The 57,671-nt window shown below is 60.8% G+C and carries 43 protein-coding genes (1 of these 43 running past the window's edge); 22 read left to right on the top strand and 21 right to left on the bottom strand.

Annotation, left to right across the window (positions count from 1 at the left end):
* Positions 1–459 precede the first annotated feature (459 nt).
* The 12 genes from tagQ to tagH form a co-directional block, all read right to left on the bottom strand.
* Positions 460–1,404, bottom strand: coding sequence for a type VI secretion system-associated lipoprotein TagQ (gene tagQ, locus J3361_RS20940; protein WP_207966129.1), 945 nt, complete (start codon positions 1,402–1,404; stop codon positions 460–462).
* Positions 1,405–1,489: 85 nt separating this feature from the next.
* A complete protein-coding gene (locus tag J3361_RS20945; protein WP_207966130.1) occupies positions 1,490–3,232 on the bottom strand; it encodes an SUMF1/EgtB/PvdO family nonheme iron enzyme in 1,743 nt (580 codons plus the stop codon).
* Complete coding sequence (locus tag J3361_RS20950) at positions 3,210–4,406, bottom strand: ABC transporter permease (protein ID WP_207966131.1); 1,197 nt, start codon at positions 4,404–4,406, stop codon at positions 3,210–3,212. The genes J3361_RS20945 and J3361_RS20950 overlap by 23 nt, the downstream gene beginning before the upstream one ends.
* Positions 4,406–5,122: an ABC transporter ATP-binding protein gene (locus tag J3361_RS20955; protein ID WP_207966168.1), complete on the bottom strand. Its 717-nt coding sequence runs from the start codon at positions 5,120–5,122 to the stop codon at positions 4,406–4,408. Before J3361_RS20955 ends, J3361_RS20950 begins: the two co-directional genes overlap by 1 nt.
* On the bottom strand, positions 5,122–8,223 hold the full coding sequence (locus J3361_RS20960; protein WP_279382088.1) for a serine/threonine-protein kinase: 3,102 nt from the start codon (positions 8,221–8,223) through the stop codon (positions 5,122–5,124). The genes J3361_RS20955 and J3361_RS20960 overlap by 1 nt, the downstream gene beginning before the upstream one ends.
* On the bottom strand, positions 8,220–8,951 hold the full coding sequence (locus J3361_RS20965; RefSeq protein WP_207966132.1) for a protein phosphatase 2C domain-containing protein: 732 nt from the start codon (positions 8,949–8,951) through the stop codon (positions 8,220–8,222). Before J3361_RS20965 ends, J3361_RS20960 begins: the two co-directional genes overlap by 4 nt.
* Positions 8,952–9,605, bottom strand: coding sequence for a type VI secretion system-associated protein TagF (gene tagF, locus J3361_RS20970; RefSeq protein ID WP_207966133.1), 654 nt, complete (start codon positions 9,603–9,605; stop codon positions 8,952–8,954).
* Positions 9,602–13,102: a type VI secretion system membrane subunit TssM gene (gene tssM / locus J3361_RS20975; protein ID WP_207966134.1), complete on the bottom strand. Its 3,501-nt coding sequence runs from the start codon at positions 13,100–13,102 to the stop codon at positions 9,602–9,604. Before tssM ends, tagF begins: the two co-directional genes overlap by 4 nt.
* Entirely contained in the window at positions 13,099–14,412 is a 1,314-nt protein-coding gene (locus J3361_RS20980; RefSeq protein ID WP_207966135.1) for a DotU family type VI secretion system protein, read from the bottom strand. Before J3361_RS20980 ends, tssM begins: the two co-directional genes overlap by 4 nt.
* A 6-nt stretch (positions 14,413–14,418) precedes the next feature.
* Entirely contained in the window at positions 14,419–15,753 is a 1,335-nt protein-coding gene (gene tssK / locus J3361_RS20985) for a type VI secretion system baseplate subunit TssK (RefSeq protein ID WP_207966136.1), read from the bottom strand.
* A gap of 15 nt (positions 15,754–15,768) precedes the next feature.
* The gene (tssJ, locus tag J3361_RS20990) at positions 15,769–16,275 is read right to left on the bottom strand and encodes a type VI secretion system lipoprotein TssJ (protein ID WP_060740022.1); all 507 of its coding nucleotides are present in this window, start codon (positions 16,273–16,275) and stop codon (positions 15,769–15,771) included.
* Between the two features lie 68 nt (positions 16,276–16,343).
* Positions 16,344–17,861 carry a type VI secretion system-associated FHA domain protein TagH gene (gene tagH, locus J3361_RS20995; RefSeq protein WP_207966137.1) on the bottom strand — a complete coding sequence of 506 codons (1,518 nt, stop codon included), beginning with the start codon at positions 17,859–17,861 and terminating at the stop codon, positions 16,344–16,346.
* A gap of 417 nt (positions 17,862–18,278) precedes the next feature.
* Between tagH and tssA the strand changes: the two genes are divergently transcribed.
* From tssA to J3361_RS21050, 11 genes are all read left to right on the top strand, one after another.
* Complete coding sequence (gene tssA, locus J3361_RS21000; protein ID WP_207966138.1) at positions 18,279–19,316, top strand: type VI secretion system protein TssA; 1,038 nt, start codon at positions 18,279–18,281, stop codon at positions 19,314–19,316.
* 81 nt (positions 19,317–19,397) lie between these two features.
* Positions 19,398–19,904: a type VI secretion system contractile sheath small subunit gene (gene tssB, locus J3361_RS21005; RefSeq protein ID WP_003177230.1), complete on the top strand. Its 507-nt coding sequence runs from the start codon at positions 19,398–19,400 to the stop codon at positions 19,902–19,904.
* A gap of 2 nt (positions 19,905–19,906) precedes the next feature.
* Positions 19,907–21,403, top strand: a complete 1,497-nt coding sequence (gene tssC, locus J3361_RS21010; RefSeq protein ID WP_186710263.1) for a type VI secretion system contractile sheath large subunit — start codon at positions 19,907–19,909, stop codon at positions 21,401–21,403.
* A gap of 220 nt (positions 21,404–21,623) precedes the next feature.
* Entirely contained in the window at positions 21,624–22,112 is a 489-nt protein-coding gene (locus J3361_RS21015; protein WP_003177228.1) for a type VI secretion system tube protein Hcp, read from the top strand.
* A gap of 81 nt (positions 22,113–22,193) precedes the next feature.
* The gene (locus tag J3361_RS21020) at positions 22,194–22,643 is read left to right on the top strand and encodes a type VI secretion system amidase effector protein Tae4 (RefSeq protein WP_207966139.1); all 450 of its coding nucleotides are present in this window, start codon (positions 22,194–22,196) and stop codon (positions 22,641–22,643) included.
* Positions 22,643–23,080, top strand: a complete 438-nt coding sequence (locus J3361_RS21025; RefSeq protein WP_207966140.1) for a hypothetical protein — start codon at positions 22,643–22,645, stop codon at positions 23,078–23,080. Before J3361_RS21020 ends, J3361_RS21025 begins: the two co-directional genes overlap by 1 nt.
* Positions 23,074–23,586 carry a type VI secretion system baseplate subunit TssE gene (gene tssE, locus J3361_RS21030; RefSeq protein WP_039593609.1) on the top strand — a complete coding sequence of 171 codons (513 nt, stop codon included), beginning with the start codon at positions 23,074–23,076 and terminating at the stop codon, positions 23,584–23,586. Before J3361_RS21025 ends, tssE begins: the two co-directional genes overlap by 7 nt.
* Positions 23,583–25,442 (top strand): type VI secretion system baseplate subunit TssF, encoded by a 1,860-nt coding sequence (tssF, locus tag J3361_RS21035; protein ID WP_207966141.1) that lies wholly within the window; start codon positions 23,583–23,585, stop codon positions 25,440–25,442. The genes tssE and tssF overlap by 4 nt, the downstream gene beginning before the upstream one ends.
* A complete protein-coding gene (gene tssG, locus J3361_RS21040; protein WP_207966142.1) occupies positions 25,406–26,455 on the top strand; it encodes a type VI secretion system baseplate subunit TssG in 1,050 nt (349 codons plus the stop codon). Before tssF ends, tssG begins: the two co-directional genes overlap by 37 nt.
* A complete protein-coding gene (tssH, locus tag J3361_RS21045; protein WP_207966143.1) occupies positions 26,448–29,126 on the top strand; it encodes a type VI secretion system ATPase TssH in 2,679 nt (892 codons plus the stop codon). Before tssG ends, tssH begins: the two co-directional genes overlap by 8 nt.
* Before the next feature lie 159 nt (positions 29,127–29,285).
* Positions 29,286–31,226 (top strand): type VI secretion system tip protein VgrG, encoded by a 1,941-nt coding sequence (locus J3361_RS21050; RefSeq protein WP_207966144.1) that lies wholly within the window; start codon positions 29,286–29,288, stop codon positions 31,224–31,226.
* 166 nt (positions 31,227–31,392) lie between these two features.
* Here the strand turns inward: J3361_RS21050 and J3361_RS21055 are convergent, their stop codons facing one another.
* From J3361_RS21055 to J3361_RS21080, 6 genes are all read right to left on the bottom strand, one after another.
* Positions 31,393–31,659, bottom strand: coding sequence for a hypothetical protein (locus J3361_RS21055; RefSeq protein ID WP_243458960.1), 267 nt, complete (start codon positions 31,657–31,659; stop codon positions 31,393–31,395).
* Between the two features lie 66 nt (positions 31,660–31,725).
* Positions 31,726–32,259 carry a hypothetical protein gene (locus tag J3361_RS21060; protein ID WP_207966146.1) on the bottom strand — a complete coding sequence of 178 codons (534 nt, stop codon included), beginning with the start codon at positions 32,257–32,259 and terminating at the stop codon, positions 31,726–31,728.
* A 68-nt stretch (positions 32,260–32,327) separates the two neighbouring features.
* A complete protein-coding gene (locus J3361_RS21065) occupies positions 32,328–32,750 on the bottom strand; it encodes a GTP pyrophosphokinase (RefSeq protein ID WP_207966147.1) in 423 nt (140 codons plus the stop codon).
* 6 nt (positions 32,751–32,756) lie between these two features.
* A complete protein-coding gene (locus tag J3361_RS21070; RefSeq protein ID WP_207966148.1) occupies positions 32,757–33,020 on the bottom strand; it encodes a hypothetical protein in 264 nt (87 codons plus the stop codon).
* Positions 33,021–33,039: 19 nt separating this feature from the next.
* Positions 33,040–34,305 carry a PAAR domain-containing protein gene (locus J3361_RS21075; RefSeq protein WP_207966149.1) on the bottom strand — a complete coding sequence of 422 codons (1,266 nt, stop codon included), beginning with the start codon at positions 34,303–34,305 and terminating at the stop codon, positions 33,040–33,042.
* Between the two features lie 35 nt (positions 34,306–34,340).
* Positions 34,341–34,775, bottom strand: coding sequence for a DcrB-related protein (locus J3361_RS21080; protein WP_207966150.1), 435 nt, complete (start codon positions 34,773–34,775; stop codon positions 34,341–34,343).
* A 275-nt stretch (positions 34,776–35,050) separates the two neighbouring features.
* On the opposite strand from J3361_RS21080, the gene J3361_RS21085 reads away from it, so the two are divergent.
* The 5 genes from J3361_RS21085 to J3361_RS21105 all read left to right on the top strand — a co-directional run bounded on the left by J3361_RS21085 (position 35,051) and on the right by J3361_RS21105 (position 44,768).
* Entirely contained in the window at positions 35,051–36,982 is a 1,932-nt protein-coding gene (locus tag J3361_RS21085; protein WP_207966151.1) for a type VI secretion system Vgr family protein, read from the top strand.
* A gap of 18 nt (positions 36,983–37,000) precedes the next feature.
* Positions 37,001–37,435 (top strand): DcrB-related protein, encoded by a 435-nt coding sequence (locus J3361_RS21090; protein WP_207966152.1) that lies wholly within the window; start codon positions 37,001–37,003, stop codon positions 37,433–37,435.
* Between the two features lie 431 nt (positions 37,436–37,866).
* Positions 37,867–42,270, top strand: coding sequence for an RHS repeat-associated core domain-containing protein (locus J3361_RS21095; RefSeq protein ID WP_243458961.1), 4,404 nt, complete (start codon positions 37,867–37,869; stop codon positions 42,268–42,270).
* A 6-nt stretch (positions 42,271–42,276) separates the two neighbouring features.
* Positions 42,277–43,287: a hypothetical protein gene (locus J3361_RS21100; protein ID WP_207966153.1), complete on the top strand. Its 1,011-nt coding sequence runs from the start codon at positions 42,277–42,279 to the stop codon at positions 43,285–43,287.
* A 275-nt stretch (positions 43,288–43,562) separates the two neighbouring features.
* Complete coding sequence (locus tag J3361_RS21105; RefSeq protein WP_207966154.1) at positions 43,563–44,768, top strand: hypothetical protein; 1,206 nt, start codon at positions 43,563–43,565, stop codon at positions 44,766–44,768.
* Between the two features lie 2,301 nt (positions 44,769–47,069).
* Here the strand turns inward: J3361_RS21105 and J3361_RS21110 are convergent.
* Positions 47,070–47,372, bottom strand: coding sequence for a DUF2845 domain-containing protein (locus J3361_RS21110; RefSeq protein WP_207966155.1), 303 nt, complete (start codon positions 47,370–47,372; stop codon positions 47,070–47,072).
* Positions 47,373–47,406: 34 nt separating this feature from the next.
* Positions 47,407–48,543, bottom strand: a complete 1,137-nt coding sequence (locus tag J3361_RS21115; protein ID WP_207966156.1) for a hypothetical protein — start codon at positions 48,541–48,543, stop codon at positions 47,407–47,409.
* Between the two features lie 555 nt (positions 48,544–49,098).
* Here J3361_RS21115 and J3361_RS21120 point away from each other — a divergent pair.
* The 6 genes from J3361_RS21120 (at position 49,099) to J3361_RS21145 (ending at position 57,545) form a co-directional block, all read left to right on the top strand.
* The gene (locus J3361_RS21120) at positions 49,099–49,455 is read left to right on the top strand and encodes a DUF6124 family protein (protein WP_207966157.1); all 357 of its coding nucleotides are present in this window, start codon (positions 49,099–49,101) and stop codon (positions 49,453–49,455) included.
* Between the two features lie 353 nt (positions 49,456–49,808).
* On the top strand, positions 49,809–50,159 hold the full coding sequence (locus tag J3361_RS21125; protein WP_243458962.1) for a hypothetical protein: 351 nt from the start codon (positions 49,809–49,811) through the stop codon (positions 50,157–50,159).
* Between the two features lie 7 nt (positions 50,160–50,166).
* Positions 50,167–50,379, top strand: coding sequence for a hypothetical protein (locus J3361_RS21130; protein ID WP_074849522.1), 213 nt, complete (start codon positions 50,167–50,169; stop codon positions 50,377–50,379).
* A 309-nt stretch (positions 50,380–50,688) separates the two neighbouring features.
* Positions 50,689–51,720, top strand: a complete 1,032-nt coding sequence (locus tag J3361_RS21135) for a histone deacetylase family protein (protein WP_207966158.1) — start codon at positions 50,689–50,691, stop codon at positions 51,718–51,720.
* An 11-nt stretch (positions 51,721–51,731) separates the two neighbouring features.
* Complete coding sequence (locus J3361_RS21140; protein WP_207966159.1) at positions 51,732–52,832, top strand: polyamine ABC transporter substrate-binding protein; 1,101 nt, start codon at positions 51,732–51,734, stop codon at positions 52,830–52,832.
* Between the two features lie 117 nt (positions 52,833–52,949).
* The gene (locus J3361_RS21145) at positions 52,950–57,545 is read left to right on the top strand and encodes a DUF6543 domain-containing protein (protein WP_207966160.1); all 4,596 of its coding nucleotides are present in this window, start codon (positions 52,950–52,952) and stop codon (positions 57,543–57,545) included.
* 33 nt (positions 57,546–57,578) lie between these two features.
* Here the strand turns inward: J3361_RS21145 and J3361_RS21150 are convergent, their stop codons facing one another.
* Positions 57,579–57,671, bottom strand: the 3' end of a protein-coding gene (locus J3361_RS21150) for a PLP-dependent aminotransferase family protein (RefSeq protein ID WP_207966161.1). The gene runs 1,461 nt beyond the window's last position; the window shows 93 of its 1,554 coding nt (coding positions 1,462–1,554); its start codon lies off the right edge, out of view — the gene reads right to left on this strand; it ends in the stop codon at positions 57,579–57,581.

The raw sequence follows: 57,671 nt of genomic DNA on the forward strand, positions 1-57,671 counted from the left end.
GTGGGCATCCCGGCATGGATGCCGGGATAGCCGCGCTGGGCCATGGATGGCCCTTCGCGGCGGGCCCACGGAGCAATGCCGGAGTGAGGGCATGCCGAGCCTAGGCGAGGCACCGAGTGGTGGGGCAAGCCTTTTTTGCTTACTTTTTTTGGCGTTTGAAAAAAAGTGAGCCGCCGTAAGGGCGGAACCCTAAGTAGCCGTTACCGCAGCAATGGATATGTACCCGGTCAACAAAATCCATGTCGACTGACACCCCGCCATCGCGAGCAAGCTTTGCTCCCACAGGGGATTGGGGCTCGGCACAGATATTTCAGCCAGCGCCAAACAACTGTGGGAGCGAGCCCGCTCGCGATGGCGGTGAGTCAGTCGACATTAATGCCAACTGAACCAGCGCTATCGCGAGCAGGCTCGCTCCCACAGGTTTTAGCTGCTGATCAACGAGCAGCAGCCCTCACTCAATCAAACATTCGGGCAAGGAACCGGTGCCCAATCGCCCAGGTCCGGGTTTTTGCACATGCTGTTGACCTGAGTGGTGCCAGCGCTGGCGACCTGCTTGCTTTGATCCTGCTTGGCCTTGGCGTCCTGCAAGGTTTTCTCAGTGGCGACCGCTTCTTTCGGCACGGTTGGCAGTTCTTTCTTTTTCGCCGGCGTCACTTTCTTCTTGGTCTTGCTCTTGGTGCTGGTCTGCGCCACAACCTGCGTGGTGTCGGCAGTGGCCACGGTCACCACGTCAGTACGCTGCACACCCACCTGCTGCAGGTCTTTCTCATAAGCCTGGGTGTAGTTGTTCAGGTCTTCGGACGCTTTGCCGTTGACCGCGACGATCAGGTCGTTGGACTCTTTCAGGCCAGCGACGATTTCTGCCAGGCGCTTGCGGCCTTCGGTGTCATTGACGGTCTTGGCCTTGCGGTCGGCAACCAGTTTGCTGAACGCGTTCTGGTAGCACTGCTGCGAGGTCTTGGCGTAGGCGGTGCTGCGGTCGATGTCCGAAGCGCTTTTGCTGACGTCGGCCGCGTAGGAGGCGATGCGCATGTTGTCATCGGCGATCTGCTTCTGGCGCTCGGTGTAGTAACCGGCGGCACCACCGGCCAGGGCGCCGCCCGCGGCACCGATGGCGGCGTTGCGACCACGATCTTCCTTGTCAGCGGTCAGGGCGCCCAGCAGCGCACCGCCGACTGCGCCAACGGCCGCGCCGGTGATGACCGACTTGGTCATGTTGCCTTCGGTGGCGCGCAAGTGCTGCACCGGCTCGTAGCAGTTCGGGTAGTACTCGACCTTGGTGCTCGACGCGACCTTGGACGTCGGCGACGTGGCGCAGCCGGTCAGTACGGTGCTGAAGCCGACAGCGACCATCAGCAAGTGACGCTTGGAAACCGAAGCCAAAGGTTTACGGGAGAAAAGCATAGTTGTGTTCTCTTTTAAGTGTTGACCAGCTCAGCGCGGCGCTATCGCCGCCTGAGTCCCTTCCAAGCTCGCTGACAACGAACACTCAAGACCGCTGAGCGTTCGATGCGAGCAATTCCTTCAATATCGCCGCCGGGTCGGCTCGTTTTTGCTGACGATAATCCCCGACATGACGAACGAATAACGTTGCACGCGCCACCAGGCTCTTGCCCAGTACCGGTTTGCGCTCCAATTCTTCCTTGATGCGCTGGAACTGCGCCTGGATCACGGCATCGGTGTAGCGCGTGCCGGTGGCCAGGTTGTCGATGTAGATCGCCACCGCGCCATCCAGCGCGCTGCGACCGTTGTCGATGGCCGTGGCGAACAGCGTGGCGCTGGCCTCGTCCTTGGCGTCCAGGGCGGCTTGCCGACTGTTCTGCAGATTGGTCAGGCGAATGTTGTAGTTATTGACGGTCTCGGCCACCAGGGCCGAGGACTGGATCAGGTTGCCCGCCGCCTCCTCGCGCTGCTGGGCGATGAGCGAGACGTTGCGTTTGAGCTCTTCGTTGACCAGGCCCAGTTCCGCTTGCAGGCGCGGATCGACGCTCGCGGCGATGATGCTGTCCAGGCGTTTGGTCGGGTCGTCGGCGTCGTCGATGGCATCGGTCAGCGACGCGAGTCGCCCTTCTTTCTGCCATTGGGCGAACAATTCCTTGTAGCGCGAACGCGGCGCCGACAACGCCCCGACGGCCACGCGGAAACCGGTGGTTTCGTTGCTTTGCTCGGTGCCATCGACGGCGAACAACGGGTACTCGCGACGCATGCCGGTGAACAGCGTGCCCTCGCCTTCCAGGTAGTTGCCGCCCTTGACCACGAAGCCGCCATAGGCGCCCTGGCGCCGACCGGCGTGCACCAATTGGAAGGATTCCTGGACCATCTCAGCGGCGTTACCCACCACATCGAACAGACCGATGGGGTTCGGCAGCTTGGTGCCAATGGGCATCAGCCGCGCCGCCTGGCCAGTGCCACCGGCGACCTGGTTGAAGACCGCCCAATCGGCCAGGGGCCCGTCGCTTTCACTGCCTTCCAGGCGCCGGGGAAACAGTCGCCCTTCCAGGTCCTGGCGACTCACGGCTTGCCCGCCACGGGCGGCGAATTCCCACTCGACTTCCGTCGGCAAGCGTACGAAACCCAGTCCGCCATCTTCGGCAGAGGTGCCGCGACCACTCACCGGCAGCAGGTCCTTGTGGTATTTCATCAACCAGGCGCTGTACACCGCCGAGAAGCGCTCCGCCTCGAACTTCGACAGTTTCACCTTGGGCAAACGCCCTGCCACGCCTTGGGGCAACTCGGCCTGCAAGGCTTCGCAGGCCGGCGCCGGCTCCCCGCTGGCAAGCGATTGCGCCTGGGCCATGACCTGGGCGTATTGCCGGGCCGTGACTTCGTACTTGCCGATGAAGTAGAGCATCGGCTTGAGCGGCGTCTTGGCGTCGGTCTTGGGCATCAACGGTGTGATGGTTTTGTTCCAGTCCTTAGGGAGGTCCTTGAGGGTGAACTGGCCGTTGATGAAGTCGCGCCGGTAACCGGAAATGAACGACTGTTGATAGCCCGCCTCGCCCTCGCTGAACGGGTAACCGAGGCTGATCTCGCGGTCGTCCAGGGTGCCCTGGGCGAGGATGTAAACGTAGCGGAACACCATCTGGCCTTCGCACGGCAGCGGCAGGCTGACGTCGTCGGGCAATGGCTTGGGGTTGTCCAGCTTGTCCGTGGCTTCATCAGCCCATGTCAGGCTGGCGAGGCTCAGCGCCACGGCGGCGCCCAATAACTTATACATCGCGAATTCCTTCACACGCCTGGATGCGCGCCACCCGCCAGCCACCGCAAGCCGCCGCGACGGCGCTGACGCCGAGCACGGCCACCAGGGCCAAGGTGTAGTGACGCACCAACAGATGACTGGCGTATTCGCCGGGCATCTGTGCAAATAAATAATTCAGGCCCGACTGCGCCAGGCCATACAGGCCGGCACTCAACAGGGCCGCAAAGGTGGCGCTGTAGAGCGCCTGCAGCACCACGAACAACAACAGCGCCGCCGTGGAAACCCCCAGCAGGCGCAACACCGACAGCTCCCGGCGCTTACGCTCGACCGCCGCCAAGGCACCGGCAAAGATCGCCGCGAACGCACCAGCCAAGGCCAACCCGGCGATGATCCAGAACACGATCGACAGATTGCGGCTCAGCGATTGCACTTGTGCGATGGTCTGCGCCTGGGTCGACACCAGCAGGTTCTGCCCGGCGAAATACTGCCGCAGCGGCTCGACATCGCCGAGGCTGCGAGCATACAAACGAAACGCCGGATAGACCCGTTGCCCGGCCTCGCCCACCGTATCGCCCGGCCAGTCGAACGCAGGCACGGCACGGCCGTCGCGGTAATCCTCGGCGGCCTCCAGCAACGCCAGCGGCGCAAACAGACCGTCCCGGGCGAAGGCTTCCAATGGCAGCACATGCAGCACCTGCACACGGGTGCGCTGGGCCTCGCTGCGACCGGCCACCTGCCGCCCGAAACTGGCCTGCAACCAATCGCCAGCCTTGGCCCCGAGCTTTTCAGCGGCGGTCTGGCTGAGCACCACTTGATCCAAGCCTTGGGGCACCGGCAAGTGATCGAACAACGGATCGTTGGCGGCGGTGGGAATCATCTCGACCGTGACAGCCGACGCCTCGCTGCTCAAATCCGCCGTGGCGGAGATCTGCCGGGTGCGCGGCAAGGCAAAGGCCACATCACCGCGCTGGCTCAATTGGTCGATGAATTCGGCACTGAAACGACCGCCGCCCAAGGGGATGATTTCCCGGGTGGCCGGGTCGTTCTGCAAGCGTTCGGTGAGGCTGCTGACCAGGCCGAACTTCAGGCCGAACAACACCAGCAACGGTGCCACCACGGCCACCAAAGCCAGCACCGAGCAGGCCGACAGCCAGGCATCGTTGCGGTAATCCTGCCAGGCCAGGGAAGCCACCAGCGCGCCACGCATCAGCAAGCCTCCCCGAGGGTGGCGGTGACACCGCCGTCGGCATCACGACGGCAACTGATGCGCCGCACCTGCAAACCGCTGGCGCGGGCCAGCGCTTCGTCGTGGGTGGCAACTACGCAGCAAACGCCGTGTTCGCGGGCCTGGGCCACCAGCAACTGCATGACGCGCTCGGCGTTCAGCGGGTCGAGGGCGGCGGTCGGTTCATCGGCCAGCAGCAGGCGCGGCCCATGGGCCAACGCCCGGGCACAACTGACCCGCTGGCGCTGGCCGACGGATAGGTCCGCCGGTTTCTTGTCCAATTGATCGGCAATGTCCAACTGCCCAGCCAGGCGCGTCACGCTTGCGTCATCCTTCAAGCCCAGCAATTTGCGCGACAACGCGATGTTGCCGCGCACATCCAAAAAGCCCAGCAGGCCGCCGGTTTGCAGAACATAACCCAGGTAACGGCTGCGCAGCTCGGCCAAGGTGCCCTGTTGCGACGCACGCCACAATTTGGCGACGTCCAGCGGTGTATCGGCGGGCGTGAAGTCGAACTGCCCGGCCTGATCCGGCGCCAACACCAGCGCCAACATATCCAACAAGGTGCTCTTGCCACAGCCGCTGGGGCCGACCACCGCCAGTTGTTCACCGCCGCGCAAATGCAGCCGTGGAATCACCAGGCTGTAGCGTTGGCTGCCGGCGCCCCGGCTTTTGTGCACGGCGTTCAGGGTCAGCATCACGGCAGCGTCGACAACGGAACGCGGTACAAGGCGTCGCCCGGCTCGGCGTCGCCGAAGCGCACCCAGTTGGCGAGGTCGTTGTGGAAGGTTTCGTAGAGGCGGATTTTCGAATCCAGCTCGTCGATGAAATCTTCCTGCTCGGCCACGCTCAAGGACAGCCACAGGTCCTGGGTCATGTTCAGCGACTTGCTGCGGTACGGCAGCCCTTCCAGGTACTCGCCAAGAATCCCGCCATCGGCGAGATTGCCGCCCTTGCGCAGGGCCGACGGGTCGCGGCTCATGTAGGCACTGGCGCTGGCGATTTCCTGGAAGAAATCCTTGGGCGAGCTCTGGGTCTTGCGGGCGGCGTCGACGATCAGCTTCAGCGACTGCTGCAGGTCGTTGAGTTGCAGCTTGGTCAGCATCACGCAGACCTGGAACGCCGGCAGCGCCGGGTTGGTCAGGTCGCGGTCGGCGGTCCAGGCGCTGACCAGTTGCGGCGCCTGGCTGGCGGATTTACGCCCCAAAAAGTCCATGTGCATCGCGTAGCCGACCGCGGCCGATTTGTCGGCCAGGCTCGGCGCAGCGCTAAGCAGCGGCACACTTTGCGGCTTGTTGCTGCGCACTTGGTGCACCAGATCGGCGAACACCGAGCCGATCTCGTCGACCCGCTCGCCGAATTTGCGCACATCCGCACCGGGCACCGGAATGTACAGGTCGCCGATCTGCGGGTTGGCGTCGGCGGTCAGGGTCCGGTATTGGCTCTGGGCGCCGGCATGGGTTTTCTTGCCGGCGTCGCTGAGCAGGTGCAGGGCGTAGATCTTGATCTGCTTGCCCAGCGCCGCCTGGCGCACTTCGGCCTCGTTCATTTGCGTGGCGGCAAACGGATCGTTCTTGCGCAGGGCGCCGGCGTCGGTGACCAACAGGATCAAGCGCCCGCCGTAACCGGACCAGTCCATGCCTTCGACGGCTTCCATGACCCCGGCGAATGCATCTTCGTTGAACGCATGGCTCGACACCGTAGACGCCTTGACCTGCCGCGCCAGTTCCATGAAGCGTTGCGGGTCGCGGCCCTGTTCGAGGGTGATCAAGGTCTTGGCGACGTATTCCAGGCCCGGGGTTTTCTGGATGCTGCTGCGAAAACCCACCATGCCGAAGCTGACACTGTCCAACTCGCCGCGCTCGGCGATGCGGGTTTGCAGTTGATGGACCACATCGCGCACTTGGTCGATGTAGGGCTGCATCGACACGGTGGTGTCCACCACCAGCACTACGGCGGTGCGGAATGCATCGGCGTTGGCAGTGGTGATCGGCGTGTTGTTGTTCGAAGCCCTGGGCGTGTTGCCCGGATCGATGGACGCCACATTCAGCAACTGCACCGGCTGGCCGTTCTCATCGAGGCTCTCGCGGGAATCGAAGATCGGCAACAGGTAGAACTGGCTCTGCGGCACGGCGCTGGCGGCCGGTTCCAGGGCCAGCACTTGTTGATCTTCCTGGGGGCTCTGCTGGGCCTTGAGCAGCACGTTCTTGGCCGCCGAAGGGTTAGCCAGGAGCTTTTCCACCTCGCCGGGCTGACGCAGGAACATCACCGGCGCACGGCCGGAACGTTCGGTGAACTTGAGCACCAGGCTCTGCTTCCAATCGCTGACCTGGGCGGCGGGCAACCAGCCGTCGCTGCGCCCGTCAGTGGCCGCGCCGACGCGCACCCAGGCGCTGCCATCGACGTCCTTGCGCTGATACACATACAACACCGAAAACGCTGGCAGCGCCTTGCCCGGTGCGGCGCCCGGCGCCTCGGCGAGTTTCGCCCCCGGCTTGCTGAGCACGCGCTGGAACAGGGTTTTCTTGCCGGCCATCAACAGCGGACGCTGGCCGCCATCGGCCTCGGTCGCCACGGGGGGCTGAGCCGCAGGGACAACAGGCGGTTTGACCGCTGGCACTTCCGGGGCCTTCGGCGGCTTCACTTGCGGTGGCTTGACCGAGGTGTTCGTGGCCACGGGCGTCTTCACGTCCTTGCCATCGTCAGCGGCCAACCACCAATAACCCGCGCCACCCAACGCCAACGCCACGGCGACCGCGACGGCGGCCAGGGCGAACACCGGCCCCTTGCGTTGCTCCGACACCGTCGACTGAGGCGCCGGTTTTACCGGCGGCGGGACAGGCTTGGGCTGTGGTTGCGAGTGCGGTTGTGACTGCGCCGGGCCGCTGGGAATGTCGATGGACATGGGCGTCAGTCCCGCCAAGTCATCCGCCACAGGCGGCGCGACTGGCAGTTCAAACGACAACGGCCGGATCAGCGTCGCTTCCGACGATTCCTCAGGCAGGTTATCCAACGCCCGCAGCAGCGCCGCCGCATCCGGGAAACGCTCCGCCGGATCCTTCGCCAACAACTTGCGCAACACGTCCTGGTAACGGCCGTGATGCACCGGCAATTCCGGCAAAGGTTCGGTCAGGTGCGCCAGGGCCGTGGAGAGTGCGTCGTTGCCGGTGTACGGCAGCTTGCCGACGAGGATTTCGTAGAGCACCACGCCTAGGGCATACAGGTCGGCGCGACCGTCGATGTCTTGCCCACGGGCCTGTTCCGGGCTCATGTAGCTGGGCGTACCGACGGCAAAGCCGGCCTGGGTGAACTGGGTGCGGTCATCCAGGGACTTGGCGATGCCGAAGTCCGAAAGTACCGCCGTGCCATCGGCACGGAACAGGATGTTGGCCGGCTTGACGTCACGGTGGACCAGGCCCAAGCCGTGGGCATAGCCCAGGGCCGAGGCGATCTGGCGGATGTAGGTCAGGCCCTGTTCCGGCGTCAGGCCCGCGGCGATGCGCTCCTTGAGCGTGCCGTTTGGCAGGTACTCCATCGCCATGTAGTACAGCTCACCGACGTTGCCGATGTCATGGATGGTGACGGTGTGCGGATGCGACAAGCGCGCCAGGGTCTTGCCTTCGCGCAGGAAACGCTCGCAGAAGGTCGGGTCGGCGGCCAGGGCGGCGGCCATGACTTTCAACGCCACCTTGCGCTCCAGCGAACGCTGGGTCGCCAGGTACACGCTGGCCATCGCACCTTCGCCGATCGGCCCTTCGATGTCGTAGCCGGGGATGACAATGTTCAAGGTCAAGCTCATGACGGCACCTTCACGACCACCACGGTGATGTTGTCCGGCGCGCCGCGCATCAGGCCCAGGGACACCAGGCTGCTGGCGATTTCGCCGGGCTCGTCGTGGCTCAGCACTTCGCGGATTTCATCGTCCTCGACGGTCTTGGTCAGCCCGTCGCTGCACAACAAGTAGCTGTCGCCAGGCACCAGCAGCAGTTCGGTCAGCGCCACGTTCAGTTGCGCCTCGACGCCGATGGCCCGGGTAACGATGTTGGCCCGCGGATGGACCCGCGCCTCGGCTTCGCTGAGCAGGCCGCTGTCCTGCAAGTCCTGGACGTAGCTGTGGTCCCGGGAGATGCCTTCGAGCACGCCGTCGCGCAGGCGATACAAACGACTGTCACCGGCCCACAGGCACATGCCGCGCAGGTCTCGAACGGCCAGCACCACCACGGTGCTGCCCATCATCGTCACGCCACGGTTGGCAGTTTCTTCCCGCACGGCGGCGTTGACCCGCAGCAGGTCGCTTTGCAGCGCCGCGACGTATTCGTCCAGCGAACGCCCCACGGCAATGCCGCGCAGGCTGTCGACGATCAGGCTGCTGACGTAGTCGCCCGCCGCGTGCCCGCCCATGCCGTCGGCCACGACCCAGAGGCCGCTTTCCGGCAGGTCCAGGCAGGCGTCTTCATTGACCTGGCGGACCATCCCGACATGGCTCTTGCTTGCAGACTTGATTGCTTTTCCGGCACTTGGACGCATCTACACAACACCTTCTTGGCCGAGCAAAAATTGCGCAAAATCAGCCGCCGCCGGCAATCCCTGGCAGCGCATCAAACCCGGGGCAATGCGCTCCGATCCCTGGCCCCACCACAGGCTCGCGCCTTCGCAGGCCGCCTCGGCCAGAGCGCTCATGCGCCGCTGCGGGTCGGTGGCATCAAAGCGATGCAGGCTGGCGAAACGGCTGCTCGGCGTGCGCGGCAGGTACATCGGGCTACCGAGGGTTTCCAGTTGTTCGTTGAACGTCTCGAAACTGGCCTCGACGCTCAACGTACTCAACAACAGGTTTTCGACCCGCTCGAACCACTCGTCCGCACCGCCCACCACCGAGGCAGGGTCCGCGTCGGGCTCCAGCAGCACGGCAATGGTCAGCGGGAAATAACGACCGACCCGATCGATGCTCGGCATCACCACCCCAACAGCGGCGTCCGGGCCGCACACACCCGGCGCGACCATGAAGCGCCACAGCGGACTAACCAGATAGGCGTCCAGCCAGCGCTCGCCGAGGCTGGTCTGGCTGGCGAGCAAACCCGCCGCCAGCCACGAATCCCACGGGCCGATAAAGCCCTGGGGCAAGCCACGGCTGACGAAGTCGCCGCGGCTGGCCAACTTGCCGTAGAAGCCCGGCGTACTCATAGCCGCTCCGGCAGGCTGAAGCCGCTGAGCACCCGGCTCTTGAACGGGTTGAAGGCGCTGTTGGCCCGCAGCTCATAAGAGGCGCTGGCGCCATCGACCCGCAGCCGCAGGTTGAAACGATCCGGCGAGTTGCCGGCGGTCAGGTCCGATTGCTCCAGCAGCCTGAACCAGGCCCACGGCCCATCCAGGGTGATGCCGGAGCGACCGTTGGACGACGGCGGCATGATCGAAATCCGCACCACGCCGATGCTGCCCGGGTTCGGCCACTGCATAGCGGTCGGACGGCTTGGGCCGTGGTCGTAGCTCAGTTGCTGGCCGTCGAGGTCGAGCAGGAACTGGGTGATGGTCGAGTCCATCGCCACCGGCTTGAGTTCGAAACGCACCATCGGCTGGGTGCCGCCGGAACGGAAGAACGCGTCGCGAATGGTCGCCGCGCGCTGGAAGGTCTGCAGCACGCCGGGGGCGATGCCGAGCTTCTGCGCCGCGCCTGGCTGCCAGCGCCAGGTCGGGGTCGAGGTGTCGACGTAGGGTTGCAGGTATTTGCGGAAGTAATTGTCCATCACCCCGCCGACGCCGAAGAACTGGCCGAAGTCATCCAGGGTCGCGTCCCGCGCGCTGCCTGGCGACATCGGATAGCGCCCGGCCAGGGATTGGCGATAGATGTTCACCACTTCGCTGGTCCAGGCGGCGTTCAGTTGGTTACGCACCCCGCCCATCATGCTGTTGGTGGTGGAGTTGACTACGGACTTGACCAGGCCCTGCACCAGCGGCGGCTGGCGTTCGGCGTTGAGGCTGACGCGGGTAGCGGCGGCGGCTGCCTGGTTCTTGGCTTCGCCGAGCAAGGCGTCGCCACTGGCACCGACCATGGCGCTGACCTGCACGTACAGGGCGTTCATGTCCGCCAGCAGGCCATCGATGACCGCCGGCTCGCCTTCGCTTTTGCTGACGATGCTGTTGAGCTCGGCGAAGTGCGCGGTGATCGGATCATCGCTTTGCGCCGGTGCGTTTTGCGTCGCCTGCTCCTGGCCGAGCAAGCTGCCCAGGCGTTCCTTGAGCTTGTCCACACCGCCTTCCACTGGCGCACCTTGGGCGGCCAGCAGACGTTCATCCTGTTGCAGGTCGGTTTCCTTCGCCACCGCCACCAACAGCTTTTTCAACGGCGAGGTCGGCCCGGAAATCACCCGCAGCACATCGGCGGCCTGGGCCACGCTGGTGATCGGCACAAAGTCGATGTCGGCCAGCAAGGCATCCCATTGGCGCAGGTAATCCTGGAAGTACAGGCGACGCACATCGGCGGCCAGGCTGGCGACGTTCTGCTGATCGGCCTCTTCGTGACCCAGCACCCATTGTTCTTCGGCCAGGGTGCCGGTCTGGCTCAGGCTGCTGAGCAAGAAACCCTGGCGGTAACCCTTGACGGTGAAGAACCCGCTCAACGGTTCGCCCAACGGCTTGCCGCTCTTGCGGCTGAACACCAGCGCGGCGTCACGCCCGGCGGCTTCGTTGATGCGGAAGTCCGGGATGCCTTCGGGCAGTTTCTGGCGTTTGATGCGGTCATAGACCCGCTGGGCCACCGGCAATTGCTGCAACTGGCGACGCAGGTCTTCGACCAGGCGTGGGTCGAGGCGCGCGAGGGGCGGACGCCGCTCGAACAGCGCCTGCAAATGCGCGGTCAGGGCTTGGCGCTGCTCGGCCGGCAAGTCCCGCGGCAGGCTGCGGTCCCAATCCAGGGCGATCCAGGCCTTGATGAAGTCGGCGTCGTAATGCTCGGTGTCGGCGAGCATCAGGTAGGCCTTCAAGCCTTCGTAGAGGAAATCCGAATTGCCGCCGCTGTGCAGTTGCTCTTCGATGCGCGTCAGCAGGCGCGGCGCGAACACGGCAATCAGCAGCTTGCGATAGACGCTGCCGGACTCGGCTTCAAGCATGTCGCCCTGGTACAGGCCCAGGCCTTCGGCCCAGCTCGGTGCGTCGTCAGCCAGGTGTTTCACGGCGTTGAGCAACGGCAACACGGCGAGGACGTCGCGTTGCGCCGGGCTGAGGTTCTGCACGGTTTGTCCCAACGGCGCGACCTTCTGGTCGACCTGGGCGATGTAGGCCTGGTTGGCCCGGTAGCTGACCCACCACAACGTGCTGACCACCAGCACCAACACCACGGTGGAGGCCAGCACGCCGCGGGCGATCCACTTGCGCCGCCGCTCGACTTTCGGATCGACGCCCACCAGCCCGCGCTCGGCAAAGGCCACGGCGGTGAAGAGTTTTTCGATGAAGTAGCTGCGCCCGGTGCCGGTCTGGCGCGCCAGGTGCTGACGGTCCAGGTTCATGCTCTGGGCCATGGAGCCGATCAGGCGATCGATCGGGCTGCCTTCCTGGGTGCCGCTGGTGAAATACACGCCGCGCAGCAACACGCGCTCTTCGAAGGCGTTGGGTTTGAACACGCCTTCGAGGAAGCTTTGCAGGCAATCTTTCAAGGCGCCGAACTGCTGCGGGAAACCGTAGATCAGATCGCGCCGCGCCGGGTCGCGCTCTTGTTGCAGGCGTTCCACCAAGCGGTCGTTGAGGCGCTGCTCAAGGCCGGTGAATTCGCTTTGCAGGTGCGCCAGCGGGCTGTCGCTGCTCTTGCCATCGTCCAGGGCAAAGGTCATGCCCCAGACCTGGGCGCGTTCTTCCTTGCTAAGGGTATCGAAATACTCCATGAACCCGGGCACGAGGTCGAGCTTGGTCAGCATCAGGTAGATCGGGAAGCGCACGCCCAGTTGGGTGTAGAGCTCCTGGATCCGCAGCCGGATTGCGGCGGCGTGGGCGGCGCGCTCGGCGTCGCTGCCCAGCAGCAGGTCGGACAGGCTGATGGCGATGAACGCCCCGTCAATCGGGCGCCGGGCCCGTTGTTTTTTCAACAGGCCCAGGAAGCCCAGCCAGGCGGCCTTGTCGATGGTCGCGTCGCTGTCCTGGGTGGTGTAGCGGCCGGCGGTGTCGAGCAGGACAGCCTGGTCGGTGAACCACCAATCGCAATTGCGTGTACCGCCGACACCGCGTACCGCACCGGCGCCCAATTGCGCGGCCAGCGGGAAATGCAGCCCGGAGTTGACCAGCGCGGTGGTCTTGCCCGAACCCGGTGGGCCGATGATCACGTACCACGGCAGCTCGTAGAGGTTGCGGCGCTCGTCACCGCCCAGCTTGGCTTTCTTGAGCAGGGCCAAGGCTTCGTCCATGCGCTGGCGCAAGGTTTCGAGCTCTTCGGCGGTGGCGATGCTGGTCGGGTCCGGTGGGGTTTGCGCGGCCAGGCTGCGCATCACTTCGGCGGCCTGACGGCGCGCCTGGATAATGCGGAAAACCCGGTAGGCGATCCATACCGCGAACACCAGGATGATCAAGGCCCAGCGGCGGCCTTCGGGCACCAGCCAATCGAGCAGCGGGCCGACGAACCAGATGATCAGGCTCAGGGCGATCAACCCCAGCAATGGGATGACCCAGCGGGTCATAAAACTGAAAAACGCCTTCACTCGACCCCCTCCGCCAATACAGTGATTTCAACCCGACGATTGCGCGCACGCCCTTCCGTGGTGGCGTTGGACGCCAACGGCTCGGTGTCGCTGCGGCCTTCGGCGCTGAAGCGCTCGGGCTGGCCGGTCTTGGCCGAAAGAATTTGCAGCACCGATTGCGCCCGCGCTTCGGACAACGCCCAGTTGGACGGGAACCGGAGCGTGGCAATCGGCCGATTGTCGCTGTGGCCGGTGACCAGGACCTGACCCTTGACCTTGCGCACCGCATCGGCGATGCGCAGCATCAACGGCTGGAAATCGTCCTTGATGCTGGCGCTGCCCGAGGCGAACAGTTCATCGCCACGGATGGTCACCACCGAGCGGTCGACGGCGTCTTCCACCGCAATGCGGTTGGCGCGGATTTCATCTGCGAGGAAGCCGGCCAGGCGTGGGCGCTCGATCACTTTCGGCTGCACCACGGGGCGGTCGATGGTCTGCACCGGGATTTCACCGAGGAAGTGGATGTTCTTGAACACCGGCTCGGCATCGGAGGCCAGTTTCATGCGCAGGCCGAACAGCAATGCCAGCAGCAGGGCCACGCCGATGGCCACGGCGATCCACGGCGGCATGAATTGCGCCAGTCGATCACGGGCCACGGTGACCCCACGCCAGTGCGGCGACAGCTCGCGCTCGTAGTCGCCACGGGCGCTGCGGATTACGGCGGCGGTGCGCTCACGCAACGCTTCCAGTTGGCTGCGACCGTCGTTCATCACCCGGTAGCGCCCTTCGAAACCCAGGCACATGCACAGGTACAAAAGCTCCAGCAGATACAGGCGCTCGCGCGGGCTTTGCAGGCAATGCTCCAGCAACTGGAACACCTTCTCGCCACCCCAGGCTTCGTTGTGCACGGTGATCAGCAGGCTTTGCTTGCCCCAATCGCTGGTGCCGCCCCATGGGGTGCTCAACACCGCTTCGTCCAGGGCGGTGCACAAGGCGTAGCGGGCCAGCAACACATCGTTGCGCACCACGCCGGCGGCCTCGGCGCGTTCTTCGAACTGGCGCAGGTAGGCCAACAGTTGCGCACGCAAACTGGCCGGCGCCGGGTGAGCGATGGTGTTGCGCAGGCGCGTCAGCAGGGCCAACAGTGGACCGGCGGCACTCTCCAGCGGGTTGAGGCCCTCGGCCTTGCCGGTCAGGACCGGCGCGGCCGGCATCGACAGCGGCGCGGGCTGTGGGCGACCCGGGTCCGGACGGCCAGGATCCGGGCGAAATGGATCGGCGCCACGGCCACCGGGCGTCGGCATGAACTGGGTACGATCGTCGTTGCTCATCGCGAATTATCCTCGGATCGCCCAGAACGCCAGGTTCAGCCCTGGGAACTGGCCGGCGATGTGGAACGCAAAGCCGCCGGAGTTGCTCAACTGCTGCCAGTGGTCGCTGCCCCGGTCGAGTTCGTAGTAGGTGGAACCGGCGTGGTACGGCAACTGCCGTGGCGCCACCGGCAATGGCAACAGGCCGATGCCCGGCAGTTGCAGGTTGACCAGGTCGCGGATGTGCTCCACCGAACCGACCTTGCTCTGCTGGCCGAAGCGGGCGCGCAGGGTCTCGGCCGGCACGTCGGCGCGCACCACCAGGATGAAACTGGCGCTGTCGAGCAGGGTCTTGTCAGCCAGCATCGCCACGTGGATGCCGTAGGCTTTCTCGACAATCGGAATCGGCGTCGCCTTGCTGTCGATCAGCATCGACAGGGCTTCGCGCAGGGCCTGCATCACCGGCGCATAGCTCAGCGCGAGGTCATCGTGTTGGTAAGGCGGGTATTGCTGCGGTCGTCGTCCGGACGCGGTGAACGTGGAAAACTCGCCGGCCAGGCTCACCAGCTCGCTGTAGAAACGCTCGGGGTGCAGCGGGCTCAACTGGCTCAGGTGCTGGATCAGCGGCTGGGCGCGGTTGACCAGTTGCAGCAACATGAAGTCGGCGATTTCCGAGGCGCCACCGGCACCGGACGCCACCACCCGCCCGGCCAAGGCTTCGCCACGCTGGTGCAGCAGGCCCAGCAGTTCGCTGCGGAACGCCGCCAGCGGTTTGGAAGCGATGACATCCAGCAGCGGCGGGATGTAATTGTCGTCGAGCACCAACGCGCGGTCGGCGCGTTTTTCCTTGATGCGCACCACGCCGATGGCGGCGTAGTCGCCGATGCCATCCTGTTCGGTCAACAACCGCAACGCCCGGGAGCCGAGGGCCACGGGTGCGCGGTTTTCGAACGGTGCGTTGTCGTCGCGCACTTCGCAGACCTGGCTCACATAACGCGCAGCGCCGAGATCTTCGCCTTCATCCACGGTGTCGCGGGCACCGGCACGCTTGAGTGGCAAGGCCAGGTACACCAGGCCGTCGCGCAGGTTGTCATCGACGTTCAGCGGGGTTGGCGCCAGGTCATCCTGGGGAATATTGAACGGCGTACCGTCCGGCAGCAGGCCCCGCGCCGAAATGATCGCCAGCTTGCCTTGGGCCAGCAGGCCCTGGTCGATCAGCAATTCGGAAAACCCCCAGGCGCCGGCCGACAACGGGCGGCTGCGTGCGTCGATGAGGTTTTCCAGGTAACGGTCATGCTGTTGGAAGTGCTGCGTTCCAATGAACATGCCTTCCGACCAGACCACGCGATTGTTCCAGGACATGGGGGCTCCGATTGCTTATTGGGCAGGGCTGGATGGGGGAACGACGACGGCGCTGCGCACGGCGCGCACATCGAGGCTGATCTGGTATTCGGTGTATTCACGCGCTGGGACATTCATCACCGTGCGCCACAGCGACTGGTCCAGCTCGCGATAGCCCACCAGTATTCCGATGTGCCGCGTGGCCGGGTCGAGGTCGCGTTGCAGGCTCAGTTGCTGGCCGGGCTGGATCAGCACCTCGTCCTGGTCGATCAGGTCGGCGCCCAGCGTGGCCTGGGCCCGTTCGGCCAAGGCGAAATAATCGGAACGGCCGAAGGTCGCGGCATTTTTCAGTTCGAAAATGCGCACCCGGACTGGGGCCGGCTGGCCGGTGGCGCCGGGGTTGAGGCCGGCAATGGCATGGAAATGCAGCTCGATGGCGGCGGTGTCGGCCTCAGCTTCTTCGGGCTGGGGGTTGGCCGCATCCTTGGCGCACGCCGTCAGCAGAAGCGCGGTGGCAACTGCGAGTAAAAACCTGGGAATCATCCTGCGTCCTCAATGACGTTTGAGCTATCCGTTGTGGGCTTATCAGTATTGTTATAAGGCGACGCCGCTCAACGGCGTCGCTGTCGCGTGCTGTGTTCTTCGTAGGCGCGACTGAACTCACGGCCAAACAGGTCCTGGAAATCCTCCTGGGCTTCCCGGGAAATGTTGCTGTAGAGCTCGGTGAATTGCTGCCAGTACTGGGCCTGTCGAGAGCCGCTGAAAATACCCGACAGTCCTCCGGGCTTGGCCATGCGCTCTTCCAGTTGCGCCGGTTCGAAGCGCCCCAGCAAATGCTTGATGGCCGCTTCCACACCGGCCATCACCGCCAGTTGGTGGGCCCGCAAGTCATCGAAACTGTCGCGCACCGCCGCGTCCGGGGCCATGAACGCCTGGTTGCCGTGGCGCAACAGCAACAACAGGGCTTCATCGACATTGGGAGCGAATTTCAGCGGGTTGTTTTCCACCGGCTGGATCATCGTCTGCTGGATGCGGAACTCACCCTTGAGGCTGCTGCGGGCGCGCAGGACATCGATCAGGCCTTCGACCATCAAGCGATAACTGCGCCCGATGTTTTCCATCTGCGCTTCGGCGTTGGCCTTGTCCAGGCGCAACTGGTCCAGCCCGGCACCGCGCAGGAAGGCTTGCAGCAAGTCGGGTTGGGCAGACTCGGCCGGAGCAGTCGGAGTTACTGGAGCAACCGGGGTAACCGGAGCAACAGGCGGTGCGACCGGGGGCTCGACACGGGTGACCGACGCTTCAGGCACAGGGGCCGGCGGCGGTGCAATGATGTCAGCAAAGATGTCGGCGAGCGGCGGCTGCGCAACAGGCGTCGCGACTGGCTCGACCACCGGCGGTAACGGCACCGGCGGCGGGGCCACGGGCAGCGGCGCAACCGCCATCGGCGCAGGCTTGTCGCTGAACGGGTCCCAGTCGTCCGGAATCACCGAGGCGGAAGGCGCTATCACCGGCTCGATCACCGGCGGCGGGCTCGGCTGGGCAATCGGCGTCGGTGGGCGGAAATTGTGTTGCTCGGCCGGGACATGGTCTGGCTGGGTGGCCGGAGGGACGCTGCTCGGGGCCAGGAAATCGAACAGGTCCGGCAGGGTGTCCATGGCCGACACACCCTGGAAATGCGCGGGCACTTGGACTGGTGACGGCGCGGAAATCGGCGACGGCGCATACACGGGGGCGCTCTGTTGCCCCATCAAGGCCTCGAAACTGCTGGGAGACTCGGCGAACGGGTTGCTATCGGTGACCGGCAGACTGAAATCCACGCGGGCTTGGATTTCATAATCACCGATGCGAATCACTTCGCCGTCTTGCAGGGGTTCGCTGTTGCCCTTGCGCAGGCGCACACCGGCCTTGACCAATTCCACACCATTAGTGCTGTTATCGGTCAAGTAATAACGCCCGTCTTTGTATTGAATCACGCAATGTTTGCCGGAAACCAAACGCTCGGGGTCCGGCAATACCCAATCATTATCGGAATTGCGGCCAATTGCCATCACCCCCTGGTCCATGGACTTTTCAGAACACTGGCCTGGGGTAATTTTGTGATAACTAGTGATAGTCAAACACAGCGGCATCTTGCCTCCTTGCTGAATACTTCGCGCGCGGGCGGGCGGTGAGGGATTCAGGCCCTGACCAACCACCGGCAACCTTGCCAGCCACCGTACAACGGCTTTTTGCCAGCATGATTGCAGATCATAACCGGCTTGCGTGACAAAAACCCCACGTCAGTCGCCGCGTCGACCGGTGGGTCGGGCAGGCTGTTAAGCGCATCACAACTGTTACATAGGGCATACACAGGCGAAATAGCTTACCTTGACAAGCGATAAGTACTACACCAAAAATGCACAACTTCTTGAATATTAATGATGGCACTTTAAGATCACCGCGAATCTAAAGGGCCACTACCGTCAAGGAACATGTGGAGTTTCATCCGAAACTTGCGTGTGAACTGCCCGACTTCTTCAAAGCGGGTGATAGGGAGATCGATCCAAGTGGATGTGCCTTTGTTGCTCGCCGCCGTATCCGCGACTTCGCCGTGCGGTGAAGACCTGGAATATGACGCGGATTTCCTGCGCCTGGAGCGCGACTCCCGGGGCCAACCCGAGCGCAGCATGGGCGATTCGATCCTGCCTGCCGAACCCCCTGAATGGCGCAGCATCCAGCAACAGAGCCTGGACTTGCTTGCGCGCAGCAAAGACCTGCGCATCACTCATTACCTGATGCAAAGCTCCCTGGCCCTCGAAGGCCTGCCGGGCATGGCCCGTGTGCTGACGCTGATCAGCGAGCTGCTCAAGCAATACTGGGCCGAGCTGCATCCGCGCCTGGACGCCGATGACGACAACGACCCCACCGTGCGCATCAATGCCCTCGCCGGCCTGACGTCCGATGTCACCATCCGCCTGCTGCGCGAGAGCATCCTGACCCGTTCGCGGACCTTCGGTGCCGTCAGCCTGCGCGCCGCCGCCAATGCCAGCGGCCTACAAAGTTTCCCGGATGAAAACCTCGGCGCCGAACAGCTCGCCGGGGCCCTGCTCGACAGCGATCCCGAGCAGTTGGAAACCACCCGCGCAGCCCTGCTCGAAGCCCGCAGCGCCGCCGAAGCCATCGAACAGCAAGTCAGCGACCAGGTCGGTTCCGCCCAAGGCGTGGACCTCGGCCCGTTGAAGCAACCGCTGAAAATGGCCCTGCAGATTCTCGGTCAGTTCGCCCCGCAGAACGGCGACAACGCCCAGGCCGAGCCCGTCAGCGACGACAGCCCAGCGCCCACCGAGCATTCAAGTGTCACAAGCGCGCCGCGTAATACCAACACCAGCACCGTCAGCGGCGACATCAACAACCGCGACGACGTGCTGCGCAGCCTGGACCGGATTCTCGCTTACTACACCCGTCATGAGCCCTCCAGCCCGCTGCCGGTGCTGTTGAACCGGGCCAAGAATCTGGTGCACGCCGACTTCGCGGCCATCGTGCGCAACCTGATTCCCGACGGCATGAGCCAATTTGAAAACCTGCGCGGCCCAGACAGCGAATAAAAAGCGAGCGGATCACGCAGTCACGTCACCGGCACCCCCGATGACGCCAACACCGTCGCTCAAGCGACCAGGAGCAGCAACGTGGCGAAGCAAAGTTCTCAGAAATTCATCGCGCGCAACCGCGCGCCTCGAGTGCAGATCGAGTACGACGTCGAGCTCTACGGCGCCGAGAAAAAGGTCCAGTTGCCCTTCGTCATGGGCGTCATGGCCGACCTCGCCGGCAAGCCCGCCGAGCCTCTGGCACCGGTGGCCGACCGCAAGTTCCTCGAGATCGACGTCGACAACTTCGACTCGCGCCTCAAGGCCATGCAGCCGCGCGTGGCGTTCCATGTGCCTAACGAACTGACCGGCGAAGGCAACCTGAGCCTGGACCTGACGTTCGAAAGCATGGACGACTTCAGCCCGGCGGCCGTCGCCCGCAAGGTCGACTCGTTGAACAAGCTGCTCGAAGCACGCACCCAGTTGGCCAACCTGCTGACCTACATGGACGGCAAGACCGGCGCCGAAGAAATCATCATGAAGGCGATCAAGGACCCAGCGCTGTTGCAGGCCCTGGCGAGCGCGCCGAAGCCAGCACAGGACCAATGATCATGACTGACAATACAGCCCGCGAAGGCGTGCAAAACCTGGGTGCGACCCAAGAAACCAGCGAGTTCGCGTCCCTGCTGCTGCAAGAATTCAAACCCAAGACCGAGCGTGCCCGCGAAGCCGTTGAAACGGCCGTGCGCACCCTGGCCGAGCAAGCCCTGGCGCAGACCGACCTGGTGTCCAACGACGCCATCAAGTCGATCGAATCGATCATCGCCGCCATCGACGCCAAGCTCACCGCCCAAGTCAACCAGGTCATCCACCACCCGGACTTCCAGCAACTGGAAAGCGCCTGGCGTGGCCTGCACTACCTGGTCAACAACACCGAGACCGATGAGCAGCTCAAGATCCGTGTGCTCAACATCTCCAAGCCTGACCTGCACAAGACCCTGAAGAAATTCAAGGGCACCGCGTGGGACCAGAGCCCGCTCTTCAAGAAGATGTACGAAGAAGAATACGGCCAGTTCGGCGGCGAGCCTTACGGCTGCCTGGTGGGCGACTACTACTTCGACCAGTCGCCACCGGACGTGGAACTGCTGGGCGAACTGTCGAAAGTCTGCGCGGCCATGCACTCGCCGTTCATCGCTGCGGCCTCGCCGACCGTGATGGGCATGGGCTCGTGGCAGGAACTGTCGAACCCGCGCGACCTGACCAAGATCTTCACCACTCCGGAATACGCCGGCTGGCGCTCGCTGCGTGAATCGGAAGATTCGCGCTACATCGGCCTGACCATGCCGCGCTTCCTGGCGCGCCTGCCGTACGGCGCCAAGACCGACCCGGTGGAAGCCTTCGCCTTCGAAGAAAACACCGACGGCGCCGACAGCTCCAAGTACACCTGGGCCAACGCCGCCTACGCGATGGCGGTGAACATCAACCGTTCGTTCAAACACTTCGGCTGGTGCTCGCGCATCCGTGGCGTGGAGTCCGGCGGTGAAGTGGAAAACCTGCCAGCCCACACCTTCCCGACCGACGACGGTGGCGTGGACATGAAGTGCCCAACCGAAATCGCCATTTCGGACCGCCGTGAAGCGGAACTGGCGAAGAACGGTTTCATGCCGCTGCTGCACAAGAAAAACACCGATTTCGCGGCCTTCATCGGCGCCCAGTCGCTGCAGAAACCGGCCGAATACGACGACCCGGACGCCACCGCCAACGCCAACCTGGCCGCGCGCCTGCCGTACCTGTTCGCCACCTGCCGTTTCGCCCATTACCTCAAGTGCATCGTGCGCGACAAGATCGGTTCCTTCAAAGAGAAGGACGAGATGCAGCGTTGGTTGCAGGACTGGATCCTCAACTACGTCGACGGTGACCCGGCGCACTCCACCGAGACCACCAAGGCCCAGCATCCATTGGCTGCCGCTGAAGTGATCGTCGAAGAAGTCGAAGGCAATCCGGGGTACTACAACTCCAAGTTCTACCTGCGCCCGCACTACCAGCTCGAAGGGCTGACCGTGTCGCTGCGCCTGGTATCGAAACTGCCGTCGGCCAAGGGCGCGTAAACAACAGTTGAAATGGGCTTTCCTGTGGAGGCCCTTTGTGGCGAGGGAGCTTGCTCCCGCTGGGTCGCGTAGCGGCCCCTTCTTGTGGGCGCTGCGCACCCAAGCGGGAGCAAGCTCCCTCGCCACAGGGTGGTCCACAGGAGATCTTCATTGAGTTCACAGATTTCGCAAGGTCAGCGTCAACCAAACAATGTGGTTAGAAACCACACAGGGAGAAAACATGGCTGTTGATATTTTCATCAAGATCGGCGACATCAAGGGCGAGTCCATGGACAAGGCCCACAAGGACGAGATCGATGTCCTGAACTGGAGCTGGGGCATGTCCCAGTCCGGCAACATGCACGTGGGCAGCGGCGGTGGTGCGGGCAAGGTCAACGTCCAGGACCTGTCCCTGACCAAGTACGTCGACAAGGCGTCGCCGAACCTGATGATGCACTGCGCCAGCGGCAAGCACATCGACAAGGTCAAGCTGACCGTGCGCAAGGCCGGCGGTGAAAGCCAGGTCGAGTACATGATCATCAACCTGGAAGAAGTGCTGGTCACTTCCCTGAGCACCGGCGGCTCGGGCAGCGATGATCGCCTGACCGAAAACGTCACCCTGAACTTCGCCAAGGTGCTGGTGGACTACCAGCCACAGAAAGCCGACGGCACCAAGGAAGGCGGTCCGGTCAAGTTCGGCTGGAACATCCGTCAGAACATCAAGGTGTAATCGAACACGCCCCCGGTGCCACGCGCCGGGGGTGTTTGGTGCTTGCTCGAATCCAACCCTTTCCCACGTGGTATCTGAGTCATGGCCAAGCCTTCGTTTGTCAATTTGTGGAACAGCTATCCGCCCTACCCGTCCGCCACTCCGGCTTGTGACGGTCCCTATATCAACCAGTGCGCTATTCGTATGAGCATCGCCTTGTGCGGGGAAAAGACCTTACCGGTCAATACTTCGACTTATACGCTGGATCCCAAATGCGCCCATGGACATGCCCGCGGCGCGGAGTCATTGGCCAACTGGCTATGGAAGAAGAACCGCCTCGGCGCGCCGAAGGTCTACACCACCAGCGTGGCAGATCGCACAACGCTGATGGGCAAGACTGGAATCATCTTCTTCAAAGACTGCTACCAACAGAACAGCGACACTGCCGGCCGACCTACGGGTGATCACATCGACCTGTGGAACCGTGGCCTGACCAAGAGCGGTGATCTGTTCTCAAGATCCAAGGCCATCTGGTTCTGGGAGCTTTCGTGATGCGCAGCCCTTTGTTTCTTGCGGCGATGGCGGCAAGCCTCGTCAGTCTAAGCGCGTGCGCCGGGCAGGAAACAGCCACTGCGCCAGCCCCAATTCAAGCGGTCTTCGTCGGGCATCCAGTGAGCCTGACTGACGTTCAAGGTCGCTGCACGCTCGTTAAACCTGACCAAAGCCACCAGACGCTCGATATGGAATGGCCTTGCCAGTTCAGCCTGGGTCCGGACAAGCAACTGCGTGTGGAGACGTTCAACCAAGTGCCGATTTTCTTGGTCGAGCGCAGCGAACACATGCCCGCTCCCAGCCGCGATTGCTTGACCAAAATTCAAGCAGTACGCCTGATCAAGGAAACACTGGAGGTCTCGGATGTGAGTCAGTTCGCCTCCTGCGGCCCTGGCCAATGGGATCAAAAAATGTATACGGCGCTCTTTCGGTGGTAACCGAAATCGCCACCCGTGATCGCCTCCAACCCTCCCTATTGGACCGGTTGACCGACGACGATCCGACCAACCCCAAGGAAAGCGCCGACAAGCGCGTGCTCTCCCTGACCCAATTGAAGGCCTCGGTGCTGCGTGACCTGGCGTGGCTGCTCAACACCACGTCCCTGCTCGACGCCGATGCCACGCTGCACACCCCGGCGGGCACGTCGGTGGTGAATTTCGGCCTGCCGGCGCTGGCCGGCAACAGCGCGTCGAACGTCGATGTCTCGGCCCTGGAAACCTTGATCCACCAGGCCATTGCCACCTTCGAACCGCGCATCCTGCGCCACACCCTGCGGGTGCGGGCCCGGGCGACGGCCGAGATGAACCATAACGCGTTGAGTTTCGAGATCGAAGGCGACCTCTGGGCCCAGCCCGTGCCGCTGCGGCTGATGCTGCAAACCGACCTGGACCTGGAAACCGGCCATGTGCGCGTGGTCAACGCCGATCAGCGGAGACGCCCATGAACCCGCGCCTGCTGGAACTGTACAACCAGGAACTGCACCATGTGCGCGAAAGCGCGGCGGAGTTCGCCAAGGAATATCCCAAGATCGCCAGTCGGCTGACGTTGGCCGGCATGGACTGCGCCGACCCCTATGTCGAGCGCCTGCTGGAAGGCTTTGCTTACCTGACGGCCCGGGTTCAGCTCAAGCTCGACGCCGAGTACCCGACCTTCACCCACAACCTGCTGGAAATCGCCTACCCGCATTACCTGGCGCCGACGCCGTCGATGACCGTGGTGCAGATGCAGGCCGACCCGGACGAAGGCTCGCTGAGCAGTGGTTTCCCGCTGCCGCGCGATACCGTCCTGCGTGCCGCCCTGGGGCGTGAAACCCAGACCTGCTGCGAGTACCGCACCGCCCACGCGGTGACGTTGTGGCCGTTGCAGGTCAGCCAGGCCGAATACTTCGGCAACCCGTCCGCCGTGCTCGGGCGCCTGGCCGCCAGCGAGCCGAAAGCCAAGGCCGGCCTGCGCCTGACCCTGCGCACTGGCGCCGAGCTGCCGTTCAACAGCCTGGCCCTGGACAACCTGCCGCTGTACCTGAACGGCGCCGACGAACAGCCCTTCCGCCTCTACGAACAACTGCTGGGCAATGCCTGCGCGGTGTTCGCCCGCAAGCCTGGCGGCGACTGGGTGGAGCGGCTGCCCCAGGATGCGTTGCGCTCGCGCGGCTTCGACGATGCCGACGCCGCGTTGCCGGTGGTGTCGCGGGCCTTCCAGGGCTATCGCCTGCTGCAGGAATACTTCGCCCTGCCCCACCGTTTCCTGTTTGTCGACTTCACCCAGTTGAGCCGCGCGGTCAAACGCTGCGACGGCCAGGAGCTGGAGCTGATCGTGTTGTTCGACCGTCACGATCCGAGCCTGGAAGGCAGCGTCGGGGCTTCGCAATTCCTGCCGTTCTGCACCCCGGCCATCAACCTGTTTCCCAAGCGCCTGGATCGCATTCACTTGTCGGAACGGGTCAACGAACACCACGTGATCGCCGACCGTACCCGGCCGATGGATTTCGAAGTGCATTCCCTGAGCGGCCTCACCGGCCACGGCACCGGGCCGGAGCAACCGTTCCTGCCGTTCTACGCCGTGCGCGATCCGTCCCGTTATGGCCGCGACCAGGCCTACTACACCGTGCGGCGCGAACCGCGCGTGCTGTCCAGCGACCAACGACGCAACGGCCCGCGCTCGACCTACATCGGCAGCGAAACCTTCGTCAGCCTGGTGGACAGCCAGCAAGCGCCCTACCGCCATGACCTGCGCCAACTTGGCGTGACCGCGCTGTGCACCAACCGCGACCTGCCGCTGTTCATGAGCGTGGGCAACGGCAAGACTGACTTCACCCTCGCCGACAGTGCCCCGGTGGGCGCCGTGCGCTGCGTGGCCGGACCCAGTCGACCACGGGCCAGCCACGCCCACGACGCCAAGGCCTGGCGGTTGATCAGCCAGTTGTCGCTGAACTACTTGTCGTTGAGCGAGCAAGGCCAAGGCGCCGCGGCCCTGCGTGAACTGCTGCGCCTGTACGGCGACAGCAACGACGCGGCCCTGCAATTGCAGATCGAAGGACTGCGGGAAGTCAGCAGCAAGGCCTGCACCCGGCGCTTGCCGATGCCCGGCCCGATCGTGTTCGGTCGTGGCCTGGAGATCACCTTGGAATTCGATGAAAACGCGTTTCGCGGCACCGGGGTGTTCCTGCTCGGTGCGGTGTTCGAGCGCTTCCTGGCACGCTACGTGTCGATCAACAGTTTTACCGAGACGGTGATCCGTACCACCGAACGCGGCGAGATCATGCGATGGAAAGCCAAGCCCGGACGTCGTCCGACCCTGTGAGTACCCTGGAGGCGATGCACCAGGAACCCTGGGAATACGATTTCTTCCAGGCGTTGCGGCGCATCGAGTGCGAATCCCCCGAGCTGCCGCGCCTGGGCCATTCCCTGCGCCTGGCCGATGACCCGTTGCGCCTCGGGCAACAGGCCGACTGCACCTTCGCCCCGGCCACCCTCGCCTCGGTGCAACCGGGCGGCGACGGTACGCCGGCGCGCCTGGAGCAATTCTTCTTCGGCCTCGGCGGCCCCAACGGCCCGATGCCGCTGCACATCACCGAATACGTGCGCGAACGCCAGCGCAACAACGCCGACAGCACCAGCAAGCGCTTTCTCGACGTGTTCCACCATCGCCTGCTCAGCCTGTTCTATCGGGCCTGGGCCGAAGCGCGGCCGACGGTCAGCCACGACCGTCCGGACGATGATTATTGGTCGGCGCGCCTGGCGGCCCTCAGCGGTCGGGGCATGCCGAGCCTGCTCAACCAAGGGCTGATCCCCGACACGGCGAAACTGCACTACAGCGGCCACCTGTCGGCGCAGACCCGCTACCCGGACGGTTTGAAAGCGATCCTCAGCGAGTACTTCGGCCTGCCGGTGGAAATCGAAGAATACGTCGGCCAATGGCTGGAACTGCCGGAACGCAGCCGCGTCGGTGTCAACGCGCAACTGGGCGTGGACTTCTGCCTGGGCCGCTTCGTGTGGGACCGCCAGCACAAATTCCGCATTCGCCTGGGGCCACTCAAGCTCGTTGACTACATGGGCATGCTGCCCGGCAGCCAACCGTTCAACGAGCTGGTGGCCTGGGTCGCCGAATACCTGGGCCACGAGTTGGATTGGGACCTGAACCTGGTCCTGGAACAGCCCGAAGTGCCCGCACTACAACTCAATGGCCGTTTCCGCCTGGGCTTCAACACCTGGCTGGGACGTCCTGAAAAAGATGCCAACGATTTAATACTGGCCCGGCATTACGCCGAACAGGCCAACACCTCACAGACCTCAAGGAGCCATGAGCATGGGTGAAATCAGTCGCGCCGCGTTGTTCGGCAAACTCAACAGCGTGGCCTACAAAGCCATCGAAGCCGCCACCGTGTTCTGCAAGTTGCGCGGTAACCCTTATGTGGAACTGGCCCACTGGTTTCACCAGTTGCTGCAACTGCAGGACTCGGACCTGCACCGCATCATCCGCCAATTCAACATCGAGCCGGCGCGCCTGGCCCGCGACCTCACCGAGGCATTGGATCGTTTGCCACGGGGTTCGACGTCGATCACCGACCTGTCGTCCCACGTGGAAGAAGCCGTGGAACGCGGCTGGGTCTATGGCAGCCTGATGTTCGGCGAAAGCCAGGTGCGCACCGGTTACCTGGTGCTGGGCATCCTCAAGACGCCAAGCCTGCGCCACGCGCTGCTGGGCCTGTCGTCGGAGTTCGACAAGGTCAAGGTCGAAGCCCTGAGCGAACGCTTTGACGAATACGTCGGCGATTCGCCGGAAAACGCCCTGACCGCCAGCGACGGTTTCAATGCCGGCGCCGTGCCGGGCGAAGCCAGCGGCGCCATGGCCCCGGCCGCCATGGGCAAGCAGGAAGCCCTCAAGCGCTTCACCGTCGACCTCACCGAGCAGGCCCGCAGCGGCAAGCTCGACCCGATCGTCGGCCGTGACGAAGAGATCCGCCAACTGGTGGACATCCTCATGCGCCGCCGGCAGAACAACCCGATCCTCACCGGCGAAGCCGGCGTGGGCAAGACCGCCGTGGTCGAAGGCTTCGCCCTGCGCATCGTCGCTGGCGACGTGCCGCCGGCCCTCAAGGACGTGGAATTGCGCAGCCTCGACGTGGGCCTGTTGCAAGCCGGCGCGAGCATGAAAGGCGAATTCGAACAACGCCTGCGCCAAGTCATCGAAGACGTCCAGGCCTCGCCGAAACCGATCATCCTGTTCATCGACGAAGCCCACACCCTGGTGGGTGCCGGTGGCGCCGCCGGCACGGGCGACGCGGCCAACCTGCTCAAACCGGCGTTGGCCCGTGGCACCTTGCGCACCGTGGCCGCCACGACCTGGGCCGAGTACAAGAAGCACATCGAAAAAGACCCGGCCCTGACCCGCCGTTTCCAAGTGGTGCAAGTGGCCGAGCCGTCGGAAGACAAGGCCCTGCTGATGATGCGCGGCGTGGCCTCGACCATGGAAAAACACCACCAGGTGCAGATCCTCGACGAAGCCCTGGAAGCCTCGGTCAAGCTGTCCCACCGCTACATTCCCGCGCGCCAGCTGCCGGACAAATCCGTGAGCCTGCTGGACACCGCCTGTGCCCGCGTCGCCATCAGCCTGCATGCCGTGCCGGCCGAAGTGGACGACAGCCGGCGGCGCATCGAAGCGCTGGAAACCGAGCTGCAAATCATCGCCCGTGAGCACGCGATTGGCGTGGTCATCGGCACCCGCCAGACCCACAGCGAAAGCCTGCTGAACGCCGAGCGCGAGCGCCTGGCCGAGCTGGAAAGCCGCTGGGCCGAAGAGAAAACCCTGGTGGACGAACTGCTGGAAACTCGCGCGACCCTGCGCGAACGCGTCGGCGTGGTGGACAGCGAGGATGGCAGCGAAACCAGTCATGAACTGCGCGAGAAACTGGTGGACCTGCAACAGCGCCTCACCGCCCTGCAAGGTGAAACCCCGCTGATCCTGCCGACCGTGGATTACCAGGCCGTGGCCTCGGTGGTCGCCGACTGGACCGGTATCCCGGTGGGCCGCATGGCCCGCAACGAACTGGAAACCGTGCTCAACCTCGACCAGCACCTGAAAAAACGCATCATCGGCCAGGACCATGCCTTGCAGATGATCGCCAAGCGCATCCAGACCTCCCGCGCCGGCCTCGACAATCCGAGCAAGCCGATTGGCGTGTTCATGCTCGCCGGCACCTCCGGCGTGGGCAAGACCGAAACCGCCCTGGCCCTGGCCGAAGCCATGTACGGCGGCGAGCAGAACGTCATCACCATCAACATGAGTGAGTTCCAGGAAGCCCACACCGTGTCCACCCTCAAGGGCGCGCCGCCGGGCTACATCGGCTACGGCGAAGGCGGTGTGCTGACCGAAGCCGTGCGGCGCAAACCGTACAGCGTGGTGCTGCTGGACGAAGTGGAAAAAGCCCACCCGGACGTGCATGAGATCTTCTTCCAGGTGTTCGACAAAGGCGTGATGGAGGACGGCGAAGGCCGGGTGATCGACTTCAAGAACACCTTGATCCTGCTGACCACCAACGCCGGCACCGAGTTGATCGCCCAGGTCTGCAAAGACCCGCAGAACGTTCCCGAGCCGGAAGAAATCGCCAAGGCGTTGCGCCAACCGCTGCTGGAAATTTTCCCGCCGGCCTTGCTTGGACGCCTGGTGACGATCCCGTACTACCCGCTCAGCGATGAGATGCTCAAGGCCATCACCCGCCTGCAACTCAACCGCATCAAGAAGCGCGTAGAGAGCACCCACAAAGTCGCCTTCGACTACGACGACGCGGTGATCAATCTGATCGTCTCCCGTTGCACCGAAACCGAAAGCGGCGGGCGCATGATCGACACCATCCTGACCAACAGCCTGCTGCCGGACATGAGCCGCGAGTTCCTGACCCGCATGCTCGAAGGCAAGGCGTTGGCCGGGGTGCGGATCAGCGCCGTGGACAACGAATTGCAGTACGATTTCAGCGACGCGGCCTGACTTCAGGTAACACCGCATGACCCTGTGGGAGCGGGCTTGCTCGCGAAGGCGATCTGTCAGTGCCATTGATGCTGACTGGCACACCGCCTTCGCGAGCAAGCCCGCTCCCACAGTGGGTATTGGGCTCCTTCAGTTACTACCATTTGCACGGAACATTCGATGTTATTCAACCAAGCCACCCGCCTGGCCAAGATCACCAGCCCCCTCGGACCCGAGGTACTGCTGCTCAAGGACATGGGCGGCGGCGAAGAACTGGGGCGGCTGTTCAACTATGAGCTGCAACTGCACTCGCTGGACAACGCCATCGACCTCAATCAGGTGCTCGGCAAACCCATGTGCGTGAGCCTGCAACTCGACGGCGGTGGCGAGCGCTACTTCCATGGCATCGTCGCCCGTTTCAGCCAGAACGTCGACCAGGGCCAGTTCGCCAGTTACCAGGCCACCCTGCGCCCGTGGCTGTGGCTGCTGACCCGCACCTCCGATTGCCGGATTTTCCAGAACCTCACCATCCCGCAGATCATCAAGCAGGTGTTCCGCGACCTGGGCTTTTCCGATTTCGAAGACGCCTTGAGCCGGCCTTATCGCGAGTGGGAATACTGCGTCCAATATCGCGAGACCAGCTTCGATTTCGTCAGCCGCTTGATGGAGCAGGAAGGGATCTACTACTTCTTCCGCCATGAGCAGGGTCGGCATGTGCTGGTGCTGGCCGACGCTTATGGAGCCCACGCCACGGCGCCCGGCTACGGCTCAGTGCCGTACTACCCCAAGAACGAGCAGCAGCGCGAGCGTGACCACATCCACGACTGGCACCTGGCCCAGGAAGTCCAGCCCGGTTCGCTTGAGCTCAACGACTACGATTTTCAGCGCCCCAGCGCACGCATCGACGTACGCTCGGCCATGCCGCGCCCGCACACTGCCGGCGACTATCCCCTGTACGACTACCCTGGCACCTACGTGCAGAGCCAGGACGGCGAACACTACGCCCGCACCCGCATCGAAGCCTTACAGACCCAGCACGAACAGGTCGAGCTGGCCGGTAACGCTCGGGGCCTGGGCTCGGGGCATCTGTTCAGCCTCACCGGCTTCACCCGCCAGGACCAGAACCGCGAATACCTGATCGTCGGCGCCCGCTACTACATTTCCCAGGAAAGCGGCGAAACCGGCGGTGGCGCGCCTTCGGCGCAGTTCGAAAGCAGCCTGACCTGTATCGACGCCCAGCGAAGCTATCGGCCACTGCCCATCACCCATCGCCCTATCGTCAAAGGCCCGCAGACTGCGTTAGTGGTGGGTCCCAAGGGCGAGGAAATCTGGACTGATCAGTTCGGCCGGGTGAAGGTGCATTTCTACTGGGACCGTCACGACCAATCCAACGAAAACAGCTCGTGCTGGATTCGTGTGTCGCAGGCTTGGGCCGGGAAAAACTGGGGCTCGATGCAGATCCCGCGAATTGGCCAGGAAGTGATCGTCAGTTTCCTCGAAGGCGACCCGGACCGGCCGATCATCACCGGTCGCGTGTACAACGCCGAACAGACCGTGCCCTATGACTTGCCCGCCAATGCCACCCAGAGCGGCATGAAAAGCCGTTCGAGCAAGGGCGGCACGCCGGCGAATTTCAACGAAATCCGCATGGAAGACAAGAAAGGCGCCGAGCAGTTGTACATCCACGCCGAGCGTAACCAGGACATCGTGGTCGAGGTGGACGAGAGCCATTCGGTGGGCCACGACCGCAATAAAAGCATCGGCCACAACGAAACCGTACGCATTGGCCAAGACCGACTGCGGGCCGTGCAGCGCAACGATGCCTTGCTCGTCGGCGGCACCAAGAGCGACAGCATCAGCACCCAATACCTCGTGGAAGCGGGCTCGCAGATTCGACTGGTGTGTGGCAAAAGCGTGCTGGAGTTCAATGCCAGTGGCGAGATCAACATCTCGGGCACCGCGTTCAATATCTACGCCAGTGGCAATGGCAACATCGACACCGGCGGCCGTTTGGACTTGAACTCCGGAGGCGCCAGCGAAGTGGATGCCAAGGGCAAGGGCATCAAGGGTGTTATCGATGCGGCAGTAAAAGCTTTGTTCCCGGCAAGGGCCAAACACTGAGGTTCACCGCCGGAGCCGCCCCTGGCTGCAACGCTGCTCACTTAAGTAAACGATGATCCCGTGGCGAGGGAGCTTGCTCCCGCTGGGCTACGAAGCAGCCCCCTTTGTGAGTGCTTCGCACTCAAGCGGGAGCAAGCTCCCTCGCCACAGAGTCCATCTTCAAATTTCACTCGTTCGTAAGCCGGTATTGACCGGGCTGCGTCCACGCGACTCGCAAGTACTTGCCGCTCAGCAGTTGCTCGTCACGAAGATATTCGAAAACTTCGGAGGGGCACCATTCCTTGCCCGCCGAAAAGGCCACGCCCAATGAACGGAGCTCATCGAATACCTTAGCCTTCTGCTTGTTATCCGCGACCTGCAAAACGTAGACATCTTTCTCTGCCGCATTCGAAAACCCGATAGCGCGCAGGGAAGAATCCAGCGCGTTATCCATGATTCGAACACCAATCGAGTCACCGTCGGCTCTTTCCACGTAGGCCTTCAGCACACCATCAATCACTCAGAAATTGACCGGCACGAAGTCAGGGCCGCCCAGCTTATCCCGGACGGCCAGGGCGGTGCGCATCAGCGGCCCCCACAGGCCGTTCTGGCTGTTCCAAGTACCGCCCGCCCACCGCGTGTCCTGGACGAGCTCAGCCTTGTTGAGCTCAAGCTGGCGCTGGAGGGCCAGCGCTACAGCCCCCATATCGATCTCGAACAGGTCGGCATAAAGCCCCTCGGGTTGTGCCTGCTTTTTGCTCAGGCAAAACCGGTAGTACCAGACCCACACCGCGGCGACATAAATCGCCCGATTACGATCAGGATAAGTCGCGAGAATCTTGAGCAAAGCCGCCACGAAGCGCCCGGGAAACTGGGGGTCGCGGGTCTGTTGCCAGTAACGCAGCACCAGCAAATCGAAAGCCGCGACGATGTTCTGCGGCTCTTCGTTATCGTTCTTGGCTTCTTGGAAGTAGAACGGCTCGCCGACGAGGAATTTATCCAGCTCATCATTGGCCAGGGCCAGCAGCAATACGTTTTCTAGGGTGGCACTCATTGGATTCTCACTACATCCGGGTTCGCGAGCAGGAAATTGATGTCGTTATTGTGTGGGATGGCCACCTTTCATTGCTCTTGCAGGTAACGCAATGCCCGATGATATTTCGCGGCGCGCTCCAGGTCCTTGTCTCGCACGACGGGCAGCCGGGTAAGGTCAAGATTGTCGTGGATGTCCGCTATTTTCACTTTGGTCGCCAGTGGATTGGGACGAATCCGGTCGATGAATTGTTCATAGGATTCGCCCGGGCGCTTGGTCAGGCAGTCGATAGCCGTCACCGCGACCTCGGGAATGCCAAGCCCGCGCAGCTCATCCAGCGTGACATCGCCGTCTTCGACCACATCATGCAACAGGCTGACCAGTTGCTCTTCAAGCCCGTCGAACTTCATCATCAGGCGCAACGGGTGGAGGATGTAGGGCTTGCCGGCCTTATCCACCTGGCCCGCGTGGACCCTTGAAGCCAGGGCGATTGCAGCGTCCAGAATGCTCATTGGCGATCAGATGGCCGTGCCGCGGTTCGTTCCCGGCTGGACAATCAATAGTTCGTCCAGCTCACGCTTCCTGCAACGCGCCACAAACGGCAGCGCGGCATCCGGGTCACGCTTGAACAGCTCGAAGGTCGCCTGATTGATTTCATAATATTCCTCGTAGTCGGCCATGCCGTTGCTGACCGGTATGGAGACATAGAATCGACCCGATTCCTGTTCGATACCCACGGAGAACATGTGCTCGCGACTGACCAGAACATCTTGGAATTTCATGATTTGCTTACCTCTACGGTCATAACGGCGTCCAACTGAAGTCTTTGGGCAAAATGTCCCCGGCATCGATGACCGCCTCGCTGGCACCCGTCGGCAGCTTGCCGCCAGGAATCCAGAACTCGTTGGCGCCGGCCTCGTTACCTGAAGGAATCCGCAGGTTCATTTCTTTAGGCGCGGGAATATCGACCCGCACAAGGGTACTACTTTCCAGGGTATTTTCTGGCAGCCCCAGCGCCTTCTCCAATGCCCTCTTATCGCCCTTGGCATTGGCAATCAGTTGATCGGCTTCAGCCTTGGGCATGAGGAATGTCGTGCCATCGCGCTGGGCGATGCCGTACTTGTCCAGGTTGGCCTTTGTGGTGAAACGTGAGGCACCGTTCTCGAACTGGGCCAAGTGTTCCTTCACATACTGGGGTGACAAATACTTGTCGGCATCGGGTCGCGAGCCTTTCGGCATGGCCAGGATATCGGCCTCGGTCACGCCAGGCTTGTACTTGGGCGGCGGCAGTTCGGCAGGCTTGGCCGCCTTCGCCATTTTCGGGCTCAGCCCCAACATCGCCATGCCGGCGACACCTTGCAGCAAGTCCCGATAGCCTGGCCCCAGACGATCACCTAAATCGCCTAGCAGCTCCATGCCCCCCAGGATCAATCCGCCCACCACCACGAACTCGACGAGCACGGCGATACCCGCCATGGCGGCCATGACCAACGCAGCACCTGCCGCCAACAACCCCAACACCTCCAAGCCGGTGTGCATCCACCCTTCAAGATCCAGAACAAACGCCACCGACACCGTCGGCCCACCGATAAAGGTATTCGGGCTGCCGGTCTTGATGTGAGCGCCACAGACCATTTTGCTGTGCAAGCGCGCCGCCGGCTTGCCGTTGATGAACACCGTGGCGCTGCCTTCGGCGATCAGCACCGGGAAGGGCCAGATCGGGTGGTTCATCGGCAACCCGGTGCAGGAAGATGACGTGTCTTCGCCCGCCCGCATGGCATTGCGGTCGTTGATGTAGACGTTGAAGCTGCCCATGATCAACGCCCCCGTGGTGGGCTCGGGCAGGTTGAAGATGGTGGAAAGGCCTTTGACGATCTGGAACATCGACAAGCCGCCGGCGGCAATCGAGCCGGCCATGATCGCCAGGGCCACGCCGCCCGTGGCCACCGTCGCGGCAACGACCGCGGCGCCAATCAAGGCGCCGGCCACGGCTCCGGCGACCATCGCGGCCAACCCGAACCCGTGGGCTATTTCATCCCCCAGACGTGCTGCAGCCTGTGCATCCATGATGTGTATGAGTACTCAGTGGGACGTGTCGATGCTCAGGCAATCGGCGGCTGTGGCTTGAACGAATGCATCGCCAGCTTCCAGGCCGGCTCGTGATAAGGGAAATCGCTCGGTGTAGTGGTCAGGGTGGTGATCAGCACCGCCGGCTTACGCTCGATGAACACCTGGCGCAGCATCAGTTCACGCCCCTCCCGTTGCCAGGTGTAATCCAGCAACGTGGTGGTGAGCCCCTGCAGCACCGTGTCCCAGCGCTGGACCAGCTTGAAGCCCGGCAGTTGCTGCTCCGCGCTTTTGAGCTGGCGGTCCACGTACTCGGCAAAGGGCGCGTCGCCCTGGGTGGCATCGCGGCTGATTACAAAACTGGCTTCTTTAGCGGGACCGACGGCCGGCAGCTTGAAAATATTGATGCTCTGGTCCTGCCAGGCATCGGGGATTTCGAGATCGGCTTCTTGAATGCGGTAAGAGGTCACAGTAATCGCTTTCCATGGACGTGAGGTGACGCGCGAAGGAGCAGATATTCAAGTAATGCCTGGGAACAATCAAGAACCGGGTTCCTCTGCCCCGCGTAACAAACTACATTATGCGATCAGCGTCACTACTCTAGCGATCAAGCGCCCCGTAGGAGCTGCCGAAGGCTGCGATCTTTTGATCTTTCGCTTTAGACTCAAGGGTCTGGGCAAAGATCGCAGCCTCGCGTTGCTCGACAGCTCCTACGAGGATGCAAGGCATCAACAAGGGATAATTGATGTTATTCAACCAAGCCACACGCCTGGCCAAGATCACCAGCCCCCTCGGACCCGAGGTTCTGCTGCTCAAGGACATGGGCGGCGGCGAAGAGCTGGGGCGGCTGTTCAACTACGAGTTGCAGTTGCACTCGCTGGACAACGCCATCGACCTCAACCAACTGCTCGGCAAGCCCATGTGCGTGAGCCTGCAGCTCGACGGTGGTGGCGAGCGCTACTTCCATGGCATCGTCGCCCGTTGCAGTCAGAACGTCGACCAGGGCCAGTTCGCCAGCTATCAGGCCACCTTGCGCCCGTGGTTGTGGCTGCTGACCCGCACCTCCGATTGCCGCATTTTTCAGAACCTGACCATCCCGCAGATCATCAAGCAGGTGTTTCGCGACCTGGGTTTTTCCGATTTCGAAGACGCCTTGAGCCACCCCTATCGGGAGTGGGAATACTGCGTCCAATATCGCGAGACCAGCTTCGATTTCGTCAGCCGCTTGATGGAACAGGAAGGGATCTACTATTTCTTCCGCCATGAGCAAGGTCGACATGTGCTGGTGCTGGCCGACGCTTACGGAGCCCACACCACGGCACCCGGCTACGGCTCGGTGCCCTACTACCCGAAGAATGAGCAACAGCGCGAGCGCGATCATATTCATGATTGGCACCTGGCCCAGGAAGTCCAGCCCGGTTCGCTTGAGCTCAACGACTACGATTTCCAGCGCCCCAGCGCACGCATCGACGTGCGCTCAGCCATGCCGCGCCCGCACACGGCTGGCGACTATCCGCTGTACGACTATCCCGGCACCTACGTGCAAAGCACCGATGGCGAACACTACGCCCGCACCCGCATCGAGGCCTTGCAGACCCTGCACGAACAGGTGGAGCTGGCGGGCAACGCCCGAGGCCTGGGCTCGGGGCATCTGTTCAGCCTCACCGGCTTCAGCCGCCAGGACCAGAACCGCGAATACCTGATCGTCGGTGCCCGCTACTACCTCTCCCAGGAAAGCGGCGAGACCGGTGGCGGCGCGCCGACCGCGCAGTTCGAAAGCAGCCTGACCTGCATCGACGCCCAGCAGAGTTATCGTCCGTTGGCGATTACTCACCGCCCCATCGTCAAAGGCCCGCAAACCGCGTTGGTGGTCGGCCCCAAGGGCGAGGAAATCTGGACCGATCAGTTTGGCCGGGTGAAGGTGCATTTCTATTGGGACCGTCACGACCAGTCCAACGAGAACAGCTCGTGCTGGATCCGGGTGTCGCAATCCTGGGCCGGAAAAAACTGGGGCTCGATGCAGATCCCACGCATCGGCCAGGAAGTCATCGTCAGCTTCCTTGAGGGCGACCCGGACCGGCCGATCATCACCGGCCGCGTCTACAACGCCGAGCAGACCGTGCCCTACGACCTGCCAGATAACGCGACCCAGAGCGGCATGAAAAGCCGTTCGAGCAAGGGCGGCACGCCGGCGAATTTCAATGAAATCCGCATGGAAGACAAGAAAGGCGCCGAGCAGTTGTACATCCATGCCGAGCGCAACCAGGACATCGTGGTCGAGGTGGACGAGAGCCATTCGGTGGGCCACGACCGCAACAAAAGCATCGGCCACAACGAAACGGTGACCATCGGCAACAACCGCCTGCGCATCGTCAAGCAGGAGGACATCCTCTCGGTGGGCCAGCGCAAGACCGACAGCATCAGCCAGAGCTACGTCATCGAGGTGGGTGAAAACCTGCGCCTGGTGTGCGGTGAAAGCATCCTGGAGCTCAACGCCAGCGGCCAGATCAACCTGACCGGCGTGCAGATCAGCTTTTACGCCAGCGGCGACGCCGAGTTCAACACTGGCGGCGTGCTGCACCTGAACAACGGCGGCGGCCCCGGTGCCACGCCTGACGGCCAAGGCGTCAAGGGCAGCATCGACGCCAACATCAGCGCCGCGTTCCCCAAGGGCTAACTTCGAGATTCAAGCGCCATGACTTACCGCCTCAATGAATTCCAGCTCCAGCTGCCGCCAAGCGAGTTGCTGGACGCTACGATCAACATCCTCAAGTTCCCGGAACTGGGCACCTCCTTGATCATCAGCCGCAGCCTGCTGGCCGAGGGCGAGACGCTGCAAAGCAACCTCGACGACCAACTCAAGCGCCTGGAAAAACAGGTCCAGCAACTGCGCTGCCAGCCGGGCGCCACCGTGCGCGTGGGCGACAACCAGGAAGTCGAAGCCATCGAATTGCGCAGCCAGTTCGACAAGGGCAATGAAAAGGTTTTCCAGTATCAGCTCGCACTGGTACTGCCCGGCACCCGCAAGATGCTGGCCCTCAGTTATGTGAAAGCCGAGAAACTCGGCGATGCCGAAGCGGCGCATTGGGCGACGATCAAAGGTTCGCTGGTGTTCGATACCCCGGCCTGACGACCATCCCTGTGGGAGCGAGCCTGCTCGCGATTGCGATGGGTCAGCTATATGGGTGCCGGATGTACCGACGCCTTCGCGAGCAAGCCCGCTCCCACAGGGGATTAGCGGCGGCCAGGGAATTCGAACTCACCCCGGATCAAATGCGGGAGCGGGCTTGCTCGCGAAAGCAGTGGGTCAGACGCTGATGAGGTTGACTGATCGGGCCCCATCGCGAGCAGGCTTGCTCCCACAGAGGATTGACGATGGTTGGGAAGTTGAAGATGGAACAAAAGGTACCCGCTCTGGAATCGCCTCAAACCAAAGCGGATCAAGCGCCAGAAATGGCATCAATGAGCATGCCGTAACCCACAAGGACATCGGCGCAATGGAAGGCATCAAATTGCTTGAACCCACGGTCATCCACCACCCTACCCGCCTGAGCAACGTGCATGTCTGACGCGCTCTGGGCCGCCCGCCTGGGCGATGCACTCAACCACACCTCGATGATGGCCGACATCCTCGGCGGCGTCCTGGAAGTGGCGGCGAACATCGCGATCACCGCCCTGGCGACAGCCGCCGTGGTCGCGGCCACGGGCATCACCGTGGTCACCGGCGGCCTGGGCTGCTTCGTCCTGGGCCTGGTGGTGGGCACCATTGTCGGCCTGGCCATGAGCAAGACCGGGGCCGACAAAGGCCTGAGCAATATATGCGAGGGCATCGGCAACGCCCTCTTTCCGCCCACGGTGCAGGCCAACATCCTCACCGGCTCCAAAGACACCTTCACCAACAACATCCCCTCGGCCCGCGCCGCCGGCGCTGTTGTTTCCCAAGTCGCACCGGCCGGCACCGAACTGGACATGCCCGAGCCGGAAGAAGAAGCCGAAGCCAGTTACCTGGACATGGCCGGGGAATTCTTTTCGCAGATGTGGCGCCCCACGGTCGCCTCGCCGGCCCCCGGTACGGAGACCCGGCCAGAAGACCTGGTGATCTGCACCAAGCACCCACCGATGCCACCGCAGTTCATGGCCGAAGGCTCGGAAAAGGTCACCATCAACGGCCAGCCCGCCGTGCGCAGTGGCGACCGCAGCACCTGCGATGCGACGGTGGTGTCGGCCGGGCTGATCTCGCCCGACGTGACCATCGGCGGCGGTTCGGTGGTGGTGCGCGAGATTCGCAGCGGCAAGACCCCGGGCGTCGGCCTGGCAGTCACGGCGTTGTTGATGCTCAAGGGCGGCAAGGGCAAGTTCTTCAGCAAACTGCCGTGCATGCTGGTGGGCGGCGCGGTGTCCATGGCCGCCAGCAGCGCGGCGAACGCAGCGGCCAATGCGGCCATGGGTTCGTCGAACCCGGTGCATGCCGCCACCGGGGCCAAAGTGCTGGGCGGCGACGAGGAGCTGGATTTCGTCTTGCCCGGCATCCTGCCCATCGACTGGCAACGCGTGTACAACAGCCGCGATGAACGCCGCGACAGCCTGTTCGGCGCTGGCTGGAGCGTGGCCTACGAAGTCCAAGTGGAGATCCTGCCCCACCCTGACGGCGGCGAAACCCTGATCTACACCGACGAACAGGGCCGGCCCATCGACATGGGTTCCATCCCCTTGGGCGGCGCGGTGTTCAGCGCCGGCGAAGGCCTGGCCGTGCGCCGCCATGTGAGCGGGCAATTGCTGGTCGAAAGCGAAGATGGCCTGTACCGTTTGTTCGAACCTTCGCCCGCCAACCCTTCGCACCTGCGCCTGAGCCAACTGGGCGACCGCAACGACAACCGCATCCACCTCGACTACGACGACGCCGGACGCCTGGTGCGCCTGCGCGACACCTTCGACCTGGTGCAAGTCGAGCTGATTCGCGCAGGCGAACGCATCACCCACATCGAGCGCCTCTACCCCGACCAAACCCGCGAGGTACTGGTCAGCTACGCCTACGACGCGGCGAACACCCTCGCCGAAGTGCGCGACGCCACCGGCCAGGTGCAACGGCGCTTCCGCTACGACGCCGGGCAACGGATGGTCGAGCACCAGTTGCCCACCGGCCTGCACTGCTTCTACGAATGGGCCCAGATCGACGACCAGGAATGGCGCGTGGTCCGGCACTGGACTGACGAAGGGGACGCCTACCAGTTCGACTATGACCTTGCCGCCGGCCTCACCCGCATCAGCGACAGCCTGCAACGGGTCAGCATCCGGCAGTGGAACAGCCAGCACCAGATCACCCGGTTCACTGACAACCTCGGTCAGACGTGGTTGTTCGAGTGGAACGATGAGCGCCAGTTGCTCAGTGCGACCGATCCGCAGGGCGGTCAGTATCAATTCAACTACGACGACGCCGGCAACCTGATCAGCGAAACCGACCCGTTGGGCCGCAGCGAATCCACCCTCTGGCTCGAACATTGGGCCCTGCCGCTGGCGGACACCAACGCCGCCGGCCACAGCTGGAAATACCGCTACGATCAGCGCGGCAACTGCACAGCGGAAACCGACCCGCTGGGCCACATCACCCGCTACCGCTACGACGCCCACGGCCAGGTCGTGGAAATCATCGACGCCACCGGCAAAAGCAAAAAGCTGCGCTGGAACCCGTTCGGCCAATTGGTGGAACACGTCGATTGCTCGGGTTACCCGACGCGCTTCAGCTACGACGCGCGCGGTTACCTGCAAATCATCACCGACGCCCTCGGCGAGCGCACCCAATTCAGCTACGACGCCCAGGGACGTCTGCTCAGCAGCCAGTTGCCGGACGGCCGAACCGAACACTACCAGCGCGACACCGCCGGCCAACTCACCTGCTACACCGACCCGGCCGGGCACACCACGCTTTACCAACACAACCGCCGCGGCCAGGTCCGCCAACGCACCGACGCCCAGGGCCGGCAAGTGCAGTTCGCCTACGACAGCTTCGGCCGGCTGCAAGCGCTGACCAACGAGAATGGCGAGAGCTACCGGTTTGCTTGGGATGCAGGGGATCGGTTGAGCGAACAGCGCAACCTTGATGGCAGCGCCAAAGGCTACACATACGACGGTCTCAACAACGTAAAACGAGTCGAAACCTTCGCAGCGCCGCAAGGTGATCATCAGCCCAGTGAAAAGACCATTGTTCATCATCTGGAACGTGATGCCATTGGCCGGCTGACCACCCGAATCACACCTGATGGACAGTCCCGGTACAGCTATAGCCCGTTGAATCAGTTAATCGAAGCCACCGTCATCGATAACGACGGCAGCGAACAACGACTGGGCTTTGCTTATGACGCGCTGGGTTATCTGATTGAGGAGCAGAGTTCAGCAGGCGTTCTGAAGCATCACTACGACGAACTCGGCAACCTGATCCAGACCCACCTACCCGACGGCCGTTGGGTCAACCGCCTGTACTACGGCAGTGGTCATCTGCACCAAATCAACCTCGACGGCCACGTCATCAGCGACTTCGAACGCGACCGGCTGCATCGAGAGGTGCTGCGCACCCAAGGCCACATCAGCACACGGAGTGAGTATGACCGTAGCGGGCGCTTACGCAGCCGCCAACGCCGGCATACCAGCCAGGCGGCGTTGATGCCTGCCGCAGATCAAAGCCATTTTGAGTTTGATCCTGGCGACCACCTGGTGGCGCGCCTTGAACGGCAGCCAAAAGGTCAACAACGCCAATTGCTGCACTACGATGTGACCGGCCGCATCCTGGCAAGCCAGGGCACTCGACAAGGCCAGAATGAAACGTTTTCCTTCGACGCCGCCGCCAATCTCCTCGACAGTTCACCCGGAACAGGTGGACGGGTTACGCACAACCAACTCAAGCGCTATCAGGACAAGCACTATCGCTACGATGGTTTTGGCCGAATGATTGAAAAGCGCAGTGGGCGACATGGCCTGCAGCGTTTCAGTTACGACTCGGATCACCGGCTGGTTGAAGTTCGAACCCAGAAATCCGACGGTGAAAACGTCGTCAGGATGCGCTACGACCCGTTGGGCCGAAGGATTGAGAAAACCGAACATGACGACAACGGGCGTCTCATCGCCTGCACGCGTTTCGACTGGGATGGCCTGCAATTACTCAAGGAACATAAAAACAGCCTGACCAGCCTGTACCTCTACATCGGCGACAGTCACGAGCCCTTGGCCCGGGTCGACGGCATCGGTGAGCATCAACGCATCCGCTATTACCACAACGACCCCAATGGTCTGCCACAAACCTTGACGGAAAGTGACGGCCATCCGCTATGGCACGCTCACTACCAGGTATGGGGCAACACCACTGATGAAGTCCGTGAGCCGTACTACATCGAAGAACAGAACCTGCGCTTCCAGGGGCAATACCTGGACCGGGAAACAGGCCTGCACTACAACACCTTCCGCTTCTATGATCCCGACATAGGCCGCTTCACCACGCCCGACCCGTTGGGCTTGGCCGCAAGCCTGAATCTTTATCGCTACGCACCGAATCCATTTACCTGGATCGACCCGCTGGGGCTCAAAGAGAATGAGATTATCCGGTACATGGGCGAAAGCGAAACCGTCTCGTCCAAGGCCGCCAACGGAGGCAAAGGTGGCTTGGTTCCGAATATCCGAGGAGAGAAAGCGGTCTGGGTCAACCAGGACAGTAACCCTGGATTCAACCCAGGCAATGAGAAGTATCGGGTAGTGGCCACCGTCAATAACGAAGGGGTCAGCATGCTCAATAACCACAAGGACATCTCTACCGTTGACTATAAAGAGACGGGCCTGAAAGATGGCGTGCTGTCCAAGACGAATGAGCCCAAGGCCAGAGGCATCGGTTTCCGATTATTGGATAAATTCAATAAAACCATTACGTCCTTTCGTGTCGAGAAGAAAGGCCCGAACGGAAAATGGAAGACCTGCGGATAACGCCAGATGGACATATTCGAACTTCTCTCATACAAGCTTGAAAATTTCCTGAACGTCCGGCCGTATCCGAAGGCGCTGGGTGCTGTTTTTTACGCAGAAGACGAGCCTTCGCTGCTGACCGTCGTCGCGAAAAAACACAATGGCTCCCCCTTCAGCGTTAGCCGTTGGCATGATCTGTTTTCCGCCAGCGCTTTCGAAAAAGCCATGCTGAAGAACGGCTTCACGGAACCAGACTGCTACGCCCTGCTCCTGGTCCTGTCGCGCTTTGGCTACCTGCTTGAAATCGACAACCGTCAACGAACCAACAAGGAATACTTCATTTTCTTCTACCTGATCCAACTGATCAGCTTGAAGAACAGCACCCTGGATACGGATGCGCGCCTTCGGAACTACATGCTCAGGTTCCTCCTCTTCGAATTGAGCATTGATGACGAGGCGTATCGTCGGTTCAGCATCGAGGGCAATCAGTTGATGATGGCGACCGATGGGCTGGGGACCGTGGCTTTTCTGAATGTGATTGATCTGGTTTACAAGGCGATCAAGGCCGACAGCAGGAAAGAGCATGAACTGCTCAGCACGTTGAAAACGTTTCAAACAAGCACCGTCAGATTACTCACCGAGCCCGACGATACCCAGTACCGCTTCGCGATCAATGATCGCCACAGCGGGCTTATGTACCCCGACGTTTTTTTGCCCACTTATGCTCAGGACAGGCAAAAAATATTTGATGCGTTGATCGATGCGGTCAATCCGCTTCAGTCAACGGCAAACCTGTTCGTCTCCAATATGGTTGTGATGAATTACGCCTTTCACATCCTGAAAGACAAGCCTCGGGAAATTTTAAAGCTGAAAAAATACGTCCGTGATGAAGCACTATTCGGCCAATTGCTGGAGGTGATCATCAGGCGTCGGATGGCGGTTAACAAAGCGCTGTTCGAAAAAATCCCTACAGGGCACGACCTGTCCTTGATCGGGGATGAGCAAGCCTCGTTCTACAACATCTTGTACAGCCAGTAGATACCTAACGATGCATCTGCGCTCCCGCGGCTAAATCAATACCTGTAAGCAAGCAGTCCGACCTGACGCATGCGAAAAAATGACCAGGCGCAGGTCAAGCGCAAATCCCGTGGCGAGGGAGCTTGCTCCCGCTGGGCTGCGCAGCGGCCCCCGCTTGTTAGAAAAAAGACGTCACGGGGGCTTCCCAAAAATTCTTTGCTCAGCTCGGTCGCGAACATTGATTCCATGAGCTATACCAAAGTGCCATCATCGCAAAGCAAAGGGAGCCATGCGCCATGAAGGGGACCTTATTAGCTTTCATCATTATGTCTATCGCCGGCTGCGCCAACCTGAACAGTATCTATCGAACATTTGATATCTCGAGTGGGGAAAGCACCATGAGCGATATACGACAGAGAGCCATACTGGTAGCCCCCAATGAGACCATAACCAAAAAATACGACCCGACCGGAAAGTACGTTCGGGAAGAGCAAATAAAGAAATGGGCGGTTGTGTGTGCAGAACCAAGCCCCGATGCAATGGCCTCCCTTGCTTATGAGTTGGCGGCAAAAGGGGGGTATCCAGGTAAGGCAAGCGGTGAATTGGCTTTCGCCATGCAGGATGGGGCTGCATTCACCGGCATCCGCACGCAAAGCATTCAGTTGCTCCGTGATTTCGGTTATCGCCTGTGTGAGAGCTACATGTCTGGCTCGATAAGCGCCCCTCAATACGACCTCCTCATGAGACGCTTCCAAAAAAACACGGTCGCCCTCTTGGCGATTGAGCAACTGACCGGAACAGTCAAAGCCCCTCCGATAGCCCTCACGACAAGTGGCCGGGCTGAAGCGACAAAATCACTTTCCGAACAAAGAGCCGAAAGAGAGAAGGTCAGCGATAAAGTTTCTGCTCTGGAAGCAGAGAAGACGGCCGTAGACAAGAAAATCAGTGATGCAAAAAAAGCGGATGCCAATGCTGATACTTCGGAAATGGATCAAAGCGCATCGGGCCTGGCGGAGAAAATTAAAAATCTGAAAGACGATAGAAACGTTATCGACAGTGCAATAGCCGAAACAAAAGGCGTACTGGTCGATGGCGAAACCAAGGTGCGAATAGAAACCACGGGCGTGGGCAGCCAACGATCAGATGCCCACATACAACAAGTAGCAAAAACAGTCGAAGGCATTGTTAATAACATTGTGCTTGCCGATGATGAACAGCAACTGTGCATGTCGGCTCTTTTGTTGCCAGAGCCGAATGAAGGCCAGAAAAAATTCTCGGCTTGGTGCGTCAGAGTATTAGATACCCAAGCTGAAGCCCGGGATGCCTTGCTAAAAAACACAAAACTCCAAATGGAACATGAACAGGCAATTTTGCGAAGCGGAGCTAGTCCGAAAGAAAAAGAAAAAGCAAATGATAAGCTTGCCGATCTTCAGGACATATTTGATGGCGCTGCGAAGGGCGTAAGACAATACAACATAACCAAACCTTCCATTGATCGATAATGCAATTAAAGAGCACCGTGTGCCCGTCGTTATTTACCATTGTGCAAAGGAAGACAAAAGACGGCGAAGCCATGAAGCGCCGGGGCAGAGCTGTCTCGACGCTTCTTTAATTGATCGCGCGTTGTTATTCCAGAAATGCGAATTGCTGCCCAACCGAGTGCTGGATAACATCGGCTCACGCTAGCCGATACACCATCAACCCCGTGGCGAGGGAGCTTGCTCCCGCTGGGTGGCGAAGCCGCCCCAAAACAGGCTGGCGCATTCTCCAGATAAACCGCGTCAGCCGGTTTACGACGGCTACGCCGCCGAGCGGGAGCAAGCTCCCTCGCCACAGGGACCGAGTATATTTTGAGACGGGTGTGTAACGGGCTGCCGCCATCGCGAGCAAGCTCGCTCCCACAGGATCAGTGGTGGCCGCCTGTTCGGTAGCTCCGCCTTACTATTTTTAGGAGGCGCTGCGAGTTAAGAAAAAATCAGAAAAACCGCCTCAACTGAAGATTTTCTTGGCCGTCTTAAGAAAATCCCAAGCCAAGAGCAAAAAGTTAAGAGTTTCGCTAGGACGCTCACCCTAGGCACCCAGCAATGATCGAACGGTGTTCATCGCGGGCGAACCAAGTGCTCGATAACGTCGACCCACGCTAGCGGCAACACCACTAACCCGTGGCGAGGGAGCTTGCTCCCGCTGGGTGGCGAAGCCGGCCCAAAACGGCCGGCGCTTTCTCACAGGCAGACCGCGTCAACCGGTCTACGACGGCTGCGCCGCCGAGCGGGAGCAAGCTCCCTCGCCACGGATCGCGTACACCTTGAGACAGCGCATGAACGTGCTGCCGCCTTCGCGAGCAAGCTCGCTTCCACAGGGGATTGGTAGTTATCCGTTCTGTGAAACTCAGCCTGAACGTTTCGAGTTAAGAAAAAATCCGCAAAACTGGCTCAAATGAAGATTTTCTTGGCGCCCTGAAAGAAATTTGCGCCACAGGCCGAACATTAAGCATTTGCGCTATGACGGCTCACCCCTCGGCCATTCATCACATTTGATTGACGGTACGCCCCAAGGCGAATAGCCTTGTCCCTGAGCGCGAAACCAGTTGCCTCCCAGCGGCTATAACTGGCGTAGGAACCCCGTCGATGGTTGGGACATCAGCGTAGGGTGAGACCTCCACACCCCTGCTTGAGGGTGTGTATATGAATATCAAGCTTAAATTAAAGGGCTACTGTCACCAGTAGCCCTTTTCTTTGCCTGTCACAAAAGCGTGTAGCGCTTGTACAGCAGCTCGCCATGGCGTTCCCACAAAAGATTGGCAGCAGGCTCCCCATCCTGTGAGGTCCAGCCTGAACACCTTAAGGTGTATCGCGAGTTAAGAAAAAATCCGCATAACCGGCTCAAATGAAGATTTTCTTGGTGCCCTGAAGAAAAACTGCGCCTAGGGCAGAAATTGAAAATTTCACCAGGAGCTCCGCTGGTACGTGCGGGTCTAGGAGTCCTTCCGAAGCCCTACCAAAATACGGATTGGTTCAGAGACGGCAGCAAAACTTTCTATACGTGCAATAGCTTAGCTCTAATGGCATGTTTAGCTGGACAGCTAAATATGCCATTAGAGCTAATAATCGATCAATTTTTGATCTATCAAGACTCTGGAACGAGCTAGGATGGGCTTGTAGAACATCAAGGATTTTTACCGTACGGTTTCCCGTCCGACGCCCAATGACTGCTCAAACTCATTCATTGCTAACGAGCCGAATGCCGGAGAATGTCGCCTCCCCCTAGCCGCAGCGCCACATCCCGCCGGGCGGCGAAACCGCCCAAAAAAAGCCGGCGTCTTCCTACAGAAAAACCGCTGCGCAATTGCCGGTGCCGGTAACTGCCCTACGCTAAGGGCGGCTTGGGTCGAAAACGATAGTGAACGAGTGACAGCTAAACGGCCGATTGTGTTGAAAGAGTCGGTTTTTCCAGCCTGCCCGCGTACTGACTGCTGAAAACTCCTTTCTTTTGTGCAGCTACGTGAAATCTGAGCCCGAAACCCCAGAAGCGAATAGCCCCTCTTAACCACTTCCGCTAGGTGCAGAAATGTCTAAACCAGAGGTGTTGATGCAGATGTGGAACCCATACCGTAAATTTCTGATACAGCAGCATCGTTTCTACGTAAACGAAGCCAGCCCCCCTGCTCCCGCTGGATGGCGAAGCCGGGCGCAAGAACTTAGAAGCGACGGTCAGCCCCCGCTACCTCGACGAACGCAGCGTCCGATACGACGCCTTCAAACGCAAAGCGTAACCCTCACTCGTTACTTCCAAATCCGGAATCTTTATTCTCTGTTACTTCGTATCTCCACTAACTTTCCATCAAGAAACCGTAAATAATAGAGCATGCCGGCGCTTGGCCCGTAGACCCACCTTTCCACCGGTAAAGACTTGTAGGGGACCTGTCCATTGCTACCTACTATAGGCTCAATGACCTGACGGTCCGCGGGTTGCCCGCATTTTTTAAGTACGTCAGCAGTGGTGTCGCCCTCGTCAATAATCCCTTTTTGACAACGCATCGAGGCTTCTGCCATCGCCCCCATGGAAAGCAAGGTTATTCCGGTGATAATGACTGCGTAGGTTTTCATGACAGTTACCTTAGTCTGGCGAGAATGTACCCGTTTAGCCCGCGGCCCTAACTAGAGCCATTAGTGAAGCTGTAGTTTGTACTTGCGCCGTGTTAACACTTATCGTGATATTGGCGCCAGCCACTGCTGTAGCTTGGGCCAACTGGTTAGCTGAGGCTTGAGCGCCATTGAAATCAAACGCCAATGTCTTGCTTCTAGCTGCCTGGATAATTGAAATCAGCATTTGCGTAAGAATAATTTGTGCGGTATTCACACTGATAACAGTGTTAATACCCGCAACTGCTACGGCTTGTTTGATCTGGCCCCCAGCACTACCTGAAAGTTGAGTGCCATTGTAGTCCGCCCCAAATTTTTTGCTTCCTGCAGCTTGAATTATGGATATTAGGGCGGTCAGTTGCAGAGACTGTGCTGAATTAAGGCTCACCCTCGTATTGGCTCCCGCAACTGCCAGCACCTGCTTCAATTGATCCCCCGAATTACCCGAAAGCTTAGACCCTACGAAGCTTAGGTTAAGGTTTTTACTCGCTGCGGTCTTCACAACCGAAACGAGTGTAGGCGTAAAAATAGCCTGTGCTTGACTAACACTAATGTTGGTTTTTACCCCGGCTGCTAGGAGCACTTGTTTAATCTGGTCGCCTGGACTCCCAGAAAGTTTACTGCCATTAAAAGCTGCGCTGAATCGCTTACTACGAGCGGATTGGACTACCGAGACCAAGTTAGAGGTCACCAACGATTGAGCATTGTTAACGCTAATTCCAGTGTTTGCTCCCGCTGCAGCCAGCGCCTGTTTCAACTGATCCCCTGGATTGCCAGAAAGCTGGGCACCATCGAAATCGGCGTGCAATTTCTTACTACCCGCTGCCCTTATTATAGAAACGATCACCGCAGTTTGGACTGCCTGAGCTGTGTTTATACTTATGGTAGTAGCTGCACCCGCTACCGCCAAAGCTTGTTTTATCTGATCACCTTGATTTCCCGAGAGCTGAGCGCCATTAAACTCTAGGTTTAAATTTTTACTACCTGCGGCCTGAATAATTTTTTTCAATGCAGGGGTGGGTATTGATTGAGCAGTATTTATATTAATGGATGTGTTGGCGCCAGCAGAAGCTAAAATGGCAATCAATTGATCGCTGGATGCTTGAGCCCCATTGAAAGTAAGCTGCAATTTCACTGAATATCCTTTTCTGTAAGTAAATATATATCCAGCTCCGCTGGATATATATCAACCTAGCACACAAAGAATTCGTATTTGCATCCCTTTTCATTTGCCTTTGTTGCCATTCTTTGCCAGGGTCGCTCACGCGCTAAGAACCCAAAGGGAGCCTCCGATTAGGGACGAGAGCAAGCTTTCTGCCGCTAAATCCTGGGCATTACGAAGGCTTGTTTATTCTCCCTCCGCAAAGCTTCCACCCAGCTACGAATCCTTGCGCCATTGCCTACAACTACGCCAGAATCCGCCCGCTTGTGCGCCTTGCCCATGGGTACTATCGTTTCCCTGCCACTGCCCATCAGTGGTCGGGTTTAGTAGCCCTGGTTGGAAATACATAATGGTTGCATGAGTCTCATCAGTCAGGCGTCGCCTGCATTTGATGGTGGCTGTGCGCATGGCGCCTTCGGGCGCGCCGGGCTTTTATGTATTTTCCACCGGTCTACTAACTTGCGCACAGCTGCCACCCCCTTCGTTTAGTAGCGAGATGGTTGCGGCCTACTAGAAGGAAAAATGCATATGTTCAAGATAACTCCGAACCCTCCAGAAACAGACCCAACCGCTTCCCGTTCCGGTAGCAATAAAAAGCACGACGAAACCACCAAACGCGTCTTGGATCACTACCTGCTACCCAAACCGGAAAAGTCCGAAGATGCATCCAAACCGGACCAGCTCTTCACCGTGTCAAAAAACGCCGACAACGAATGCCTGCTCGCCAACCTCAGCGAAAACCTGGCATCCGCCGACGCGATGATCAGCAACCTCGCCTTCGACCTGGAAGGCCCCCGCCGCCACATCGCCCTCGGCATCCAGCAACTGATCGAGATGAGTTCATTGCTGGCCAACCGTGCGCTGGATAACGTCGACCCGCGCTAACCGCAACACCACAAACCCGTGGCGAGGGAGCTTGCTCCCGCTCGGCGGCGCAGCGACCGCAAGATTTTAGGGCCGCTTCACGCCCAGCGGGAGCAAGACTCCCTCGCCACGGGTTGTAAGGCGCGTCTGACGGATTGCTCAGCCCTTCCGCCAAGCCACGCAGCCTTGCGCCTTTGCCTACAACCACACCGGAACCCGCCGACTTGTGGGCCATACACTCAACCCCTATCGTCTCCTCGTCGCTGACATCAGCGAACGGCTTGGCGGCCAATCCGTCAGTAATTGCTGAAACACTTTAAGCATCACATTCTTCTAGAGGGGGTGCGAAAAAAGTCGATATCAAGGATTTGGAAGTGGGGAAAGTTATACGGCGCAAATATGAGGAATGGCGGGCTTATGCCTGTACGGCCCGCACAGCTTCCAACGAGCTATTGACGTTGCTAGCACAAGAACCAGCAGATCCTGAACGAGCGTCTGGTGTTGATTTTGCACTGGTGCGCTTCGGCAACATCGATGCTGATGCGCTCGAACAATTTAATCTATGGGAATCAGACCATGGTTTCCCCTGGCATGACTCTCCAGAGGTCATCAAAAGCGATGCCCGACATCTTGACCTTGCGCTGTGGTACGGGAATCTACTGTGCGGTCTATGCTTCGCCACACCCAGCGGCAAACGCACAGTAATAGCCTCATTTCAGAGGTGATCGAAAAATGAGCAAATTGAAAGCAACCCAACGCGGGAAAGCCGGCAAACATAAAGGGCAGGACAACTTTGACTGCTTGTATGTACGCGGCTTGCGCAAAGCTCGTGTCACAAGCTCAATGGATTTGCGGATACTCGACCGCATCCGTCGTGGGTCCTCCGATGAGCCTGATGGTGCACTCGCAGGCTCGCGCTTGGTCAAGCTATCTGCCAGCGCGTAACCCCCACAAAGTAAGCATTAAGCGGCCCATCGGCCGCTTTTTTATTTAGCTGCTGGCAACAAAAAACGAAGCTGGCTTTCAAGCTGGAAGGCTCGCTTCAGCAATTCTTCGCTACCCCGTCATTATATGGCCTCAGATAGCCCTGGTTCCCAACGCCCCGAACCAGCGCACACCCGCGCCAACAAGGGGCGATTTACGGTCAAACCTTTTGGCCATTTCGATCCCCTTTTGGCCTCTCCTGCCGTTCTCTGAAACGCCTTCCGCCGCAAGACTGTGTTCACACCGACCAGCCATGCGGAGAACAACAAAATGCTGACGATCTACTCAGACGATCACCACCTGCACCACGGCCGCTGCGAGTTGATGGACGGGCAGTTGATGCCCTGTTTCGAGATGCCGTCCCGGGCCGATCATGTGTTGGAGCGGGTCAAGACGCAGGGGCTGGGGCCGGTGGAAGCGCCGCAGGATTTTGGCCTGGAGCCCATCCAGCGTATCCACAGCGCGGCGTACCTGGAATTTTTCAAAGGCGCCTGGGACCGCTGGGCCAAGTACAACCGCGACGGCGATTTGTTGCCCTTCACCTGGCCGGCGCGGACCTTTCGCACGGTCATCCCCACCAGCCTGCACGGCCAGTTGGGTTATTACAGTTTCGACGCCGGCGCGCCGATCACCGCCGGCACTTGGCAGGCGGCCTACAGCGCCGCGCAAGTGGCCCTGACCGCCCAGGCGGACATCCAGCGCGGTGCACGCAGTGCCTTTGCCTTGTGCCGCCCGCCGGGGCACCACGCCGCTGGCGACTTGATGGGCGGTTATTGCTACCTCAACAACGCGGCCATCGCCGCCCAGGCCTTTCTCGACCAGGGCCACAAGAAGGTCGCGATCCTGGATGTGGATTACCACCACGGCAACGGCACCCAATCGATTTTTTATGAGCGCAGCGACGTGTTGTTCGCGTCGATCCACGGCCATCCGGAGGCGGAGTTTCCGTTTTTCCTGGGTTATGCCGACGAGCTCGGCGAGGGCGACGGTGAGGGTTTCAATTTCAACTACCCTTTGCCAGCCGGTTCAGGCTGGGACACCTGGAGCGCGGCGCTGGAACAGGCCTGCGGGCAGATCCGGGGCTACGACGCCGATGTCATCGTCGTGTCCCTGGGCGTGGACACGTTCAAGGACGACCCGATCTCGCAATTCAAGCTCGACAGCCCGGACTACCTGGCGATGGGCAAGCGCATCGCGGCGCTCGGCAAGCCGACGCTGTTCGTGATGGAAGGCGGCTACGCGGTGGCAGAAATCGGCATCAATGCCGTGAACGTTCTTGAAGGTTTCCAAAGCGCCCCATGAGGAACAACAGCATGAACAGACTCAAGCGTTTAATGGCCCCAGCCGTGTGCGCCGCGCTGCTTTGCGGCGCAGTCCAAGCCGAGGAGCGCACCTTGCGCGTCTACAACTGGTTCGACTACATCACGCCCAAGGCCCTGGAGGATTTCAAGGCGCAGAACAGCCAGGTCAAGCTGGTCTATGACATCTTCGACACCAACGAGGCCCTGGAGGCCAAGCTGCTGACGGGTAACTCCGGCTATGACGTGGTGGTGCCGTCCAACGTGTTCCTGGCCAAGCAGATCGAAGCCGGGGTGTTCCAGCCCCTGGACCGCAGCAAGCTGCCGAACTGGAACCACCTCGACCCCAAGCTGATGAAGCTGATCGAAGCCAACGACCCGGGCAACAAATTCGCCGTGCCGTACATGTACGGCACCATCCTGATCGGCTTCAACCCGGACAAGGTCAAGGCCGCCCTGGGCGCCAACGCGCCAGTGGACAGTTGGGACCTGATCTTCAAGGAAGAGAACATCAGCAAGCTCAAGCAGTGCGGCGTGGCGCTGCTCGATTCGCCGTCGGAGATCCTGCCCCTGGCCTTGCAGCACCTGGGCCTGGACCCCAACAGCAAGAAGCCGGCGGACTATGCCAAGGCCGAAGCGCTGATGATGAAGATCCGGCCTTACATCACGTACTTCCATTCGTCCAAATACATGGCGGATATCGCCAACGGTGACATCTGCGTGGCCGTCGGTTATTCCGGCAGCTTCTCCCAGGCCGCCAACCGCGCCAAGGACGCCAAGAACGGCGTGACCGTGGACATGCACCTGCCCAAGGAAGGCGCGCCGATCTGGTTCGACATGCTCGCCATCCCCAAGGGCGCGAAGAACCCGGACGACGCCTACACCTTCATCAACTACTTGCTGCAACCCCAGGTGATTGCGCCGGTCAGCGATTTTGTCGGTTATCCGAACCCGAACAAGGACGCCACCGAGATGGTTGACCCGGCGATCCGCGGCAACCCCAACCTGTACCCGACCGAGGCGGCCATGGCCACGCTGTACACGTTGCAACCGTTGCCGAGGGATGCCGAACGCGCACGCACGCGAGCCTGGACGCGGATCAAGTCCGGCCAGTAATCGACAGATCGCTTATATAAATAGTTACCGCCTTCTCCGACCCCTGTCCCTCTAGCATGAAAACCCCGAAGCGTTCGGCTTCGGGGTTTTTCTTCATCTGCAGACAAGGACGTTCAAATGACACCAAAGCCTACCGGCACCCACCCTGCCTCCGATGTGACTATCCGCGGTGCGCTGCTCAACCAGTTGCTCGCGGGCCCCACCTACCCGGAAGTGGCCGCCGTGCTCCTGCGGGACGCACTTAAAGATCTCTATCCCGCCTTGGATATCAACCCTTTCACCACTGTCGTTGGCGAATCAGCCTGGGACATCGTCGACGGCGAGATCGTAGAGCGCCCTAGCGTCTTTATCACCCTTAGCAATCTGCTGGCCGCACGGGTGGACACCGCCCAGCCCACCCTGCTGATCGAGGGATTGCATTTTCTGACGCAACTGCCGCTGACCGTGCCCCCCGTGCATTTGCCGGTGCGTATCGATCAGATCGGGCGCCTGATCAACGAATTGGTACCGGCCATGTTACCGGCCAGCCAGGAACAACAACTGGCGTACTGGAATGTCCCATTCGGCGACTACGGCCCCCGTTGGCATGAACTATCCGACACCTTGCGCAAGCTGTGGGACGTCACACAAATCGACGGATGGACAGCGGCTGAATGCGACATGGCCAGGCAACTGTTCCTGTTCCCCGACCCGAAAGACCGCGAGGACAGTTATGCCAGCCATGCCTATCTGGTCGACATAAAGGCAGTGGAAGACGGCCAGGAAAGCCGCGTCAACGAAAACTCCCTGGTGGTACTGATCGGCCAGATCGAAAAGGAGGTCATCCTCACGCATTCACTGCTCAACGGTTATGAGAAATTCGACTCACGAGAGGCACTCGGACAATCGCTTTCAAACCACCTGGGCGGCCTGGCACGCGCCTCCCGCATACGGTGGCGGCTCTATGAGCCCAAAGGCAACCTCTTCGACAGCAAGGCCTGCGGGATCATTGCCACACAGATCAAAGTGCTGGGCACCCCCGGAATCTGGCGCAATGCCCACTTTACCGAAGGGCAACCGCCTACGCCCGAAGGGCTGGAAACAGGCCCTGGCGAGCGTTGGTATCAACAACAAATACCCGAATGGCTTCAGGATGCGTCGGTGTCCGACCAGATTCAATTCGCCCAACACATGAAGAACCTGTCGGCACTGAGCAGCGCCCATGCCGGCAAGACTTACCTGGACGATATTCTGCCCATCAAGGAGTACGCCTCGCTTGCCCTTAAAGCACAAATGCAATCGGACCATGACGACGCCTCGGCGCTAACTCCGGAAAAGATCGAGATCGAGATCAAAAGTCTTATTGCCTGGGGCACCTTCGTTGTTCCCTTCAAAACAGACGTTACGCGATTCAATCTCGTCGAGCTGGCGTTGCAGAACCTGATCGCGCTGCCAGCGGGTAATAAGACCGTCAGATCACTCGACGAGACCGAGCTTCCTGACTGGATGACCGTGGAATACATCGAAAACCTCATCACTCAGGTGGATATCGGTCGCGTCTATCCCGAGCTGATCAAGCGCAAACTGCTCAATGATACGAAAGAGTCCGCCCGACGCGAGACGTTGTACACCTCCCAGTTACGCATACAGCTGCCGATGCTGGCGCTGGAGAACAAACTGCGCGGGCTGGGCAATATCGATGACTTGGGGTGTCGTTATGTCTCGGCCTTGATGCAGCCGCTTGAAGAGGATCGCAAAGTCGAAGGGCAGGAAATCGTCCTGCGCAAACTGGCCTTCGTGTCCGAGCCGCAAATCGGGCTTTCCGAAGACATCGTTGCCAACATGTTCGTGATCGGCCCACGGACGCCAAGTGCCGGCCCCTGCTTGCTCTATCGCCCCTTGCTGGAACCGCAGCTGTGCCAGTTCCCTTCGTTCAGCAACATGCTGTATGGAATCCGGCAAACCGATTCGTTGCGCAAATCGGTGCTGGCCTGGCTGCCGGACGGGGTTCGGGAAAACTACAGTCGCTTTGTTTTCCCAGGCGCCCTGCCCTCGCCCTGGGCCGTCGTGGAGTTCGCGACCAACCCACTGACGCTGTTTTCCGATATTGGCCCCGTCAACCTCAGCAACGAGACGCTGGGCGCCGACTTCATGCCATTGTTGTTCAAGGCCAACGCTAATGCCCTGGTCACGCTCGCCGACCGCCAATCGGTTTCCAACAGCGAGAACCGTTGGGAATCTTTCAAGCAAACGGGTTGGTTGATACTCAGCCTGGCGCTGCCCTACCTGGGAAACACGGCAAACACGGCAATCTGGCTCTGGCAAATTCTCAGCGACGCCGAACGACTGGCTGGCGACGACGAGGAGCTCAAGGGGCAGGCCAAGTGGGTGACAGTCGTCGACCTGATGCTCAATGTGGCATTGGGTGTCCTCAACATCGTCATCGAACGCACCCGGGCAAGTAGCCGTAGACGCCCGATAGAAGCCGCGGAAACAGTCCCTGCTCCGGGCCTGCCAAAACCGACACCCGAACTGATCATCGAGAAAGTGGCGCCGTTCATCCAAACAGAGCTCCCGCAAGAGCACTACGATGTCATCCACACCAGTGGCGCCTTGATGGGCAAATCGAAAAAGGACCTCAGCTTTCTCGACAGTTTCAGCACCGAGGCCCCCGACAGCCCTGGTCAGCCCGAAAGCGAAGGCGCGTTCAAGGGGCTTTATCAGAGCAACGGGCACTGGTATGCGAAATTGGCAGATAAATGGTTCAAGGTCAGGGCCGAAGGCGAGCAAGTCAGCATCATCGACGGAGCACGCAACGGCCCGCCACTGATGCTCAATGGACAAGGTCAATGGCAGATCGACAGTCGCTTGCGCCTACGTGGCAGCGGTTCAAAGGGCGCTCGGCGCAAGGTCATTGCCGATGCGCTTCGCCGTAACATTCAGTTGCTTGATGAACTCAAAAAATTTGAAGAGCAAAAACCGGCAAATGAACGGCTGCTGACAATGGACGCACAGGCGATGAACCAGGCATCGGGCGCAGCCAAGGAAACGCAGCGCAATAAATACTTGGCCACACTGGAAACCCAGCGAGACAACTACGAAAAAGCACTCAACACCCTGATCGAATGGCCTGTCTTCCAGTCCAAGCCCGACTACCCTCGAATAAGCCTCGGGTACCTGAACGCGCAAGTAAACTTCACTTTCGCAGAAATCGACCTGTTACGAGAACGCTTTACCCCGGCCATGAGCGAAGCGTTAGACATGGTCTCGTCGACGATCAAGACGGTCGAACAGCAACACATCGATGCGGCCGAAAACATGGTGTCGGTCGGGGACGCGATGATTGAGCGCCTGGACTACATGGAGACACGTTTCGACAGGCTCAAGCAGCTGGGACGCCAGGGCTTCGAGTTTGTCCGCACACACCGTGAAAAAATGCCCGCGTACAAAAGCGACGACTTACGCCTTATCCAGCTGGATATGTATCGCCACCTCTGTTTGTCACTCGAAAGCGTCGAAACGATGCCGGAAGGCTGGTTGGAAATTAACCGTGTTGTCGACAATGCCACGGTGGCCTTCCAGAGCCTGCGCGATGCCATCGATGAGCGAAGCGTGATCCGACTGGACGAGCAAATCGAGGCGATTGGCAGCCTGACCGAACAGTTCACCGCGATAGAAGAACATCTCGATTACATGAAAAACGAATACCAGGGCAGCGCCGTCCCAACGCAGCTCATGCGCCTGAGACGGCGAATAAGTGATTCAAAAAAGCGCGCGTTGCGTCATCTGGCCCAAGCCCTTGATGAGAGAGGCAACCAGAGACGAATCGGCAGCCCTCAGGAACAACGTCCCCGGCCCAGGAAGAAATTCATCAGGGCGCGCTTCTGGGGTGTCGTCAGCGGGGTACCTCGCTTATCCAAGTCCCATGAGGAAACGGACTGGATCGATGTGAAGAATCCATTCACGGACGAAATCATCGTCACGTTCCACCGCAAGGAAACCGGGGAATGGGCACCCCACGTGACGTCCAGCCCCCCACCGTTGGCTATACCCGCCCTGGCGACAAGCGTTCAGAAGGGCCAAGCATTGGTCGATGGGCTGGCTGCCTTCAAGACAGAAATCGAGAAGAACCTGCAGCAGCCAAACCGCACGCCCGCCGGTATCGCGATGATCCTCAACGCACATGCCAGCAGGATGGAAAAAGTCGGCGTCGCGATCAGAAAGGCGCTAGACCTGGCAGAAAATACCGTGACGAACGAGACAACCGGGGTGTCGCCGGAGAAACAACGCGCGGCCGAAACCTTGCGGCTACAGCTTAAAAAAGAATCGACAGCCCTCTACGCGCAGGAATTCGAAGCCGTATTGAGCGTCATCAAGCAGAGCCCGCCCAGCATGAGCGGCGTTATTTGGCTGAAAGACCGTAACCAGATCCTCATCACCAAACGACTCGCTCGACAACGCCTTAAAAAACCGGAGAAGAGCTATCTCGACAGGTATGAGATCAAGGATCGCAAGACCGGTAAAACCCTCTGGTTTGCCGACTTCCTTTACTCCGCGTACTGGTTGCCAGACCGAAGCTTTCTCTCGGCACGCCTGAGAACCTCGGAGCAGGCAAGTTCAACGGTCGACGTGTCAACCAAAGCTATGAGCCAACGTCAGTTGATCGATCATTACCGCAGCGAAATTGCCGTGGATCAGGCCCAGCAGGTGTTCTTCCCCAGGCAGCGGCCCTGAGACGATCGAGTCGGGCCGGCCGTCGCCGCCCGATTACAGACGCGAGATTGTCCAGGCCTTTGCCAAGTCTGCCAGCGCGGTGCGTATCGCCGCTGGCGGAACCGCTGCAAACCCCAACACCAGGCC

This window comes from Pseudomonas sp. OA65 (assembly GCF_017498305.1).
Taxonomy (GTDB): Bacteria; Pseudomonadota; Gammaproteobacteria; order Pseudomonadales; family Pseudomonadaceae; genus Aquipseudomonas; species Aquipseudomonas zanjanensis.

Bases quoted from the DNA above. Each gene is read 5' to 3' on its own strand.
- tagQ (WP_207966129.1), bottom strand. From the start codon at position 1,404: ATGCTTTTCTCCCGTAAACCTTTGGCTTCGGTTTCCAAGCGTCACTTG.
- J3361_RS20950 (WP_207966131.1), bottom strand. From the start codon at position 4,406: ATGCGTGGCGCGCTGGTGGCTTCCCTGGCCTGGCAGGATTACCGCAAC.
- J3361_RS20955 (WP_207966168.1), bottom strand. From the start codon at position 5,122: ATGCTGACCCTGAACGCCGTGCACAAAAGCCGGGGCGCCGGCAGCCAA.
- J3361_RS20960 (WP_279382088.1), bottom strand. From the start codon at position 8,223: ATGAGCTTGACCTTGAACATTGTCATCCCCGGCTACGACATCGAAGGG.
- J3361_RS20965 (WP_207966132.1), bottom strand. From the start codon at position 8,951: ATGCGTCCAAGTGCCGGAAAAGCAATCAAGTCTGCAAGCAAGAGCCAT.
- tagF (WP_207966133.1), bottom strand. From the start codon at position 9,605: ATGAGTACGCCGGGCTTCTACGGCAAGTTGGCCAGCCGCGGCGACTTC.
- J3361_RS20980 (WP_207966135.1), bottom strand. From the start codon at position 14,412: ATGAGCAACGACGATCGTACCCAGTTCATGCCGACGCCCGGTGGCCGT.
- tssK (WP_207966136.1), bottom strand. From the start codon at position 15,753: ATGTCCTGGAACAATCGCGTGGTCTGGTCGGAAGGCATGTTCATTGGA.
- tssJ (WP_060740022.1), bottom strand. From the start codon at position 16,275: ATGATTCCCAGGTTTTTACTCGCAGTTGCCACCGCGCTTCTGCTGACG.
- tagH (WP_207966137.1), bottom strand. From the start codon at position 17,861: ATGCCGCTGTGTTTGACTATCACTAGTTATCACAAAATTACCCCAGGC.
- tssC (WP_186710263.1), top strand. From the start codon at position 19,907: ATGACTGACAATACAGCCCGCGAAGGCGTGCAAAACCTGGGTGCGACC.
- J3361_RS21015 (WP_003177228.1), top strand. From the start codon at position 21,624: ATGGCTGTTGATATTTTCATCAAGATCGGCGACATCAAGGGCGAGTCC.
- J3361_RS21020 (WP_207966139.1), top strand. From the start codon at position 22,194: ATGGCCAAGCCTTCGTTTGTCAATTTGTGGAACAGCTATCCGCCCTAC.
- J3361_RS21025 (WP_207966140.1), top strand. From the start codon at position 22,643: ATGCGCAGCCCTTTGTTTCTTGCGGCGATGGCGGCAAGCCTCGTCAGT.
- tssF (WP_207966141.1), top strand. From the start codon at position 23,583: ATGAACCCGCGCCTGCTGGAACTGTACAACCAGGAACTGCACCATGTG.
- tssG (WP_207966142.1), top strand. From the start codon at position 25,406: ATGGAAAGCCAAGCCCGGACGTCGTCCGACCCTGTGAGTACCCTGGAG.
- tssH (WP_207966143.1), top strand. From the start codon at position 26,448: ATGGGTGAAATCAGTCGCGCCGCGTTGTTCGGCAAACTCAACAGCGTG.
- J3361_RS21050 (WP_207966144.1), top strand. From the start codon at position 29,286: ATGTTATTCAACCAAGCCACCCGCCTGGCCAAGATCACCAGCCCCCTC.
- J3361_RS21055 (WP_243458960.1), bottom strand. From the start codon at position 31,659: ATGGATAACGCGCTGGATTCTTCCCTGCGCGCTATCGGGTTTTCGAAT.
- J3361_RS21060 (WP_207966146.1), bottom strand. From the start codon at position 32,259: ATGAGTGCCACCCTAGAAAACGTATTGCTGCTGGCCCTGGCCAATGAT.
- J3361_RS21065 (WP_207966147.1), bottom strand. From the start codon at position 32,750: ATGAGCATTCTGGACGCTGCAATCGCCCTGGCTTCAAGGGTCCACGCG.
- J3361_RS21070 (WP_207966148.1), bottom strand. From the start codon at position 33,020: ATGAAATTCCAAGATGTTCTGGTCAGTCGCGAGCACATGTTCTCCGTG.
- J3361_RS21075 (WP_207966149.1), bottom strand. From the start codon at position 34,305: ATGGATGCACAGGCTGCAGCACGTCTGGGGGATGAAATAGCCCACGGG.
- J3361_RS21085 (WP_207966151.1), top strand. From the start codon at position 35,051: ATGTTATTCAACCAAGCCACACGCCTGGCCAAGATCACCAGCCCCCTC.
- J3361_RS21090 (WP_207966152.1), top strand. From the start codon at position 37,001: ATGACTTACCGCCTCAATGAATTCCAGCTCCAGCTGCCGCCAAGCGAG.
- J3361_RS21095 (WP_243458961.1), top strand. From the start codon at position 37,867: ATGTCTGACGCGCTCTGGGCCGCCCGCCTGGGCGATGCACTCAACCAC.
- J3361_RS21100 (WP_207966153.1), top strand. From the start codon at position 42,277: ATGGACATATTCGAACTTCTCTCATACAAGCTTGAAAATTTCCTGAAC.
- J3361_RS21105 (WP_207966154.1), top strand. From the start codon at position 43,563: ATGAAGGGGACCTTATTAGCTTTCATCATTATGTCTATCGCCGGCTGC.
- J3361_RS21110 (WP_207966155.1), bottom strand. From the start codon at position 47,372: ATGAAAACCTACGCAGTCATTATCACCGGAATAACCTTGCTTTCCATG.
- J3361_RS21120 (WP_207966157.1), top strand. From the start codon at position 49,099: ATGTTCAAGATAACTCCGAACCCTCCAGAAACAGACCCAACCGCTTCC.
- J3361_RS21130 (WP_074849522.1), top strand. From the start codon at position 50,167: ATGAGCAAATTGAAAGCAACCCAACGCGGGAAAGCCGGCAAACATAAA.
- J3361_RS21135 (WP_207966158.1), top strand. From the start codon at position 50,689: ATGCTGACGATCTACTCAGACGATCACCACCTGCACCACGGCCGCTGC.
- J3361_RS21140 (WP_207966159.1), top strand. From the start codon at position 51,732: ATGAACAGACTCAAGCGTTTAATGGCCCCAGCCGTGTGCGCCGCGCTG.
- J3361_RS21145 (WP_207966160.1), top strand. From the start codon at position 52,950: ATGACACCAAAGCCTACCGGCACCCACCCTGCCTCCGATGTGACTATC.